This is a genomic window from Polaromonas sp. P1_E12 (assembly GCF_056405975.1).
Map to the genome: position 1 here is coordinate 1 of NZ_JBFUBB010000009.1, position 57,671 is coordinate 57,671.

General features: G+C 57.0%; 52 protein-coding genes (1 of these 52 running past the window's edge). 23 read left to right on the top strand and 29 right to left on the bottom strand.

Features of this window, described 5'->3' with window-relative positions; translation table 11 throughout:
• Positions 1-494: 494 nt before the first annotated feature.
• The 12 genes from AC1D13_RS21235 to AC1D13_RS21290 are packed head-to-tail and all read left to right on the top strand — an operon-like array spanning position 495 to position 12,118.
• The gene (locus AC1D13_RS21235) at positions 495-1,601 is read left to right on the top strand and encodes a nucleotidyltransferase family protein (protein ID WP_477690237.1); all 1,107 of its coding nucleotides are present in this window, start codon (positions 495-497) and stop codon (positions 1,599-1,601) included.
• An 18-nt stretch (positions 1,602-1,619) separates the two neighbouring features.
• The gene (locus AC1D13_RS21240) at positions 1,620-2,480 is read left to right on the top strand and encodes a nucleotidyltransferase domain-containing protein (RefSeq protein ID WP_477690238.1); all 861 of its coding nucleotides are present in this window, start codon (positions 1,620-1,622) and stop codon (positions 2,478-2,480) included.
• 5 nt (positions 2,481-2,485) lie between these two features.
• Positions 2,486-3,277, top strand: a complete 792-nt coding sequence (locus AC1D13_RS21245; RefSeq protein WP_477690239.1) for a class I SAM-dependent methyltransferase — start codon at positions 2,486-2,488, stop codon at positions 3,275-3,277.
• Entirely contained in the window at positions 3,274-4,134 is an 861-nt protein-coding gene (locus tag AC1D13_RS21250) for a putative PEP-binding protein (RefSeq protein ID WP_477690240.1), read from the top strand. Before AC1D13_RS21245 ends, AC1D13_RS21250 begins: the two co-directional genes overlap by 4 nt.
• Positions 4,118-5,485 carry a PLP-dependent transferase gene (locus tag AC1D13_RS21255; RefSeq protein WP_477690241.1) on the top strand — a complete coding sequence of 456 codons (1,368 nt, stop codon included), beginning with the start codon at positions 4,118-4,120 and terminating at the stop codon, positions 5,483-5,485. Before AC1D13_RS21250 ends, AC1D13_RS21255 begins: the two co-directional genes overlap by 17 nt.
• The gene (locus AC1D13_RS21260; protein ID WP_477690242.1) at positions 5,478-6,833 is read left to right on the top strand and encodes a hypothetical protein; all 1,356 of its coding nucleotides are present in this window, start codon (positions 5,478-5,480) and stop codon (positions 6,831-6,833) included. Before AC1D13_RS21255 ends, AC1D13_RS21260 begins: the two co-directional genes overlap by 8 nt.
• A 2-nt stretch (positions 6,834-6,835) precedes the next feature.
• Positions 6,836-7,843 carry a PLP-dependent cysteine synthase family protein gene (locus AC1D13_RS21265; protein WP_477690243.1) on the top strand — a complete coding sequence of 336 codons (1,008 nt, stop codon included), beginning with the start codon at positions 6,836-6,838 and terminating at the stop codon, positions 7,841-7,843.
• A 3-nt stretch (positions 7,844-7,846) separates the two neighbouring features.
• Positions 7,847-8,611, top strand: a complete 765-nt coding sequence (locus AC1D13_RS21270) for a hypothetical protein (protein ID WP_477690244.1) — start codon at positions 7,847-7,849, stop codon at positions 8,609-8,611.
• A 10-nt stretch (positions 8,612-8,621) separates the two neighbouring features.
• Positions 8,622-9,461: a hypothetical protein gene (locus AC1D13_RS21275; protein WP_477690245.1), complete on the top strand. Its 840-nt coding sequence runs from the start codon at positions 8,622-8,624 to the stop codon at positions 9,459-9,461.
• The gene (locus AC1D13_RS21280) at positions 9,458-10,429 is read left to right on the top strand and encodes a hypothetical protein (protein ID WP_477690246.1); all 972 of its coding nucleotides are present in this window, start codon (positions 9,458-9,460) and stop codon (positions 10,427-10,429) included. The genes AC1D13_RS21275 and AC1D13_RS21280 overlap by 4 nt, the downstream gene beginning before the upstream one ends.
• The gene (locus AC1D13_RS21285) at positions 10,419-11,261 is read left to right on the top strand and encodes a hypothetical protein (RefSeq protein ID WP_477690247.1); all 843 of its coding nucleotides are present in this window, start codon (positions 10,419-10,421) and stop codon (positions 11,259-11,261) included. Before AC1D13_RS21280 ends, AC1D13_RS21285 begins: the two co-directional genes overlap by 11 nt.
• Complete coding sequence (locus AC1D13_RS21290; protein WP_477690248.1) at positions 11,258-12,118, top strand: putative PEP-binding protein; 861 nt, start codon at positions 11,258-11,260, stop codon at positions 12,116-12,118. Before AC1D13_RS21285 ends, AC1D13_RS21290 begins: the two co-directional genes overlap by 4 nt.
• A 181-nt stretch (positions 12,119-12,299) precedes the next feature.
• On the opposite strand, the gene AC1D13_RS21295 is transcribed toward AC1D13_RS21290, so the two are convergent.
• From AC1D13_RS21295 to AC1D13_RS21320, 6 genes are all read right to left on the bottom strand, one after another.
• Positions 12,300-13,121, bottom strand: coding sequence for a DUF6065 family protein (locus AC1D13_RS21295; protein WP_477690249.1), 822 nt, complete (start codon positions 13,119-13,121; stop codon positions 12,300-12,302).
• Positions 13,122-13,242: 121 nt separating this feature from the next.
• Entirely contained in the window at positions 13,243-13,983 is a 741-nt protein-coding gene (locus AC1D13_RS21300; protein ID WP_477690250.1) for a 2-phosphosulfolactate phosphatase, read from the bottom strand.
• Positions 13,984-14,166: 183 nt separating this feature from the next.
• Positions 14,167-14,355: a hypothetical protein gene (locus AC1D13_RS21305; RefSeq protein ID WP_477690251.1), complete on the bottom strand. Its 189-nt coding sequence runs from the start codon at positions 14,353-14,355 to the stop codon at positions 14,167-14,169.
• Between the two features lie 931 nt (positions 14,356-15,286).
• Positions 15,287-15,580, bottom strand: coding sequence for a GNAT family N-acetyltransferase (locus AC1D13_RS21310; protein ID WP_477690252.1), 294 nt, complete (start codon positions 15,578-15,580; stop codon positions 15,287-15,289).
• Entirely contained in the window at positions 15,577-16,326 is a 750-nt protein-coding gene (locus AC1D13_RS21315; RefSeq protein ID WP_477690253.1) for a hypothetical protein, read from the bottom strand. The genes AC1D13_RS21310 and AC1D13_RS21315 overlap by 4 nt, the downstream gene beginning before the upstream one ends.
• Positions 16,323-16,925, bottom strand: a complete 603-nt coding sequence (locus AC1D13_RS21320; protein ID WP_477690254.1) for a hypothetical protein — start codon at positions 16,923-16,925, stop codon at positions 16,323-16,325. Before AC1D13_RS21320 ends, AC1D13_RS21315 begins: the two co-directional genes overlap by 4 nt.
• 352 nt (positions 16,926-17,277) lie before the next feature.
• Here AC1D13_RS21320 and AC1D13_RS21325 point away from each other — a divergent pair, with 352 nt between their 5' ends.
• Genes AC1D13_RS21325 through AC1D13_RS21335 form a run of 3 tightly spaced genes read left to right on the top strand, consistent with a single transcriptional unit; the run spans position 17,278 to position 19,716 of the window.
• Positions 17,278-18,747, top strand: coding sequence for a GNAT family N-acetyltransferase (locus AC1D13_RS21325; RefSeq protein WP_477690255.1), 1,470 nt, complete (start codon positions 17,278-17,280; stop codon positions 18,745-18,747).
• A gap of 16 nt (positions 18,748-18,763) precedes the next feature.
• A complete protein-coding gene (locus tag AC1D13_RS21330) occupies positions 18,764-19,162 on the top strand; it encodes an ASCH domain-containing protein (protein ID WP_477690256.1) in 399 nt (132 codons plus the stop codon).
• Between the two features lie 8 nt (positions 19,163-19,170).
• Positions 19,171-19,716 carry an ATP-binding protein gene (locus AC1D13_RS21335; protein WP_477690257.1) on the top strand — a complete coding sequence of 182 codons (546 nt, stop codon included), beginning with the start codon at positions 19,171-19,173 and terminating at the stop codon, positions 19,714-19,716.
• A 1-nt stretch (position 19,717) separates the two neighbouring features.
• On the opposite strand, the gene AC1D13_RS21340 is transcribed toward AC1D13_RS21335, so the two are convergent.
• The 5 genes from AC1D13_RS21340 to AC1D13_RS21360 all read right to left on the bottom strand — a co-directional run bounded on the left by AC1D13_RS21340 (position 19,718) and on the right by AC1D13_RS21360 (position 24,920).
• Complete coding sequence (locus tag AC1D13_RS21340) at positions 19,718-20,506, bottom strand: HNH endonuclease (RefSeq protein WP_477690258.1); 789 nt, start codon at positions 20,504-20,506, stop codon at positions 19,718-19,720.
• Positions 20,507-20,614: 108 nt separating this feature from the next.
• Positions 20,615-21,124, bottom strand: a complete 510-nt coding sequence (locus AC1D13_RS21345) for a hypothetical protein (protein WP_477690259.1) — start codon at positions 21,122-21,124, stop codon at positions 20,615-20,617.
• Positions 21,125-21,133: 9 nt separating this feature from the next.
• Positions 21,134-22,474 carry a hypothetical protein gene (locus AC1D13_RS21350; RefSeq protein ID WP_477690260.1) on the bottom strand — a complete coding sequence of 447 codons (1,341 nt, stop codon included), beginning with the start codon at positions 22,472-22,474 and terminating at the stop codon, positions 21,134-21,136.
• On the bottom strand, positions 22,471-23,586 hold the full coding sequence (locus tag AC1D13_RS21355) for an AAA family ATPase (RefSeq protein WP_477690261.1): 1,116 nt from the start codon (positions 23,584-23,586) through the stop codon (positions 22,471-22,473). The genes AC1D13_RS21350 and AC1D13_RS21355 overlap by 4 nt, the downstream gene beginning before the upstream one ends.
• Positions 23,587-23,588: 2 nt before the next feature.
• Complete coding sequence (locus AC1D13_RS21360; protein ID WP_477690262.1) at positions 23,589-24,920, bottom strand: serine/threonine-protein kinase; 1,332 nt, start codon at positions 24,918-24,920, stop codon at positions 23,589-23,591.
• Between the two features lie 262 nt (positions 24,921-25,182).
• Between AC1D13_RS21360 and AC1D13_RS21365 the strand changes: the two genes are divergently transcribed.
• Positions 25,183-25,668, top strand: coding sequence for a hypothetical protein (locus AC1D13_RS21365; protein WP_477690263.1), 486 nt, complete (start codon positions 25,183-25,185; stop codon positions 25,666-25,668).
• 349 nt (positions 25,669-26,017) lie between these two features.
• Here the strand turns inward: AC1D13_RS21365 and AC1D13_RS21370 are convergent, their stop codons facing one another.
• The 6 genes from AC1D13_RS21370 to hutC all read right to left on the bottom strand — a co-directional run bounded on the left by AC1D13_RS21370 (position 26,018) and on the right by hutC (position 32,510).
• The gene (locus tag AC1D13_RS21370; RefSeq protein ID WP_477690264.1) at positions 26,018-26,563 is read right to left on the bottom strand and encodes a hypothetical protein; all 546 of its coding nucleotides are present in this window, start codon (positions 26,561-26,563) and stop codon (positions 26,018-26,020) included.
• Positions 26,564-27,805: 1,242 nt separating this feature from the next.
• Positions 27,806-29,209 carry a formimidoylglutamate deiminase gene (locus AC1D13_RS21375; RefSeq protein WP_477666646.1) on the bottom strand — a complete coding sequence of 468 codons (1,404 nt, stop codon included), beginning with the start codon at positions 29,207-29,209 and terminating at the stop codon, positions 27,806-27,808.
• Positions 29,199-30,017: an N-formylglutamate deformylase gene (gene hutG / locus AC1D13_RS21380; RefSeq protein WP_477666645.1), complete on the bottom strand. Its 819-nt coding sequence runs from the start codon at positions 30,015-30,017 to the stop codon at positions 29,199-29,201. The genes AC1D13_RS21375 and hutG overlap by 11 nt, the downstream gene beginning before the upstream one ends.
• The gene (hutI, locus tag AC1D13_RS21385) at positions 30,014-31,228 is read right to left on the bottom strand and encodes an imidazolonepropionase (protein ID WP_477666644.1); all 1,215 of its coding nucleotides are present in this window, start codon (positions 31,226-31,228) and stop codon (positions 30,014-30,016) included. The genes hutG and hutI overlap by 4 nt, the downstream gene beginning before the upstream one ends.
• Entirely contained in the window at positions 31,225-31,803 is a 579-nt protein-coding gene (locus AC1D13_RS21390; protein WP_457281018.1) for a HutD/Ves family protein, read from the bottom strand. The genes hutI and AC1D13_RS21390 overlap by 4 nt, the downstream gene beginning before the upstream one ends.
• Positions 31,800-32,510 carry a histidine utilization repressor gene (gene hutC, locus AC1D13_RS21395; RefSeq protein ID WP_457281019.1) on the bottom strand — a complete coding sequence of 237 codons (711 nt, stop codon included), beginning with the start codon at positions 32,508-32,510 and terminating at the stop codon, positions 31,800-31,802. The genes AC1D13_RS21390 and hutC overlap by 4 nt, the downstream gene beginning before the upstream one ends.
• 223 nt (positions 32,511-32,733) lie before the next feature.
• On the opposite strand from hutC, the gene hutU reads away from it, so the two are divergent.
• The 5 genes from hutU to AC1D13_RS21420 all read left to right on the top strand — a co-directional run bounded on the left by hutU (position 32,734) and on the right by AC1D13_RS21420 (position 38,679).
• Positions 32,734-34,440: a urocanate hydratase gene (gene hutU / locus AC1D13_RS21400; protein ID WP_477690265.1), complete on the top strand. Its 1,707-nt coding sequence runs from the start codon at positions 32,734-32,736 to the stop codon at positions 34,438-34,440.
• 86 nt (positions 34,441-34,526) lie between these two features.
• Positions 34,527-36,071, top strand: coding sequence for a histidine ammonia-lyase (gene hutH, locus AC1D13_RS21405; protein WP_457281021.1), 1,545 nt, complete (start codon positions 34,527-34,529; stop codon positions 36,069-36,071).
• 53 nt (positions 36,072-36,124) lie between these two features.
• The gene (locus AC1D13_RS21410) at positions 36,125-37,081 is read left to right on the top strand and encodes an ABC transporter substrate-binding protein (RefSeq protein WP_457281022.1); all 957 of its coding nucleotides are present in this window, start codon (positions 36,125-36,127) and stop codon (positions 37,079-37,081) included.
• Positions 37,082-37,093: 12 nt separating this feature from the next.
• A complete protein-coding gene (locus AC1D13_RS21415; protein ID WP_457281023.1) occupies positions 37,094-37,873 on the top strand; it encodes an ABC transporter permease in 780 nt (259 codons plus the stop codon).
• On the top strand, positions 37,870-38,679 hold the full coding sequence (locus AC1D13_RS21420; RefSeq protein WP_477666642.1) for an ABC transporter ATP-binding protein: 810 nt from the start codon (positions 37,870-37,872) through the stop codon (positions 38,677-38,679). The genes AC1D13_RS21415 and AC1D13_RS21420 overlap by 4 nt, the downstream gene beginning before the upstream one ends.
• Here the strand turns inward: AC1D13_RS21420 and AC1D13_RS21425 are convergent.
• The 4 genes from AC1D13_RS21425 to AC1D13_RS21440 form a co-directional block, all read right to left on the bottom strand.
• Positions 38,676-40,091, bottom strand: coding sequence for an MFS transporter (locus AC1D13_RS21425; protein ID WP_457281025.1), 1,416 nt, complete (start codon positions 40,089-40,091; stop codon positions 38,676-38,678). The two genes, AC1D13_RS21420 and AC1D13_RS21425, sit on opposite strands and share 4 nt — an antisense overlap.
• Positions 40,092-40,428: 337 nt before the next feature.
• Positions 40,429-41,001 (bottom strand): hypothetical protein, encoded by a 573-nt coding sequence (locus tag AC1D13_RS21430; protein WP_457281026.1) that lies wholly within the window; start codon positions 40,999-41,001, stop codon positions 40,429-40,431.
• A 69-nt stretch (positions 41,002-41,070) separates the two neighbouring features.
• Positions 41,071-41,292, bottom strand: a complete 222-nt coding sequence (locus AC1D13_RS21435; RefSeq protein ID WP_457281027.1) for a CsbD family protein — start codon at positions 41,290-41,292, stop codon at positions 41,071-41,073.
• 482 nt (positions 41,293-41,774) lie between these two features.
• Positions 41,775-43,385 carry an ABC transporter permease gene (locus AC1D13_RS21440; RefSeq protein WP_477690266.1) on the bottom strand — a complete coding sequence of 537 codons (1,611 nt, stop codon included), beginning with the start codon at positions 43,383-43,385 and terminating at the stop codon, positions 41,775-41,777.
• A gap of 124 nt (positions 43,386-43,509) precedes the next feature.
• Between AC1D13_RS21440 and AC1D13_RS21445 the strand changes: the two genes are divergently transcribed.
• Entirely contained in the window at positions 43,510-44,604 is a 1,095-nt protein-coding gene (locus AC1D13_RS21445; protein WP_457281029.1) for an ABC transporter ATP-binding protein, read from the top strand.
• A 4-nt stretch (positions 44,605-44,608) separates the two neighbouring features.
• Here AC1D13_RS21445 and AC1D13_RS21450 read toward each other — a convergent pair whose 3' ends face one another.
• The 6 genes from AC1D13_RS21450 to AC1D13_RS21475 all read right to left on the bottom strand — a co-directional run bounded on the left by AC1D13_RS21450 (position 44,609) and on the right by AC1D13_RS21475 (position 49,230).
• Entirely contained in the window at positions 44,609-45,355 is a 747-nt protein-coding gene (locus AC1D13_RS21450) for a lysophospholipid acyltransferase family protein (RefSeq protein WP_477690267.1), read from the bottom strand.
• A 14-nt stretch (positions 45,356-45,369) separates the two neighbouring features.
• Positions 45,370-46,677: a dihydroorotase gene (locus AC1D13_RS21455; RefSeq protein ID WP_477690268.1), complete on the bottom strand. Its 1,308-nt coding sequence runs from the start codon at positions 46,675-46,677 to the stop codon at positions 45,370-45,372.
• A 17-nt stretch (positions 46,678-46,694) separates the two neighbouring features.
• Complete coding sequence (locus AC1D13_RS21460; protein ID WP_457281032.1) at positions 46,695-47,657, bottom strand: aspartate carbamoyltransferase catalytic subunit; 963 nt, start codon at positions 47,655-47,657, stop codon at positions 46,695-46,697.
• 66 nt (positions 47,658-47,723) lie between these two features.
• Positions 47,724-48,227, bottom strand: coding sequence for a bifunctional pyr operon transcriptional regulator/uracil phosphoribosyltransferase PyrR (gene pyrR / locus AC1D13_RS21465; RefSeq protein ID WP_457281033.1), 504 nt, complete (start codon positions 48,225-48,227; stop codon positions 47,724-47,726).
• Positions 48,224-48,646 carry a Holliday junction resolvase RuvX gene (gene ruvX / locus AC1D13_RS21470; RefSeq protein ID WP_457281034.1) on the bottom strand — a complete coding sequence of 141 codons (423 nt, stop codon included), beginning with the start codon at positions 48,644-48,646 and terminating at the stop codon, positions 48,224-48,226. The genes pyrR and ruvX overlap by 4 nt, the downstream gene beginning before the upstream one ends.
• Positions 48,643-49,230: a YqgE/AlgH family protein gene (locus AC1D13_RS21475; RefSeq protein ID WP_457281035.1), complete on the bottom strand. Its 588-nt coding sequence runs from the start codon at positions 49,228-49,230 to the stop codon at positions 48,643-48,645. Before AC1D13_RS21475 ends, ruvX begins: the two co-directional genes overlap by 4 nt.
• A gap of 109 nt (positions 49,231-49,339) precedes the next feature.
• Here AC1D13_RS21475 and AC1D13_RS21480 point away from each other — a divergent pair, with 109 nt between their 5' ends.
• Positions 49,340-50,812, top strand: coding sequence for a cryptochrome/photolyase family protein (locus tag AC1D13_RS21480; RefSeq protein WP_457281036.1), 1,473 nt, complete (start codon positions 49,340-49,342; stop codon positions 50,810-50,812).
• Between the two features lie 83 nt (positions 50,813-50,895).
• Here AC1D13_RS21480 and AC1D13_RS21485 read toward each other — a convergent pair whose 3' ends face one another.
• Both AC1D13_RS21485 and AC1D13_RS21490 read right to left on the bottom strand, forming a co-directional pair.
• Positions 50,896-57,078 (bottom strand): hybrid sensor histidine kinase/response regulator, encoded by a 6,183-nt coding sequence (locus tag AC1D13_RS21485; protein WP_477690269.1) that lies wholly within the window; start codon positions 57,076-57,078, stop codon positions 50,896-50,898.
• Between the two features lie 68 nt (positions 57,079-57,146).
• Positions 57,147-57,671: the 3' end of a methyl-accepting chemotaxis protein gene (locus tag AC1D13_RS21490; RefSeq protein WP_457281038.1), read on the bottom strand. Its footprint extends 1,767 nt past the window's final position; the window shows 525 of its 2,292 coding nt (coding positions 1,768-2,292); its start codon lies beyond the right edge, outside the window; its stop codon occupies positions 57,147-57,149.

The following is a 57,671-nucleotide window of genomic DNA, read 5'->3' on the forward strand; positions in this document are numbered from 1 at the left end:
GTGAAGGACAGAGATGACCAATACGAGAAAGCATTCAGAGTTGAAGGCGATGGCCAGAAGCTCCACATTGGCGCAGTTTTTCTACCGAATCTCTCTCGGGGGCAATGGCCCCACCAAGCAAAGCCTTATTGACGAGAAAACGGCTAACTTCTTAAGTCGATCGGCGGTAGCGCGGAAAGCAGTTCGTGATCAAGCCATATGCCTTCGGCGAGGGCCCGCGCTGGGAATGCTTCCCGCTCCAGCGGTCGTCGTCGCAATGACGATTGACATTAGAGTCTTGAGATTGTCCAAGCTTGTCTTAGCCGTTCAGTGATGTCGCTCACCGCACTGGTAATAACTTTGTCTCGTCCTGGTGAGGTCGCGACCTCCGGTGCAACAAGCTCCCCAAATTGGGATGCATCGGTATTGTTGGGATGGGTTGTTGGACGCTTGGCCCATGAAGCACGGCAAACGAAACCTACGGCGAACAGGTTAGCGAAATTCGGAGAGCAAAGATGCTGAGTGATCAAGGAAAATTTCTTCTGTCCGCTTTGCACAGTGCAATTAACCCTCACCCTAAGCCAGGCGTTGTCACCGATCCCATATTTTTGGATAGCATTCACGCGCTTCTTCTTATCGAGAAAGGTTTGGGCGCTACGGGTGCGTTCACCTCGCCTGAGCTAGTCCAGTATCAACAGCTCTCCGCGGCGCTCTGGAAGGAGCAACGTCTAGAGATTGAAAAAACTCTTGCGGCATTCAGATCTGCTGGCTACAAATTCGCCGTCATAAAAGGCGCGGACATCGCCGCACGATGGTATGCGGAGATGCCGCTGTGCTTTCGCGGTGACATCGATGTTCTCATCGAGGAGGCTGATCGCACGAAAGTCAAGGATTTGATGTGTGAGTTGGGCTACATGCAAGGTCAGCTCAATATTGAGACCTGTCAGATCGAGCCATTCACGCAGGACTATATCGACCGCCGAGAGGATGGGAATTACAGTCTTCCGTCATTTGGCAAGGTAAAAAAACTACATGGAATTTCGTCCTCTCAGGCCTCCTTGGTCCTACCAGAAAGTGGTTGGCGAAAACCCGTCTTTGTGTATGAGGGAGCGGTATTCGCGGCTATTACATTTGACTTCGCCACCGGCTTGGATGCAGTTTTTCCGGCATCCGAAATATTTGATGATGCCGAGCCCAGTCTGCTTGACCAGGGACTAGGCGTAAGCCCCACCGACACCTTGTGGTATTGCTTAGCGCTGTACTACTTAGAAATATCCTGGCACGGCGCTACAACACGACTAACCCGCCTTGCGGAAATAGGACGAATGCTTAGTCAAGAAAATCTCATCGACTGGGACAAGTTCGTGCGCATCTGCATTGCGTTGGAGATCCGACCCAACGTCTATTACTTCCTGCGCTTTCTGCAGCGAACATTTGGAGTTCGGGTACCCGCTGAGACACTCACTCAACTAGAGCCATGGAAAGGAAATCGAGCTCGTGACTATGGCTGGCAGCTCTACCGCTTGTTCGGCGAGACTGAGCCATTTCCGATCGGATTCGATTCGGGGGCACTTGAAGCAACCGAGGGGACAGCGGATACGACTGCATGTGGTCAGAATTAATCAAAAAAGAGTTGAAGCATGAAAAACAACCTGGTTTGGCAAGTGCAGGGTTCGCAGCTGAATTCTGCTCTGTCACGGCGAGGGTTGGATGCCACAGCAATCCTGGCGGCAGCCAAACTCTATCCAGATGACATCGTCTATGTAGGTGGCTCCCTCGTGGAGGGTCTAGGCGACAACTCATCAGATTTGGATGTTTTTGTTCTGACAAGCCGCGAGAACATTGCAGCTCGACGTGGCGAATTCGATTCTGAAAGGCGTGAACTCCAGGAACGCCTTGAGTTTGGAATTTCATATTTAACAATTGGCGACGTAGAGCTTGACGTGGAATTTCACGCGGTGGAGAAGTTTCATGCACTCTTCAATGCACTTAACCAAATGCGACCCGTCAATCGCGTCAAGCTGTGGGAAAGTTTTCGGTCACTTGGGGGACTTGAGCGTACGCACGCACTTGAGCTTCTTCATCGTTTCAGATGCAGTTGGACATTGGGGAACTTCGACAGTTACCAACGTTTGAGAGCCTGCTTCGACGAAGAGACATTTCTGAGATGGAACGCAATGTTCTGTTTGATGGAGTGTGAAGACTACGCTAAAGGGACGAATCGGAGCCTGCGCGAAGGCGATGCACAAAGCGCATGTCTAAAGTTGAGATATTTTTTTGACAACCTCGTCGATGCCACGTTGTTCGATGCGGGGCAAAGTCTGGATCGATGGAAGTGGAGATTACCTAAGCTGCGGCTGCTTGCAGCCGACGAATTGCATGACGACTATATTGCCGTTCAGTTTTCGCACGGAACCGATTTGCACCTAACAGACCTTGCAAAACATATGCTGGTCAAAGGTCAGGTGTACCACAAAGAGCTTCTTAGGAGATATGAATGATRGACATGGGATTTCTTCAAAGAATCAAAAGTACCGCGGCCCAGGAAGGGTTGTTACGGCACTTTCCTGCCCTGTTCCTGTCGTTCGGAATTGCGGCGCAGCGCTCCACGCGTTTAACCGAAGCACTACATTCGCATCTGCGGCGAAACAGCCATGACGTACTAGATGCTATTGGAAACCTGCTTCGGGAGGAGCAGGTCGTCTGTCCATGGGGTGACGCGTTGGCGATTGACCGGGCGAAGGTGCTAGCCAATTGGATCGCTCCCCATGTGACCGGAGAAAGCGTGCTCGATCTCTTGTGCGGTGATGGGGCTGTTGGTAATCAGCTCGGGAAAGCATGCAGCGCAAACGTACATCTGGTCGAACGTCAGTTTCAGCGCGGAGTTATGAATCGGGACTGGATCCGTGACATAGAAGACTTTGAAACTTTCATCACCACACATGAATCGTCGGTCAAGCACGACACGATTTTGCTTTGCACCGTGTTGCATCATGAAACTGACCCCGTGCAATTACTCGAGCTTGCCGCACAGCGCGCTGCGCGGCGCATTCTCATCGTTGAGAACTGTATAGAGGAGGTCTACGAAGCCGACTATCACTTACTCGTGGACGCAATCTTTAACTGCAGTCTCTACAGGACCCAGCTACCCATTCCCGGTCAGCACCGTACGGCGCATGAATGGCGGGAATTGTGTGAGAAGCATGGACGCGTCAGCCAGATCCACCACACGACTAAAGTTCCGGGAATACCGCTAGGCCACACCCTAATGGTCGTCGATCTGGAGGATTGCTCATGAGACTGCTGCTAGGGCTTAATGGAGAAATTCCAGCCGCCTCGGTTGTGCAAGACTTCGACGGTGTGGGACTCATCCGTGGCGAGTACTTGTGCAGACAGGCAGGCGAATGGGTATCTCAGTCCGGCTGCCAAGCATATGTTGAGCAGTACGTTTCTAACATATGCTCCATGTTTTCCGGTCGACCAGTATGGTACCGGCTTATCGACATGGAGTCCAATGAGGTCAACGTTCTTCCTGGTTGTGACGTACAGATCAAAGAGAAGACAACGATGCTTGGGTTGCGTGGATTGCGTCGGGGATTACTTCATACTGGCTCCCTTCGATGCGAGCTTTCCGTGCTAAGGAAGATTTTCTCAAGACATAAAAATCTTTGCGTTCTCTTACCGTTTGTGACAGACGCGAACGAGGTGAGGGCATTTCTCAAGATTGCACAGTCGGAGTCACTCATCACACGCTTCGGCGTTATGGCCGAAATTCCATCAGCCATTATTGATCTTCGAGCAATACTTGCCGAAGGGATTGATCAAGTCACCATCGGCATGAATGACCTTACCAGTCTGACTTTGGGGGCATCCCGCGAAAGCGCTTCCCACCAGAAGGATCATCCCAGCGTGTTGTCTTTGGTCGGTAGCGCTGTAGCTCAAGCGGCCGCCGCGGGTGCAGACCTAGCAGCCGCTGGTTATCTCTCCGCGCAAGTTATTCGGCGCTTGGGGGAAGTTGGCGTGGAAAGCTCGGTTGTTCACTACAGTGCCCTGCACGAGTGTTGGCCAGATCGGTATGCAGATCTAGATGGAGTGATGGACCTAATGGCCATTAAGCGCGACGTGCGAAGGATGGTCAATGACCCAACTTTCTGAGCTTCCCGCACCCGCCGATGGGCTAGTTCGACAATACTGGCGGAAGCTATTAATTGGCCTAGTGAGCGAAGCTGAAAGTTGGGCTAAAGAACGGCCCAGCCTTACCGCCGTCGCCGCCTCCGCCTGCTCCCTGCTGGAGACCTTCTCGAAACGGGCGGACCATGCAATAGATGATGAGTATGAACTGCAAGGTCAATACAGAACCGTTGCGAAGCAACTCGCACTATGCCTCATAGCCGATGAGACCATCGCCATGTCTTATGAGAGCATGGAACAGTTCTGGGAAGATGCGGGTAGACAAGCCAGAGGCGAAAGCCTGAACACATTCTGGGACGTCTACGAGCATGGCGCTCGCCGCCGGCTTGAAATGCGAATCGCAGAACTGTACGGTGCCGAGGACGCGATTCTGGTGAACAGCGGAATGTCTGCAATAGCCTTGGCTTTAGAGAGCGTTTCACTGAGACAAGGCGACAGTATTCTGGCTGAGGCTTCGAGTTATTTCGAAACCACTGACTTACTCAATCAAGTGTATCGGTGCCGCGGGGTAATCGTCGTACACCCCGAAAACAGGGTGGCCTCCAACGCGGATGAACCTAAGGTCGCGATCTTGGAAGCGGCTAACGCCACACCCGGCGCGTCGGGCGGACACAGTTCTCGCCTACTGGATTCAATTGGATCAAAGACTCGCCTGATTGTCGACAACTCTTTCTATGGGCCGGCTGTGCAATGGTGTCAAATTGCTCATGCACATCGCTCAGCTCTATTTGTGGAGAGCACGGCAAAGTTTTTGTGCCGAAGCGTCATGGGCGGTGTCATCTATGGTGCGCGGGAAGCTATCACCGCAGTGCGCGGCATTGCCAGAAGCTCGGGACAACAGCTGCAGGCTTCAGCATTTCATCATATTCGAACGGGTGAGCTCGATGCTGCGGTGCTACGACTTCAAATCCATTCACGCAATGCGCAAGCATTGATTCAATCGGTTTGTGATCTGCCGTTTCTGAAGATGTGCACGCTACTAACACCGAATTTCGAGACTGTGGCGACAGCCGCTCCGGCAGGTTGCCTTGTATTCCTACGAGTTCGGCCTCTGCCCGATATTTCGGCAGCCGAGTTGCACCGGAAAATTCTTCGGGCTTGGCGTGACAGGGCTTCGCGACTAGGCCTGCACATCAGTATCCGTGCAGGATACGGATGGGACGAGACGACCGCACGCTGCTATGAGGGTTTGGCACTCAAGCAAACAGGGGTTGAAGACTATATGCGTATATCGGTGGGGATTCAAATAGCCTCCGACATCACAGCGTTGGGACGTGCTCTTGCTGCATCAATTAAGGAAGTTTGCCATGTCTGATAGCTACGGATTTGAGAGTCACTCAACGTCTCCGAAAACCGCCAAGAGCCGTACCGCGCGCGCGCAGCCCGGTGCACACCGCTATCACTTTCCCCAGAGTGGTCGGAGAATTGGCGGCTCTATGACGGTTACTGAGGCGTCGGCAGATCTACTGCGCACATACTGGATGCACAGGGCATGTGTGCGAACCTTGGCTGGCGGTCTTATCAGAATTGGTCATCAGGAACTGAAGTTAGAGCTGGCGCACCACCTTTATCAGCATTCTGAGGCCGCAGTTGCATTGCGAAGCAGACTACGGGAACTTCGCGTATCAGAAAAGTCCTTGGACGAAGGGTCGCCTTCCTGGTTAGAGGTAGCTATCAACGAGATATTGCTAATTGAGGATACGGTTAGTCTCGTGGTCTGTCTGAGAAAGGTGCTACTGGATCCTCTTGTTATTCATCTGAAATCGTATCTGCTTGCCGCAGACGGGCTTCTTGATCAACCCTCCATTCGTATCCTCAGGCGAGTGCACGGAGATGTTGAATCGATGCAGGCATGGCACGAGAAAGTCGAGCAAGCGGCGACTGCTGCTGGCGATGAACCGGCAGCCTGGTCGAAGCTGGCGAAGCACATAAGCATTAAAGTCACTCAGGTGCAGCGCGAAGGTATATTGCCCACTGAATGCCCCACTTATGTGCGGCCTGACCAGTGTGAGCGAGATGACCGCTTCTCTACTTTTCATCACACTCGCAGTTACGACGCTGAAGGGGCCTCGGTCGCAAAGACGGACGAAACGCTTGCATCGGAGTGCTTTGAGTTGTTCCGCGTTCAGCGTGACGAACTTGATGCCATTGAGACCTTCGCTAACGTCATATTTGATCTTCGCCCGTCCTTTGAGCTTGAAGCAATGCTGGCCAGGTTGGTTTGGGATGAAGCGCGCCACGCGGAGATGGGCCAGCAGAATCTGGAGCGCCTTGGCTATGAGCCGTTTTCTATCCCTTGCGGGATTATCGGGATCAACGTGCGCTCGCCCCTTCCACCGCTGATAGCTTTTGCGCAGATCAGTATATTTGGAGAGCTTAACCAAGTCGGTACGCTGAAAAGAATAGCGGACCGCTGTTACGAGGAGGGAGACAGGGACAGCGCGCGAGCCTTTGACTACACGCATGCAGACGAGATGATGCATCTGCGCGTGGGCCGGCAATGGTTAACAAAACTTGCCGCCAGTGCTGGCATGAGCTTGGAAGCGCTGGAAGAATCCGCACGCCAGCATGCAATACGGCGGTTGAGAGAAGAAGGTGTCGTGGGTGAAGATTACGCAAACCGAATCACTGCCAGCGACTTGGCGGCGCTCATTGGAGAGTAATGATGAAAATATTTGAGAGTGTTGCGGCTACCGTTGGCAACACGCCATTGGTGCGGTTGTCACGGTTTTCAACTCAAACCTCTGTTAATTTGCTGGGCAAATGCGAGTTCATGAATCCTGGCGGCTCGGTCAAGGACCGAATTGGCTTTCACATGGTAAGCCGGGCCGAAGCCGCTGGATTGCTGCGGCCTGGGGGAACGATTGTCGAGGCAACTGCCGGCAATACTGGAATGGGACTGGCGATGGCAGCAGCCACCCGTGGTTACGGGCTTGTTGCCACGATGACAACAAAGATGAGCTCCGAGAAAGTCAACTTGCTTAAAGCCCTAGGTGCACAGGTGGTTATGTGTCCTTACGAAATACCTTACGGGCACGCAGAGCATTTCATGAGTCGCGCCAAGGCTCTGGCCATGGAGATAGAGGGAGCATGGTACGCGGATCAGTTTTTTAATCCCGAGAACGTGCAAGCACATTACAGCAGTACCGGCCCAGAGATATGGGAGCAAACCCACGGAAAGGTGAATGCTGTCATCGCCGGCATGGGTACCGGTGGAACACTTAGCGGGATTGGCCTCTATCTGCGCCAGAAGCAAAGCGACATTGACATCATCATGGCTGACCCAATAGGAAGTGTGCTCAAGGGCGCGAGGGACGGGACCGAGCAATTGGCTCGCCCGTATCGAGTAGAAGGAATCGGCGGCGACTTCGTTCCGAAGAATGTTCGACTTGACGTAGTCACTGAAGCCATCGCCGTCTCAGATACAGAAGCCATCAAAGCTGCCTTGCGACTTTTCAGGACCGAGGGCATGTTTGTCGGTGCCTCTGCCGGCGCAACTTTGGCCGCAGCAACTGTCTATGCCAAGAGGCCAGAAAATTCGGGGAAGACAGTCATTGCCATGTTGCCCGACAGTGGTCGCTCATACGTGAGTACCATCTACAACGAAGAGTGGCGACTGAAATACGGAATTATCGTGAACGATCACGAAATGCAAGTTTCCGAAGCAGTTTGATGTATGTACATCATCGGCCACTACGTTACTTCGTCGCTTAGCAGACGATACTCTAGCTCCGCACTCCTTGGTAGCGATGGCCCTGCGCTGTACTTGCCAGACTTCGTGCGTTGTCATGAATGGGGTTACTCCAACTGTTTCTCGATGCCTGACTCAGATCTGGTTCAGGCCTTCATCAAGGCACACATGTTGGGCGATTGGTGGGTGCACTACGGATCCGGAAACCTCGCAAAGCGCAAAGGCTGGGCCTATAAGCGCATGTCGATATTTTCCAGTTCGTATCAAGCCTTCTTCGACGAGGCTGAGAGATTGGGTCTGGCTGATCCTGACCGAGGGCGCGATAGCGTCAGAGGGTTTTCTCACACCATGATGGAGTACTGCATCGACAGCCATCTAGCAAGAACAATGCCCCATGAGCAGTTTGACGCCTTGCGAGATTCACTCTGTCGACTTGGTCTAGAGGGAGAACGTTGGTCAATTCCGCATCTGAAATCTGTGTTGCAAAAACTCGGTGTCCAAGGTGACTTCGGGCATCTAGATCACGATGTCGAGTCTTTTCGATCGCGTGTAGCAGCCTCCCAATCTGCGCACGAGTTCGCCATAAGAGCAGGCGTGAAGAAGTTCGGATTGCAAAGCTGCGATGAGTCACTCAAGTTGGTCGATCGAACCATTCAACTAGGCCTTATGAAAATCCCTTCGCAGGAGCTGGACACTGTCGTGTCCATGATGGCCGAATTCATCTCTTTACACACATCAACAGCACATTAGGAGATGCCATATGGACATGCTGGGCCATTGTGAAGTCGCCCTGCGAAGCGGCCTTCATAGTCATGAGGACATCTATGGAGAGGGTTTGATTGATCTTATGCTACCTAATATGCTGCATTGTCATGATTGGGCTTACGCGAACATGTGGACCATAGATGAATTTCCGGCCGAGCTTGGTGCAGCACCAAGTCTCATTCGGTCCCATATCGTGGCTGACTGGGTAATCCACTACGGCAAGAACGACACCACCATTAAAAAGAAATGCGGATGGGCGTATCAAAGAATGGCTGCGGCAAAAAAAACCGCGAACACGTTCTTCGCCAATGCAAAATCGAAAAATCTGCTATTTGCAAATACTGCTTTGCCGATCAACTGGACCAAGCGTGAACATTTGGACTTTTCGCACAGCATTATTGAATACTCCATTGATGTTCTATTGGCCGATGGGCTGGGGGCGGCCGAGTTTTCCTCCATGAGAAAAGTGCTTTCTCGCCTTGGAATAAGCGGTGGTTCATTGCACAAGAGGCTGTACCGGACGTTCGAGCTATTGAAGGCCACATCCGATCAAGACATGCCATTTCTGGATCGCAGCGTGGGAGGTCTCGTACAGGACGCTGCGTTGGCTGATCGGCCAGACTACTTTGCCATTTCAACAGTGATCCGAAAGTATGGGTTCAAGGACAGCCCTGACTCCTACAAATATGTTCGTCAGTATCTAGAGAACATTGCAAGAGATCTTGATGTCCATGATGTCCGTACGATGTTGAACGATGTAAGTGCAACGATCTCTAACCCTCAAGCAATATTCTCTGGCGCGCTTGGCTCTCTTACCGGCGAAGAAGCGCGATGACGAGCGGCGTTGACTTTGCTGTCCTCATCGCAACACCTGATCTGTTAGCACAGAACCTGCTTGATGACCTTATTAAGCGATTAGGTCAGCAAGAGTTGAAGGTGTTCGCAGCTTTAAGTCATGTGTTTTCAGATGCCGAAACCCATCGACTCTACGCAGGCCGACAGAGCAACCCAAGACATCCTGACGATCCCCACCACTCTCAATGGCTGGCGCCACGACTATTAACTGCTGGTCCGTCCCTGTGCCTGTTCGTAAGATCAGACAGGACACGAAATGACCTGCAGAAGTTCGTGTCCGAACTCAAAGGTAGTAGTCGGTTCCAGCAATCCCTGCTAGGCCAATTGCGCACACTTTCACCGGCGTGCGATAGGTGCATGTCCCTTGTACATAGCCCAGATGACGAAATTTCGATGGCATTCGAATTGCAGCTAATTTTCGGCGAAAGTGTTCAGGAGCAAGCACGCTCACACCGCGGAGGCCCCCTTCCGGGTTGGATTTTTCGCGCGCTTCACTCCCATATAGGAGGGAAGGCATTGAGCAATTCTCTCACCGGCTTCTACAGTCTTGTCAGGCGTGGTTACGCGTTGCTTATTGCGGCCCCTGACAGTCTCCTGTCCAGCGAGCTCCTGGATCAGTTATTCAGCGAGGACTTGCCGGGTGAGCATTGCCAGAGGTTCAATGAAAATTCATTGATGTGGGAAAGACTTTCCGCGCTGAAACCATTCGCACGGCAGTTGCATGCACAAGTGTCGCTGTCACTTTCAGGCAAGACCGATATCACAAGCTATTGCCGGGCGATTGCGTTCCTCCAACTTTCCAGAGTTCTTCAGGATTGCCTGTCAAGGAAACACTTTGACGTCGGAGTGAGTACATTATTGGCAAAGAGCTTTTCGCAAGTCGGCTTTCCTCTTGGACTGTGGGAGGAGCAACAACTGCATGTAGTGGCGGCATATCATGCTTCATAGTACGCACCTCAAGGTGAAACCGGCCGTCGGGCACTCGTCAGTTGAACTGGCTGGGCCTGAGAATATTCGCCTTGCGCAGTTAACATGCTTTCTAAATCGCGATCGCCTCGAGGGCATGCCCGGGATTTTTTCACAAGGGCGTACCGTCGGATTTTTGCAGGTCCGAATTCATCAGATGGCGAACAGGTTGCGAGCGGCTGGGTTTCCGTCGCGAATTCTTGTTCACTGCGCCTCGGCCCAAAAGATAGCAATGTCAGGTCGCCTAGCCTCTATCGGTTACGACTGTAAGGAAGCCCTCGACCTGTTAGTCGGACATCGCAACCATATTTCCGGCCGAATAGAGAAATTACTTGTGCCACCAGAGGCGGCTTGCTGCGAGTTGCAACGTCTGCATGAAGACAGTCCGCCCCGCACCATCGCGGAGCTGCAAGCACTGCAGCAGGCGCAAGGAATTGTGCCAATTCCCGGTTGGATACTGCGCGGGCTGGACGGAGTTACCTCCACCACCATCCTGGTTGACTACGGTGGCGCTGTGCGCGGCGGAATCTGCATGCAATCGATATTCGTAGGCGACGAGCCTAGCTCGATGGGATTCGCGTTTTGCATTGATGGCGCACTCGTGGGTACGGGGCTTGGTACATGGCTCAATGCCCGGGCCACTCATGACGCGCTTGGCCGCGGCGCCACAACGGTGATGGAGATCACGGCAAAAGAAGGATCAGCCTCGAGGCGAGTCAATGAAAAATGTGGCCTGACAGATGACCCTCGGTCATGTGTCATCTTTGCAGAAATAAAGCAAGTGCAGACACACGAAAGAACGGATCAACCATGAAGTACCGACTCTCCCTGAGTGGCGAGGATTGTAGTGGTCTTGGATCGTTAGACCTGGAAGGCGTTGGGCTTATCCGCGGTGAATTCCTGCTTCGAGATCGACTTGCATCGCTGCGAATCGCGAGCGCAGTTAGCGCTTTACAAACATATGTGGGGGACGTATGTGCGGAGTTCGCCGGCAGACCAGTTTGGTACAGGCTTGTGGATCTCTGGAGCGACGAAGCTGCGGTTCTTTCTGGAAGCCCAACAGAGGAGCGCGAGCACAATCCGATACTGGGCAGTAGAGGGATTCGACGATGCCTAGCCGACCTGGAACTGATGCGGATCGAATTGAATCTACTAAGTGAGGTGAGCGCGAATCACAGCAATCTCTGTCTACTTGTTCCGTTTGTCCAGGATGCCAGCGAGTTTAAGAGCGCCGTAGAGCAAATTCGGCTGGCTCGATTTGAAGGTCGTGTTGGAGCCATGCTTGAGATTCCCTCCGCTCTCCTGGATGCCAATTCATTCGTCCAAGCAGGCGCCTCGAACTTACTCATAGGTATGAACGACCTTTCTTGCTTGACATTGGGCAGAGATCGAGGATCGTACGAATTGAAGTTGCACACTGCACTTTGGCGCCTTATTGATATGGTGCCGCAGTCATTGCCGCCTGGCTTCGAATGGGGTGTCGCCGGCAGCCTGAAATCGGAGATTATTCACCGCGCGAAGCGTGCAGGCGCTGGATACGTCTCCGTGCATTACGCAGAGGCCGCGTCAATTCTTAAGCTTGATTCGGGTCTTTTTCCACAGTCGAATTATGTCAAGTCTGTGAAAGAGAAAACAGCGGAGGCTAAGCGCGGACTTCGCCGCGCAGATTAGTGAAGCTATATTCTCATTGGCTCAAGATATGACAACTGAGAGTCCCTCAAGGAGGAGTCGAACCGCTCATTTTCTTACATCATGCAGCTGTTGTTCGATGCAATGCCTTCTTTTCCTATCAAAGGTGCGACTGAAAGAAGCGCTCAAGATGCGTGATTGTGTGCCCAGTTGTTCACAGGGGCTACTTTCTATTTCGATTCGATGTCACCTTGCTCTTATAGGCACCCGCCGCGATTCTTCTACTGTCTACGGCATCGCGATAGGCGGTCCAAACTGCCGCGGGTACCTCTTCTTCCAGTCGCATGATCAAACTACTTTTCATGCGTTCACGTAGTCTTGCAGGGGTTAATACAGGTTGCACTTGCATGATAGGCTGACCCTTAGCGAAACTCACTACCTGGTCCGTATGTAGCAGCTGGATGTTCGTAAAGATGGGTCCGGGCCACACATCAAATTCGACAATTCCTTCCATCGTGAAGTAATTGGGATGGGGGATTTTATTGGTTATGCCACGGACAATAAGGCTCCACCCCTTTCTGGTTTGGGCGGTCCAACCTGACCATATCTGCACAACACCTCTTTCTGGTAAGGCACTGAGAAAAGGGGGAATCATGTCCCGAAGCTCCGGGGGGGCGAATTGATTGAATTGTGCCGCTGAGCCAGGAATCTGACCGTGTTTCAACTCGACCCATTCGTCATCTGGCGCCAAGCGCCAGACCATTCGATGACCCTCCCAAAGAATCTGGAAATCCAAGGGACACCGCAGCCACCAACCAAATCCTGAAGCTTCGCTAAACGGAACGCAGTGGCGTAACGCCCGCAAAGGTGCCTGTTCATTGAGGGACCGGTCAGCAGGCTCAGGAGACGGACAATCCGCAAGCAGGGCGAGGAATTTGATTAGCGGTTCACYTTCACCCCTTTCGGGTGAGGTACGCACGGGCTGTGCATGCTTATTCATCTGCGTACCTTTATCTTGTCTGAAGATATAGAAGACCGCCGCCATACGATAGCTGGACCATTTGAGAGCTGAGAATGAGTCAAGCTACTAGCGGTTAGTCGGATTTAAATACGAACAGTTCCGCTAGCTCATTGAGTGCCGCCCACTCTTGCGACCGGAAGTGAGGTTATATCTCGCCCCAAGCACGCACACAATCCTTATGAAGCACGCATGCCGTATCGCTCACGTCTAACTGAACGCACAGCGAAACATCATCCTGGAATCCTCTCTCTCTCAACTCGTAGCCGGAGCTGCATTTCTCAAGAACATCAGCTAAGCCAGCATGCGCCGCTGCATGAAAGGCCGCCTGCGCCATCTGAGCTTCCGGAGACTTAATTCCATTGAGAGAGGCGATGATGGCACCCGCTCCAATGTAGTCCTCTAGCGCCGGGCGCATCTCACCTCCCGTCCATTTCTCTCCGCACGCTATTACTCCAACGGACTTGAACTGCCCACAATATTTCGCTGTAGCACTTGCATTGCGCAAGCATCCAATGGCCGCCCGAGCACCAAGCTGCTCGGCCAGAAATACCGAGGCCGATCCATTAGGTGACGGGAGTACGAGCCTAGTTCCTGCAGCGATATCTAGCAGCGAATGGGGAGACAAAGAGAATCCACTCTTACCAAAGCGTCGCTTGATGCTTGCGACGAGCGCATTTTTCTCGGCACCGTATGGAATGGCTCGCTCATCCTTCCAAGGAAACGGAAAGATCAAGGCACCCCTAGAAGTGGCAATCTCTACACAGGTTGAGAAAGACATGACATCCACAATAACAAGACATTCGCATTGAGGTGCCAACGCCCTCACACCCTCAGGTCCCCACTCAAGCTTGATGTCAAAGCGATGTTGGTCGAAGTACGATTCCAAGTGTGTTCCCAGTAAAGACAAGCGGGATACTACTCGTCTTGAGTTTTTTTGCTGACGCAAAACCTGTTACGCCGTATGAGCTTGAAAAAAGGCCTCTCGGATGAGAGACCTTTCGGCTCTACTTGCCGAACGGCATCGCAGAGCTCTAACGGACCTGGTGCATCATAGGTCCGCAGCCACTAATTAACAGTGACCGTTGCCGCTACTGCCACCGAGCATGACGCGACCGTCATAACGGAGTGCGTCAGCACGCACGGCGATGCCGTCGCTGCGTTCTGCCTTGGCGCTGCCCTCTTGCGCTGGTGACAGCGAAAAGGTCTTTTGCTTCAGACGGCTGGATTCAGCCTGAGCGCTGGGCGCTTGCTTCTGCATGAATTGCATAATTTCCTCTACAAGTTACGACGCAATAGCGCGCCGTTAAGTTTATAGATTGCGGCCAAGGTAGTTGTCAATCTCTCTCGACGATATTAGAGCGTGTGAAAATTAACCTGATCGACTGATGATTCGTAGCCCTAGTTATCGTGATCTACGAGGAGATTTTTTAGCATCCTCCGAATAGGGGAGACACATCAATGGTCGTATGCTATTTGCAGCACTGTCATTCATGGCAGAAATCTGTCGGTCGTGCATAGCTTCTCATTTGCTAGAGGTGCACGTAGTAGTAGAGCGAGAAGATATCGCCGATGCGCCGGCAGTATTGTTTTCGACCGGACAAATTCTGGGGCGCGACGAGGCGGCATCTTGTCGTCTCCCTAGTTCAAGTTGCTGTGGCGTCACTAGGACGACGTAAAGGGTGCAGCCGCCCTAGTTTTGGCAATATTCACGATCCCTAAGCCCGAACACAAGGCCATCCACCAAAGGAATGTGTCACATGCCGCTAGTTCCGACTTCACCTTAAGTGCGACAGGACCAGCCACCTAAAGCTCTGCAATTTGTGTATTTTTGAGCGACAAGCAGTCGTCTCACTGACAAGCGATAGTACTTACTTATCGATAGCCAGCGCAACTTCGTGGCCCAGGCCGCGCCTGCCATCGGCAATGGTTCCTCCGCCAAAAATCTTGCTGCGCGTGGAAACGGAACCGCACCACCAGAAGGGCCTAGCAGGCTCCGTAAACGCCCCTTGTCGCAAGCCGTGACCTTAGTTTTCCAGCTACCGCCTACTAATTTCAGGATTTCAGCGCAAGCAGCAGCCAACACAGGTTGACAGGCCACCTATGAGATTTGTGGCGTTCAGCGGTGTGGAAGTAGCGCCTCGATCTGGCTGTTCCTTTACGTTAGCCGCCGTATGAGGATGTTCACCTGTTCACGGCTGCGGCCAAACTGAGTTCGGGGAGCGCTGCGGCGTACAGGTAGGGACTACCTTCAAGCCGTTAGCGCGACTCTCATCCAGCACATGCTTTGCCAACCGAGAGCCCCACTTCCTTCCTTCACACTCCGGATCGACAACCGTGTGAGTAAATGTGATCGTTTTGCCATCCAGATGGTAATGGCAAACCCCTGCCTTTTTTTCATCCAAGAACGCCTCATACTTATGGGTACTTGCGTTGTTCTTAATTTCTACCATACGAGGCATCCGGGTTGTGGTCGGTGCATTCATACACGTGGCAGTGAAGTCAGACTGACAATTGCGCCTATGAAGTGATGCCTTGAACTGTTATCGATTACCTGCTCGTCAACCTCATCAAATATGCGGCCGTGAATATCATGGCTCACATTGAAGGTATGGATCTCCGCGACGATATCTGGCAGCGGGCCTAGCTCAGCAAGCCAACCTTCATACTTTTTCTTAATATGCCCCTCATTCATTTCAAATTGATCGGGGTTCTTCGAATGAAGCGCTCCGAAAAAAGACAAATTCAAAGTACTTTTCCCTGTGGCTCCGCTCAATCTGTGAAACTCGAGATTACGACGGATATCGGAGAGGATCAATTTCCTGCCGGGATTAAACCCTTTGAGTTCAATCACACAGTGAGGTTTGTTCCCGAAATATCCCGCTTTTGAACCATCGACGTACACAGCTATATCGACTCGCCCTTTCCTAGAAACTTTGGGTATTGGATGATGCGGACGAAATACGCTACCACCTCTTTTTAAAGGATCACGCCCTCGCGATATCAAAGGTAGACAATCACGTTCTAGGAACTTGGTGGCATGCTCTATATGAATTTCATAAGGATCAGCAGATGGCCCATTGAGTTTATTGATAGCAACTGCCGTAGCGACTGTGAATAGGTATTCGGCGTTGAATTGAACTTGAGGTTGATCGCAAAAGCTGACCATGTCTTCGCACGCTCGCTTCATACCCGCAACGATTGCCTCTCGCAATTTAGATGAATCATTCATTTTTTGTGCCCAATACTTTGGACCGGCCGCGCACCCAACCTATTCCCCAGCTTTAACAAGTCTTCGTGTGTTTTCACAAACAAGGGGACAGACGCATTAATTTCTTCGGCCTCCTGGCGTATCCAGTMAGGCGGATTTTCTGGATCGGTGTTTCGCGGTAAAACGGTAACGTGTGAATTACTGTCTGTCGGAGTCGTGTACTGAGAAATTTTCACTCCAAGATCATTAGCAGCTTTTACAAATTCTATTTTCTTGCCCTCTAGTGCTTTATTGGAGAAAGTATGTGCGGCATCGGACCACGTTTCGACTACTTCAAATAGAGGCGTAACGTATACGCGGGGGAACATTGAAAGAAAATGATGTTCCCTATAGGCACGTATATATCCGTGATCGGCAAAGAGCGCTCTGAATTTCTGAAAAAGTTGTTCATCGTGCGGCGTTAAGCTCTTTTTGATGCCCCTGTAGTCGTAGAACAGGCCGGCAAATACAAACGCCGAGATACCAAAATAGGCGTCGAAGTGAGCGATACCCTTGACCCAGCCTGCGGCAAAACAAAGAGTGGCTATTCCCACAATAATCCTAGAGACGATCAGCCCCATGGCGTTGCCTCCCACCGGTTCGATTCATATCCCATATTGCCTCCTCGAAGTTATAGCGGCCACTGTAGCTGATTCGTCGGAAAAACCGATGCTCACGCCTTAACCATTCCCGCGCGGAGATTGCCGCGCCCGAGACGCCCAAGTGCACCCCGAAACTAACCGCTGACAATCCCAGCCTCTTGGGCAACACGGCCAACACAAGCCTTTGAGCCGCGACGGATGCGGGGCCAGGAATCGGAGGCTCAGTAATCCGCGGGCTACCACCATTTATCCAGCTGACCCCATGCCTTAAGATAAGCAAACACATAATGGCCTAGCTGGCTGGGTAATCTGGTGTTAGGGGGGACTACCGTTGACGCTACGACTTCGCTTCCTGCTGGATACAAATGTCCTGATACCGCTTCAAGATAGCTATCAAATATTAGAAGCGAATCTTGCCAATTTCATTCGCCTGGCTGGAGCTGGAGGCCATCAAATCCTCTATCACCCGGCCACAGTCAGCGACTTCCAAAGAGATCCAGATAGAGATCGACGTGAACGAAATCTGCAACGGCTCAAGCAGTATTCGGCACTTGACCACCCGGCGCCCTGTCCTTGGAACAGTTCTGCAGTGTCAGCCAATGAGGCTTGCGACAACGAAATTCTTTATGCACTTGAATGTGACGCGGTTCACGCGCTGGTCACAGAAGATCGGGGAATGCACGCGAAAGCCAAAGTACGAGGGCTGGCGGGGCGCATATACACGATTCAGACTGCCGAGGACTGGCTTCGCAGGCTTCACCAGCCAAGGCAAATAGAACTGCCAAACATCGAAGATGTTCCCATGCACAGCCTGACGCCGGCATTGGAAACTGATTTCTTTGATAGCCTTCGCGACGGGTATCCCGGATTTGAGGACTGGTTTCGCAAGAAAGCACGCGAAGATCGTCGGGCCTGGACCTATCGAAGGGAAGGCGAGGCACTCGGTGCCCTATGCGTTTACCACCCACAAGTCGATGAACCCATTACCGATACAGGTGATCGTCTCAATGGACGGGCTCTCAAGTTATGCACTTTTAAAGTAGCGGAGCCTGTTCGAGGCCACAAGATCGGAGAGCTATTTCTCAAAGCAGCTTTTCGCTACGCATCTGACAATGGCTGCGAGAATATTTTTATACATGCGAACGCGGCGCGCCATGAATATCTAATTCAACTTCTTGAAGATTTTGGATTCTCAGCGCATGGTACGTATAACGGTGATAGCGTTCTAGTTAAGCCCCATCCCATTAAACCGCCCTCCACACTGGAACTGACGCCTCTCGAGTACTCAAAACGATTTTTTCCACATTTCAGGCAAGATCAACAAGTACAAAAATTCCTGATACCTATTCAACCTCAATTTCATGAAGCGCTGTTCCCAGACTATGGACTGCAATCCCGCCTATTTAGTTTGGGCAATGTAGGCAACGCGATAAAACTTGCCTACCTGTGCCATTCCCAAACAAAATCACTGAAGATTGGAGACATCGTTCTTTTTTATCGAACCACAGATGAAATGTCCGTGACATCCATTGGAATCGTGGATCGTTTTGAGGTTTTGAGCGACGCATCAAAAATTGCCGGATTAGTTAGCAGAAGAACGGTATATAGCCATAGTGAGATAGAAGCCATGGCATGTCGCGCAACAAAAGTCATCTTATTCCGCCTAACAGGTCATTTGCCAAGACCAGTTTCTTACTCTGAGCTCCTTGCAAGCCACGTGGTCCAAGGTCCCATTCAATCCATTCTCAAATTACAGAATAATGCATTCTCCAAAGTCCTCGAAATCGCCCAGTTCAAATAGAGCGATATTGCTATCCGTGAAGCCGCACTATGCCGACATGATCGTTTCGGCAATCAAGCGTGTCGAGTTCAGGCGAGCTTGGGCGGCGGAAGGTGTGAGTTCAATCGCGATCTATGCCAGTTCGCCAATACAAAAGATTGTTGCGGTTGTAGATGTCGACAAAATTGTTCACTGTGGTTCAGCAGCGCTTTGGACATACTGCTCGACCCTCGGTGGTGGCTTAACGCGCGCAGAGCTCACGGAATATTTCTCTGATAAGGAAAAAGGCTACGCCGTGATCTTGGGCAAGGTAAAACGCTTCAAAATTCCTTTTAGCCCTGCGGGCGTGATTGAGAATTTCACGGCCCCTCAATCGTTCCGCTACTTGACCAGCACTGAACTTCAGAAAATCTCCAAAAGAGCCTTTTTCCAATAATCAGTCTCATGGCAAAAATTGTCTTTGTAGCTGGTGCGCACGGTGTTGGGAAGTCTTATCTATCCTCTTCAGCCGCAACCTTGTTAGGAATGCGATACGCATCCGCAAGCGCGCTCATAAGAGAGTGGGAGAATGGCGCGAATTGGGACAAAGAAAAGCGAACCGCTGACATCGACCGCAATCAGTTGGCATTGATTGCGGCGTTAAACCAGTTGCGCAAAGGATCCACGCCCATCCTCTTGGATGGCCATTTTGTTCTGCGCGATGCTGATGGCAATTTTTCATCCATCGGGGAAAACGTATTTAAACAATTGAACTGCAGTGCAGTTATTCTTCTAACCACACCTTCAGACATCGTTCAGCAACGTCTCACCCACCGAGGGGACTTTTCATGGTCAATGGATGAGATTCACAAACTGAGTCAAGCGGAGCTAGCGCAAGCCATTGCGATTTGTGAAGCATTGGGAGTTCCCTTGGCGCAGATAGAGAGCCCAGATCAAGAAATGTTTTGTGCGCTGGTTGGTGACCTACTTAGAAAATCAAGAAGAGATTGAACTACTTAACATCAGGAGCACTTGGATAAAGCGGACTGCGACCGCCGTTTTCCTCCAACCAATGGAGATAACCATCAAGTTCGGGCGCTCCCATATTTATGACAAGCTCAATTCCGAAGAGTGCGAATACAAAATACCACTCGCTAGCAGGTGTCACTAAGAAGTCAAATTCGTGCACCGTCTGCGAGAGCGATCCGTCTTTCTCGTAGTTTTTTCTATCACTTGCATATATGCGTCTTGCGTGATGCGGCCAACTTGCAGGATACCCCCGTCTCGCATAGTTGCGCAGGGGATCAAGCTGCTGCTCATCGGCAATGTAAGCAATGCCTTCTGGATATCTAACGAGACGAAGAGCCATCGCCTCGATCGCCATTTTTGCCAAAAACCGAGAGGCCACTCTCTCGGCTGGCTCTGCATTGTCAATTGGAACAATCAAGCGTGCTGGGTCCCCTGTTTGAAATTGATTCAATATTTCAATCGGCACCTCCATACTCTTTCGACCTTCACCATCACTTCGCAGTTCCACCGAGTGACCAGATAGCAACTTAGTCTTTATCGAAGGTACGCGGCCTCGTTTGCTTGGAATTGTTTCCAAGAAACGAAGTTGAACTATCGCGGCAGATTCCAAAAAGGGCTTCTCCACCTGGCGCGCGAAGTAGTTATTACAAGAATCACAAACCACTCCGCGTGGAAGTATGTGTGCAGTATTCCAAAGGCTTTCTGGAATGACGTGCTCTACGCTTTTTGATTTGGAAGAGTCAGTTTTGCAAAAAATACAGCGGGAAGTCATTCTTGTGCGGACCTACTTTAAATGGTCACGGGACTTCGCGATTTCGCCGCCTCGATGCTTGGCCAGATGCCCAGTTTCTTATTCAACTGCTTCAGGGTTCCACCTATATTAGAAGCCAMCATTCGTACCGAGAATAATTGTCGAGTTCGTTGTGGAAGTAGGGTCTTCGCCAAGTAATCCAATTGGAACCGCGACATATGCGTCACAGCAAAGCATGAGCTCATTTCCGCTGTCGTGTGCCAGTGCGAGATCGGCCGTTCCATAACAGGCATCACTAAGTCTTTTCGTGAGCACATCAAGGGCGGGATCATCCTTTACCAGATGTAGAAAATCCGCATATTTTCGTGACCAGCAAAAGGTATAGTTTCCCAGCGGCAGCACTCGTACGCAGTGGTCTCCATAAAACTGAGCGGTGATCCGGTTCGGAGTTAAAAAAACAGCCTGACTACGATAGCCAACCCCAAAGGAGGCCTCAAACCACTTATCGGCATGTTCGTGAAGATGAAGGGGGGTGTCCCTCGGCTTTCGGTCTTTCCGAGTGTGAATTATGGAAGGATGGTCGCGCGCGACTTTATCTGAGACGCCCCGGTAAAAAGAAAGGGTTTCAAATGAGCGCATGACCGGCCTTTATTTCTGTCGAGATTTTCTAGGAGTTTTCGCCGGAGCGCGCTCAGGTTGAGCCACTGGTCCACTCATGCCCAGAAGTTTATCGGCTTGCCAGAGCAACTGACGAACTTGATGGGCGCGTTCATCCCTTTCAATCAAGATACTGGCCATGGAAGGCCTATCAACCTCGTCCTCCTCCGTTGTGGATCTCACGTATACGTCGACACCTGGGTATAGGGATACCAAGATGGCCTTAGCTTGCGTCGGCTTAAGCACCTCGGAACGAAGCGGAACTCTAGCGAGCACATCATATTCATCGAAGGACACATCGCAAGTGGGCCTTTGAGTCAAATCAAACGGCGCAACTAAGTCGCGAAGAATCTTTTGCCCGATCCCGCCAACCGATGAGGTCAGAGAGAACTCCTCCGAGGCACCAGCAAACAATCCATACCAAAGCATGCCATCGGGCATATCTGGCAGAAGTCTATCGATAAGCCCAGAATGCGCCATCGAACCAGGCAGAATCAGGTTGCAAAAATATGCGGTGCACATTGAGTCTAGCCCTGAGCCTCGGCTGTCCTGTTTTACCGCATTAACGATTGCACCAAAGGCATCGATTCTCTTGTCAAATGCCTGATGCAGCAAGGGTGCGCTTCGACTAAGGTTGGGATATAGAGCGATCAGACTTTCTGTCACTTGCTCCCGCCCAGCAAGTTTTTTTAAGTAGCGGCTCAGTGTTTCTATGAAACCGCCTATCTTAGGATCATTGATCGACGGTGCTTTACCGGCAACTAGTTCGGCAGCCCAAACTGTCGATGCGGCCGCATTGGTTGACGCGTCCATTCCGGAAAGCTCTCGAATCCGAAGCCATCGCTCTGAAATTTCGCGTGATGAGAGATCAGGATGAAGGACTGTCGCTCGCGCTATGCAATATGCAAGTGTTCTCTTGCAGGCCGAGTAGCTGGGGAGCGTAGCTCTATTGCCGACGGCCCTTAGCACAGAGAGAGCATCCCCCAAGATAAGCCCGACATACACTGAAAGGTCAAATCCCCTCCCAGCATTCTTAGCATCAGGCGTTGTGCTCAACGCGCGATAAGAAGATTCACTTAAGACATGCATAAAGGCTGATATAGGCGCCCGCTCTGGAAAGTAAGTTGCAACATCCGCGAAAAAACTCTCCAGATCATCTTCAGCCGGAACTACTATGGTTGGCAACTCAAGCGAATCCGTATCTTCGTAAATGCAAAAATGAATTGCGGTATCGTTGAGTTTGGATGCGGAGAATAGATCTTCACGCCTTATTCCGCTAGATTTTCCTAGCTCAAATATTTGCTGCAAAGAATGATGTTGTAGTACTGTCATGTTTTATCGAACAGTTGAAAGAGTTCTGGGTCGGCCGGAGGAGGCGCAAGCTGCGCAATAGCGCTGTCTAGATACCCGGGAATGCTGCCTGAGTAGTAGAGATTGACGGATGTTCGGCCGCGCAGAATACCAGTGTAGACAAGTCTTTTCTGAGTTGGCCCCATCTTGTAAAGAGCCTCGCAGCCACCAATGTGTACCGCCCGGAATTCCCAGCCCTTTCCTCCATGCAATGTATCGCTCCACACGCGGTCCATGGGTATGCCAGAGAGAGCTAGCGCCTGAGAGAACTCGGCCTCTTGCTCCCGCTTAGGGAATAGAACGCCTATCTTTTCACCTGGATAGAGATCTAGCTGTCCAGGGATTTTCTGCAGTATTGCATTTACTTGCTCTGAAAACGTGGCGTGAGGATGTAATTCCACAGATGACGGTTTGGCATCCTCATCGTACTTGCACTCTCCTTTCATTGGAGGGAAGTTAACGTTGTCTTTTAGTATTGCATCGGCGACGGTGCATAACTTGAATCCACTGCGGTAGTGGTATTGCAGTGTGATTACGTCGTTCTGTACAAGCTGCTCTGGTAAGCCAGCGGTGTGCGTAACCCGATAAATGGATTGCCGCGAATCCGCCGCGAGCACCAAACGCTTTGTTAATTGGCGAAAGATCACTAATTCAGTATCCGTATAGTCCTGCGACTCATCGACAAGAATTGCTTCATGTATATCGTGGATATTCTTCGACTCAATCAACGCCTTAACTTTCCCCGCAATAAGAACGCGATCTTCTTCAAAGTCTCCTTTTCCTTCAATTTCAACACCGTATTCAATAAGAAGGTTGCGAAAGAACTGCATTCCAGTAACTACGCACTCTGGCTCAATGCCGTACTGCGTGCAGCCTTCCTGTAGAAAGGTTTTGAGACTCGAAGTGAAAACAATAATGCGGATATCGCTCAGCTTCTTAAACTTCAGCCATCTAGCTCGCAACAGAAGTACGTTTGTTTTTCCGGAACCCGCTGGCCCGCGCAGTAAAAAACTCGCGTCCGCCTTCTGCCCCTGAATAGCCTTTCCTTGTTCGGCATCAAGTTGCTTATCGTTTATCCAAAATGTGTGTGCCATAGCTACCCTTTTTCGATGTCAACCACTTGACCCGCGACCTCGATAAGGGCGCGTTGACACAAATCTGCTGCTGACTCCACTGTGAAAGCTTCAGTCCACGATGAGCGCGAAATCTCCTGATCAGCGATCAATGCCACGAAAGTCAAATCCGTTGTTAGCTGCGTTGCTGGGCTTGCCTTTAAACTTATTTCGATCTGCAGCTGTTTCCGAAACAGTAGGTCTTCGTTCTCATCAAATCGATATTTGAGAACATAGCCCCCGTCGGCATTCGCTTCATGGTTCCCGCTAAACCGAGGGAAAACATTGGCAGTCATCAAGAATTGCCGAACTCGAAGAAATGTCTCACTTTGCAGTCTCCACAATTCCTGCGTTCGATCTGGCTGTGGCTGCTTAACCTTCTCCTCCGAAATCCGCACCTTCTCCTGGTCGGCAAGGATCTGCCGCAATCTAATATCCAATAACTTGATTGAAGAATCACCGCTATCGGCTGGTGGTCCAAGGAACAGGTCCCAATTGACAATTTGCACGCGTTCACGCCAGCTCTTGACTAGGCATGCTCTTGCCACCTGGGCCAGCCATGGCTCGCAATCGTGTGCAAGTATTTCTGGTGTCGTCAGACGCACAGCGTCGTATAGCTTGGCCCTGGGGGTATCAACGCCTTGAAATATAGGCTTTTGCATCAGCATGTCATGCAGCGTGGCGCCAATCTGGTAGAAGCTGATCGCGGTCCAAGCGCTTTCGTCCGTCCTTACCTCTGTTCTCCACACAAATTCTGGGGGGCTATAACGTACTGAGGCAACAAATTCTTCCCCGGATAACTGCTTATCGTCAGCACCGTCGACATCACGAGTGGCAATCCCGAGGTCCAAGAGTGTCAGCGTAGAGAAGTCTTCGCTGATCACGATATTCGCGGGCTTGATGTCTCGATGCGCAAGTCCCTTCCCATGCAAAAATCTTGCGGCCTCGGCTAATTGCTTTAAAAGCGGCGCTATCGCTGGGCGAGGGAGCGTATCCAGCAGCTTATCCAACGAGCGGCCCGGAGCATATTCCATGACCAGATAGAACGTCTTGAGTTCTTCCTCAAAGCCACCTTCGTAGATCTCCACAAGATTGGGATGATGCTTAGCCCCGACCAAACCTAGCTGGAGTTCTAAGCGCTCCCGTTCCTCCCCAAGCCCGTTCTTGGCTACTGCTTCCGGGAAAAACATCTTCAAAGCCACTTGCCTATCACCCTGTGCGGCTTTGTAGACAATTCCGTCCGCGCCTCGTCCGATTTCCTCCAAGACCGCCCAGCCACGGAACGTCGTCCCTTTCAGATTCTTAACATCAAGCACTCTGCCCCCCCTCTTTTTATGGTGTTCCCACGCTGCGGATTGGGATGATCTAGCCTGTTATAGCCGGAAAAGGTTTGGGCATGTTGCTACTTCGCTCCCAGGTCCTGCACTTGCCACCCCTAATTTTCGAGCGGGCCGAAATCTTTGGATACGGCAGATCTTTTCTTGTTAGCACCTGCCGAAAACCACACGGAGTCTTTTAAATTAAATTAAACAGTTAGATAACTTTATGTCATACTGTCAATCAACTATAAAACACTCTATGAAAAACGTTATCAAAATTTTTACCGGGAAATCTCTGAAAACCATGATTGCGGAAGGCGGGTCCGCGTATTGGAAGCTGAGCAAGACCCGAGCTGCGAAATGCAAATTTGTCTTACTCGTCCGCAACATGCATGCCGACTGGAGCGAGCCGGGTCACCCTCACGGAACGGCGTTTCTTCTTGGCAAGGTATCGGGCGTCACAGCCGCAAAGGACCGCTTTGTCATCCACTTTAGTGAATACGCGCCTCTGAGCATTCCTAACTCTTGGGATGGCAGCCGAAATCCTGTTGGGTACACGGACCTGGATCACGAAAATATTGATCCGGAAAAGTTGACGTGGTCGCCGTTCCCCGCATCGCCCGCGCCGGATAAAGCCGCCCTCTCCGAAAATGTACGCCCCCTTTCGCTTGCCGAAGCGAAATTGGGTTTGGCCGCGACCTTCGGCATCAGCCCAGATCAGATCGAGATCAACATCAAAGCGTAAAACAGCCAGAGAGCTCCGCAGAACCCCAGTTTTTCAGGATCCCAGACGCAGAAACGCCCCAGAAACTGAATGCTGAGGCGAACTTTAAAGATAAATGGTAGGGCGTGAGTGACTTGAACACTCGACCAAAGGATTATGAGTAGCTTGATGGTCACGCCGAAACAATCTGACTATCGAACATTGTCGTTAACTATCAAACATTTGGTCTGGGTCGGTTGCGGTCGTTCCTGGATGAACAAATAGAAAGCCGTTTTGCGTAGCGAACTTTTAAGCCGCTCGCTGCTAGTCAGCTACTTGAAAAGGCTTTCACCACTCAATGATCTGGGTCAGTGCTATTTCCATCGGTGTCTTAACGCTTCGTCCTGAGAAGAATGTTCAAATGAGGGACCACGTTCGCATCAATGTGATCAAGCATAGCGGGAGTCGCGTGAGGGGCACCGGGAAGTTCTATTCCTACCTGCTGAGACCAGTCTCGCAGCAATCCGAGGAAGACCATTGAAAGCATTTCGCCGTCTTCCATGAAAAGCAGGAGAAAAGCTTTCAAGCGACTTCGGCCTTCATCTGAATGAAGGTCGAGGTCGCCTGGCACATCATGCAGTCGATGAGCAATGATATTTCGACTCTCCAGAAAGCGCTCGAAGCGCGTATCAAACGCTGGGTGTAGATCGACCTTTTTCCGTAGCGCCTTTAGCAATTGGCCTAGGGTAGCTTTCGTATGTAGGCGCAAGATTGACTCAAGCTGTGGCACGGTTGCAAGTGGCTCACCGTGCAACACGTAGGTGAGACAGGTGCTCATCAACAGCTCCACACCTTGCCCTGTAATGACGGCAAGGCCCAACGTTCTCAAAACGTCATCTTGTGCGGGTTTATAGCCCGACTCCATTGCATCTTTCAAAGTTTCGCCTCCTGGCCTGGGTATCACCGTGCCCGTTTATAGGTTTTTGAGGATCGTGGCTCGGGGTGCGCAGCTCGGCTAGATTGGTTTAACCGTCTTTGCCGTGTTGACCCGCTGAATAGATGAATCTTTTGTCACTATTCTTTGGTTCCCGTCGATAAGTATGAGGCAATTTGGGGAGCGAGGAGACGAGGAACAGCAGCGAAACGTCGTAGATCGTCGATGAGCTGTGATGGCTGACCTACCTTCGACCCTCTTTTTTTAGGAGACCACCGTGTGGATAACTATCACATCAAACTCACGATGGCCATTGGGATCTAACCAGGCAAGGCTCTGACCGTGCATCCATCAGTAAGCCGACCAAGGCGGAAATTTGGAACCCACGCGGGCATTCACGGCCGGCAAAACCGCCTACCGCGGCCTCTGCATCATCCAGCAACTCATCGCCACAGTCATCGATGTAGATAACCGTAGTGAAACGTCCGTTCTTGGGTGTCAGGTAGCGCTGCGCGTGAGAATTTACATGGATCGACCGCATGATGATTCTGTTTGGAAGGATGGTCGCCAATAGCGGCCAGTCTTCCTCAGGCATTGCATGCTAGGTCCGAGCCTGGGCGTTGGCGAACCTGTACGTTCTCAGGAAGAGCTTTCGTGCAGGCTCGGTATCCTCGGTCGCTGCTTCCCAGCACGTCTCCATCACTAAACGGCTGCGGTGTGACTGCCGCCCCAGCGCCCTATTTTCCATTTGACAACCCTTCCTCGGGTTTTGCTACTTGCTCGTGAACATCTTGCGCGGACGTTGCCAGTCGGCGATTCTTTACGCTTAAGAAGTTGCCAACATAATGATTACCCAGCAAGGCTTTTTGAGGGAGCTCAGCACGGCCGTTTGGAGTTACTACAGCATCCCAAAGGCAAGCCCGATAAAGCATAACCTCGCTTAACTTCCAAATAAATGCTGAGCTCAACCAATATGGTTTGAATCACTGGTTTTTTTAACACCTGAACTTCTTTAGTAATCAATGAGTTACGGAAATTCGGAAAGCAGGCGCCCCTTATGCTTATAAAGCGGAAATTCAGCATTAACATGCTTAATGTCGGTGCGCGCACTAGGTGATAAACCAGAAATTAAGCTGTTCATATGCTTTAATTCCGGCGAATAAGTCCTTAACTTGACAGCGCCCGTCACTATTGGCCCGGAACGCTATTTCGCACATAACGGTGCACTTGGCGACCTTTGGCCTTTCAACGCCATAGTTCGCGCATGGTCTGGCTGAAGTTTTCTGCGAGCTGCCGCCTTTTCTCTGCACCTGGCCCGCTGGCCAGTACACGCTCCCCGGCTACAAATACCTCGCCAACCACTCCGCCTGGGCTCGAAAACACCAGCGCATCCAGCAGATGGTGAACCGGCACACCCAGCAACGCGGGCGAACCGGGATCCAGCGTCATGAAGTCCGCCCGATGCCCGGGCGCGAAACCACCCTGCATCAGGCCAGTTGCGGGGAAACCGCCCGCCAGTGCGGCTTCGAACAAGCCGGCCGCGCTGCTCTCGTGGCCCAGGATGCGGGCGGCAATGTTGCGCTGGCGCAGCGTGAGGCGTTGCGAATATTCGAGCAGGCGCAGCTCTTCGGGCCAGCTGCGGGTGACGTGGCTGTCGGAGCCTATGGACCACTTGCCGCCTGCGGCTGCGTAGGCCGGCAAATCAAACACGCCGTCGCCCAGATTTGCTTCAGTCGCCGGGCAGATCACGATGGATGCGCCCTTGCCTTGCACGCCTTGCAGCTCGGCCGGCGTGGCATGGGTGGCGTGCACCAGGTTCCAGCAGGCATCGACATCGGCGTTGTTGAGTAGCCATTCAATCGGGCGCTGGCCGGTGTGCTCCATGCAGTCTTCAACTTCCTGCGTCTGCTCGGCGATATGGATGTGCACCGGAAGACCCGCTGCTTTGGCCGCGCCTGTGAGCTCGTGCAGCGCGGCCGGGCTGGCGGCACGCAATGAGTGAACAGCCACACCCGCATTGATGCGCGCATCGCCCTTTGTCTGGCGCTGGATGTCTTCGACCATGCGCATCACGCTCTCGGGCGTGGATGAAAACCGGCGCTGGTCTTCACGCAGGCCGCTAGCCTTGAAGCCCGAACGCATGTAGAGCGTGGGCAGCAAAGTGAGGCCAATACCCGTGCGTTGCGCGGCGCGCACCAGCGCCAGCGACATCTCAATTGGGTTGGCATAGGGCGTTCCGCTGACGTCGTTATGCAGGTAATGGAAGTCACAGACCTGGGTATAGCCGCCGGCCAGCAGCTCGGCATAGAGCTGGCTTGCAATCGCTTCGAGCTGTTCGGGCGTGATGCGGTTGGCTGCGGTATACATGCGGTCGCGCCAGCTCCAGAAATCGTCGGATGCATGGGCGCCCCCGCTGCGGCGCTCCGTCAGGCCCGCCATCGCGCGCTGAAAGGCATGGCTGTGCGCGTTGACCAGACCAGGCAGGACCGGGCCAGACAGACGCGTGGCGCCTTCCTGCTGCTGCGCCGTAGCCCCGGGCTCCACGCTTTGCCAGGTGCCGTTGCCGGCGACCGTCAGTAAAACGTCTTTGGACCACGCACCTTTCACCCAGGCTGCTTCGGCGAAAAAACGCCTTGCTTCACTTTTCATAGCTGCTCACGCATTCCAGCAGCGCGCTGGAGACCATTTTCTCTAACAAGGGCTGAACTTTTGATGCCAGAATTTCGTCGTACGCGTAGGGAGGCACTTCCTGCATATAGAGGCTCTGGCACATCTCAAGCTGCACGGCATGCACATCGCTGGCCGGCTGGCCATAGTGGCGCGTGATGTAGCCACCCTTGAAGCGGCCGTTAACGGCGGTGGTGATGCGGGGCGCCGTGGCGCAGGCTTTCACCACCGCATCGGTGATGGCTGCGTTCGCACTCGCGCCGCTCGCCGTGCCGATGTTGAGGTCAGGCAGCTTGCCTTCAAACAGCCAGGGAATTTGCGAACGGATGCTGTGCGCATCCCACAACAAGGCAAAGCCGTGCTGGGCTTTCAGCCGCGCCAGCTCACCGGCCAGCGCCGAATGGTAGGGCTGCCAGTAGGCCTCGCGACGGCGCGCGCGTTCAGCGGGCGCTGGCTCATAGCCAGGTTTGTAGAGCGGCGCACCGTTGAAAAACCGCGTGGGGCACAGCTCGGTGTTGGATGCACCGGGGTACATGGGCGCATCGTCGGGCGGGCGGTTCAGGTCAATCACATAACGCGAATAACGCGGCCGCAACACGCTGGCGCCCAGCGCCGGCAGAAAGTTGTAAAGCAGATGCAGATGCCAGTCGGTGTCCTCGACCCGGAGGGCTTCATCGGTGTAGGCGCCCTTGAGTTCGGCCGGCATCTCGGTGCCGATGTGCGGCATGCTGACCAGCAGGGGAACCATACCCTGGTGCAATGTAAAAACTTCGCTCGAGCGTTCGTTCATAAGACCTGTCCCTTGAAAACTGTTTGAAGGCGCGGGTTCGCACCAAAGGCGTAGCTCAGCTCCGCCGGCCGCTCAACGCCCCACAGTACAAAATCAGCCCGCACGCCGGCTGCCAGCACGCCCCGATCCCGCAGGCCCAAGGCCGCTGCAGCATGGCGCGTGACGCCAGCCAGCGCTTCTTCAGGCGTCAGGCGGAACAGCGTGCACGCCATGTTGAGCATCAGCAGCAAAGAGGTGCAAGGCGAGCTGCCCGGGTTGCAGTCGGTAGAAATCGCCATCGGTACGCCGTGCTCACGCAGCAAGGCCACGGGCGGCAGCTTGGTTTCACGCAGAAAGTAAAACGCGCCGGGCAGCAGCACTGCCACCGAACTCGCCGCCGCCATGGCTTGCGCGCCCTCGGCCGACAACCATTCCAGGTGATCGCAGCTGAGCGCGCCATAGTGCGCCGCCAGCTGCGCGCCACCACTGTCGCTGAGCTGCTCGGCATGCAGCTTGACAGGAACGCCCAGGGCCTTGGCCGCGGCAAAGACCCGCTCGGTCTGCGCGGGGCTGAAAGCAATGCGCTCGCAAAACGCGTCGACCGCATCAACCAGTCCTTCGGCATGCAGCACTGGCAGCATTTCCAGTACGGCGTCGACATAGGCGTCTGTGCGGCCGGCAAATTCAGCCGGCACCGCATGTGCACCCAGGAAAGTGGTGCGAACATCCACCGCATGGGTCCGGCCCAGCGCGCGCGCCACTGACAGCGTCTTGCGTTCGTGCTCCAACGCCAGGCCGTAGCCGGACTTGATCTCGAGTGTGGTCACGCCTTCGGCGATCAGGCGCTGCAGCCTGGCTGCGCTCTGCGCTTGCAGCTGCTGCGCAGTGGCAGCCCGGGTCGCTTTCACGGTAGAGGCGATGCCGCCGCCGGCGCGAGCAATCTCTTCATAGGTCGCGCCGTTGAGCCGCAACTCAAATTCATGGGCGCGGTCGCCGCCATAAACGAGGTGGGTGTGGCAATCGATAAGGCCGGGCGTGATCAATGCACCGTCGGCATCGTGCTGCGTGGTGCAGCGAGCCAGAAGATCTGGGGGCACATCGGCACGCGGGCCAACCCACGCAAGGGATTCGCCGTCCACCACCAATGCAGCGTCTTCTATCAAACCATAAGCCTGCGCAGCACCGGCTTGCAGCGTGGCCACGCGGCAGTTTGTCCAGAGTTTCAGGCTCATGCGGGGATCTCCATCCAGAGGGCGTGCTGTGCGGAAATTCGCACCGCCGCACTGCCCGTCACCGTGCGCCAGGCCAGGCTGGCGGGCTCCAGCTGCAAAACTTCTTCATCAAATAGCACGGTAGCGCCCAATTGATGAGCGTAGACAGCTATCATTTTCATAGCACGTAACGTTTCCGAGAAACGCCCGGCCACTCGAACCATTCGGGATAGCTCGCTCCCACGGCGCACCATCAGGTTGAAATCCCGCGTCTTGCCGTCTATCAACTCGCAATTCGTTATAGCAGCCCCATCAAAGAAGAGCGGAGCATCCTCGGCCGTCACACGGTGCGGAACACCCGCCACATCCAGCTGCACGCCCGCGCCTTCGAGCACCGCAAACCATCGCTCGATGCCATCGAACTTCGAAAAAGGCCCGCTCTTGTCCACATCGGCCACCGACATGCGCCAGACCCAGTCACCCGCATTGGGCCACATGGCCAGCTCGCGCGTCACACCGCCGCCATTGCGCCACGGCGTCGCCGCAATGTCGGCCAGCCGCACGACGTTCCAGCCGGAACCATTCGAAGATGTCACGCCTGAAACTTTCCCGCAAAGCTGTAGCGCGATCCCGGGTACACCAGGCGCGCCACACTGGCGATGTTGCTGCCGCTCACGGTCCGCCGCATCATGGCGAGGCACGCCTCTGCCGGCTTGATGTCCAGGTGTTTGGCCTCCAACGCCGAGGGCAGGCAGGCCTCAATGGAATAGCTGGCCTCGGTGAGCGGCGCCTGTTCCAGCAAATGATGGGTGGGTGTGGTCTGGGTGAAGTCGGTCTTTAAATAGTCGGGTGCCGCTGCCGGGTTCACATAGCGGTCTTCATACTGAATCGGCACGCCGTTCTCCAGGTGAATCAATATGGTGTGAAACACCCGCCCGCCCGCCCGCAGGCCCAGGGTGCGCGCCAGGTCGGCGCTGGCTTTTTCAGATTCAGCGAGCAGCACGCGCGAGGTATGCACATGCCCGCGTTCGACAACCTCCTCGTGAATGTCACGAATGGTCAGGGTGGAAGAAATGCGGTGCAGCTCCGCCACAAAAGTGCCGGAGCCCTGGATGCGCGTAACCATGCCCTCGCCCATCAACTCGCGCAGCGCCCGGTTGACCGTCATGCGGCTCACGCCGAACTGCTCCATCAGTACAGCTTCGCTGGGCACCGGGTCGCCGGGCTTCCAGGTGCCGGTGCTGATGCGTTTTTTGATGAATGCCTTGACCTGACCGTAGGCAGGCAGTGGTGTGGTGGCCATGGTTCAGCGGAATGCTCGCGTGTGTAAAAAAACATTGTCACCGCAAAAGTCCGACCCTTCATCGGCCAGTCAGGGTTGCCGGGCCGGCTTTTGCGCACAAACCATAGATTACCGCAGTTGACACAAGTTGTATAGACAACTACGATTTATCCCATCGCCGGTTGATTTCTTTTTCTGGTGCTGTGAAATTCCCCTGTTATCCCGTCTTCTCCGGAGCAGTCTCATGTCCGATCTTTCCCAAACCCCTTTTCTGGATAGCAAGGCCCGCCCCGTGCGCGCCCCCCGCGGCAGCACCCTTACCTGCGCCAACTGGCAAATCGAGGCGGCCTACCGCATGATCCAGAACAACCTGGACCCGGAAGTCGCCGAAAACCCCGACGAGCTGGTGGTATACGGCGGCATCGGCAAGGCGGCCCGCAACTGGCCGGCCTTTGACGCCATCCTTGATTCCCTGCGCAAACTCAAAGCCGACGAAACCCTGCTGGTGCAGTCGGGCAAGCCGGTTGGCGTGTTCCGCACCCACACCGGCGCGCCGCGCGTGCTGATCGCCAATTCCAACCTGGTACCCAAGTGGGCGACCTGGGAGCATTTCAACGAACTGGACCGCGCGGGCCTGATGATGTACGGCCAGATGACGGCCGGCAGCTGGATCTACATCGGCACCCAGGGCATCGTGCAAGGCACGTATGAAACCTTTGTGGAAGCGGGCCGCCAGCATTTCAACGGCGACCTGGCCGGCCGTTGGGTGCTGACTGCCGGCCTGGGCGGCATGGGTGGCGCGCAGCCGCTGGCTGCTACCTTTGCCGGCGCCTGCTCGCTCAACATCGAGTGCCAGCAGTCCAGCATCGACTTCCGGCTGCGCACACGTTATGTCGACAAGCAGGCCAAAGACCTTGACGAAGCGCTGGAGATGATCAGGTACCACACCTCACGCAAGGAGGCCGTTTCCATCGCCCTGTGCGGCAATGCGGCCGAAATTGTTCCCGAGCTGGTCAAGCGCGCCAAGGCGGGCGGCATTCGCCCCGACATCGTCACCGACCAGACCTCGGCCCACGACATCATCAATGGTTACTTGCCCGCCGGCTGGACGGTGGCGCAATGGCGCGCCGCGCAAAAAGACCCTGCGCAGCATGCCGCACTGACAAAAGCCGCCGGCGAATCCTGCGTGGCGCACGTCAAAGCCATGCTGGCCTTCCACGAAATGGGCATTCCCACGGTGGACTACGGCAACAACCTGCGCCAGGTTGCCAAGGATTTCGGCGTCGACAACGCCTTTGACTACCCCGGCTTTGTGCCCGCCTACATTCGCCCGCTGTTCTGCCGTGGGGTCGGCCCCTTCCGTTGGGTGGCACTCTCAGGCGACCCGGAGGACATCCAGAAAACCGACGCGAAGATGAAAGAGCTCTTCCCCAACAACAAACACCTGCACCGCTGGCTGGACATGGCCGAAGAGCGCATCGCCTTCCAGGGCCTGCCGGCACGCATCTGCTGGATAGGCCTGGGTGAGCGGCATCTGGCGGGCCTCGCCTTTAACGAGATGGTCAAAAGCGGTGAACTCAAGGGCCCCATCGTCATCGGCCGCGACCACCTGGACAGCGGCTCCGTCGCCTCACCCAACCGCGAAACCGAAGCCATGAAAGACGGCAGCGATGCCGTGAGCGACTGGCCGTTGCTAAACGCGCTCCTCAACACCGCCAGCGGAGCGACCTGGGTCAGCCTGCACCATGGCGGCGGTGTCGGCATGGGCTATTCGCAGCACTCGGGCGTGGTCATCGTGTGCGACGGCACTGCCGAGGCCTTCGAAAAATTAAGCCGCGTGCTGTTCAATGACCCGGCCACCGGTGTGATGCGTCATGCCGATGCAGGCTATGACATCGCCAAACAATGCGCCAAAGACAACGGGCTGAACCTGCCCATGCTGGGCGACTGAACAGATGCGCGATAGCGGTAGTCATATCCATAGCGCCGCCAGGCACCTATGACACCGCAACCTCCTCCTTTTCCAGATACAACACCATGAAGATCACCATCCAACCCGGCCTGCTGACGCTGGCGCAGCTGCGGGATATCCATACCAGCCGCCCGCTGCTTGCCATTGATCCAGCCGCCACGACAGGCATTCGCGCCAGCGCCGCGCTGGTGCAAAAGGCCGCGCAGGGCGGCGACGCTGTCTACGGCGTCAACACCGGCTTCGGCAAGCTGGCCAACCAGCGCATCGCTCAGGCTGATCTTGAAACACTGCAGCTCAACCTGCTGCGCTCACATGCCGTGGGTGTGGGCGAGCCCATGCCCGAACGCGTGGTGCGCCTGGTGCTGCTGCTCAAGGCCGCGAGCCTGGCGCGCGGCTTCTCAGGTGTGCGTGAGGTCGTCATCGACACCCTGATGGCGCTCTACAACAAGGGCCTCACACCCGTGATCCCTTGCCAGGGCTCGGTCGGCGCTTCGGGCGACCTCGCGCCACTGGCTCACCTGTGCCTGCCGCTGATTGGCGAAGGCGAAGTCTTCTATCAGGGCCAGCGCATCGCCGCAGCTGAGGCACTCAAGCAAGCCGCCATCACGCCGGTCAAGCTGTCGGCCAAGGAAGGCCTGGCACTGATCAACGGCACGCAGGTCTCGACCGCGCTGGCGCTGGATGCGCTGCTCGCCACCGACCGACTGTTTGAAGCCGCCGTGATCTCGGGCGCTGTCACACTGGACGCCGCCCGCGGCAGCGACGGACCGTTTGATCCGCGCATTCACGCGGTGCGCGGCCAGCCGGGCCAGATCGACTGCGCCGCCGCCTACCGCGCCATCATGGTGGGCAGCGAGATCCGCCGCTCGCACCTTGAGGGCGACGACCGCGTGCAAGACCCTTACTGCCTGCGCTGCCAGCCGCAGGTGATGGGCGCCTGCCTGGACCAGATGCGTTATGCCACGCAGGTGCTGATGCGCGAAGCCAACGCCGTGACCGACAACCCGCTGGTGTTTGCCGATGACGCAACGCTGCTCTCAGGGGGAAACTTCCACGCAGAACCGGTTGCGCTGGCTTGCGACGCACTGGCCGTTGCCATTGCCGAAATCGGCGCGATTACCGAGCGCCGCATCGCCATGCTGGTCGATACCGTGGCCTCGCGCTTGCCGGCCTTCCTCACACCCGAGCCGGGCCTCAACTCTGGCTTCATGATCGTGCATGTCACAGCCGCCGCGCTGGCCTCTGAAAACAAATCACTGGCCCACCCCGCCAGCGTCGACAGCCTGCCGACCTCGGCCAACCAGGAAGACCATGTGAGCATGGCCACCTTCGCGGCGCGCCGGCTTCAGCCCATGTTGCGCAATACCGAATACATCGTCGCCATCGAACTGTTGGCCGCCGCGCAGGGCATTGAATTCTTGCGCCCGCTCAAGAGCTCCGCTGTGCTGGAAGGCGTGCTGCAACTGGTGCGCCAAGCCTCTCCGGCCATGATGCATGACCGCAGCCTTGCACCCGACATGGAGAAGGTGCACCAATTGGTAGCGGGTGGACGTATTGGCCTGGCCGGAGAAGCCCAAATCACCGAGTTGACCGCCTTGCGGCTGGCATGAAGCCTGCATACATTAGCAATACCTCAGTCGATACCCCCAACAGGAGCAACTTCATGAAGAAACAACTCGCCCTTTCGATGCTGGCCGGCGTCGCAGCTCTCGCCATGGGCAGCGCCCACGCGCAAGAAACCAAAGTCGCCGTCGGTATCTCCGGCTGGACAGGTTTTGCCCCGCTGACCCTGGCCAAAGAAGCCGGCATCTTCAAGAAGAACGGGCTTGATGTGTCGATCAAAAAGATTCCACAAAAAGACCGCCACCTGGCGATTGCTTCAGGTGACGTGCAGTGCGCCGCCACCACAGTCGAGACCTGGGTGGTGTGGAACGCCAACGGTGTGGCCACCACGCAGATCTTCCAGCTCGACAAGAGCTACGGCGCAGACGGCATGGTGGTCAAGCCCGCCATCACCAAAATCACTGACCTCAAAGGCAAAACCGTGGCCGCCAGCGCGCCCGGCACCTCGCCCTATTTCGCCCTGGCGTGGATGCTGAAGAAAAACGGCATGAGCACCAAGGACGTGAAGGTAGTCAACCTTGAGCCGCAGGCCGCGGCAAACGCCATGATTGCCGGCACCGACGGCGTGGATGCCGCGATGACTTACGAGCCCTACCTGGGCGCAGTGCGCGCCAAGCCAGAGGCCGGCAAGATCCTCGCCACCACACTTGACTACCCCATGGTGATGGACACCTTCGGTTGCACGCCCAAGTTCCTGTCTGAAAACCCCAAGGCTGCCAAGGCCCTGGCCGACAGCTACTTTGAGGCCGTCGAGATGATCCAGAAAGAACCGAAAAAGAGCTTCGAAATCATGGGCGCCGACGTGAAGCAGACCGGCGAAGCCTTTGAGGCCTCGTCCAAATACCTGCGCTGGCAAGACCGCGCGGCCAACCAGAAATTCTTTGCCGGCGAACATGCCGCCTTCAGCAAGGAAGCGGCTGACCTGCTGCTGGAAGCCGGCATCATCAAGGCGCTGCCTGATATGAGCAAGCTCGCCGACACGCGTTTTCTCAAGTAAGCACGCGAAAGCATGCGGCCACTACAACCCGTCTCGCCCGGCGCGCGCATCGCGCTGGGTGTGAGTTTCTTCGTTCTCTTCTTCGTGGTGTGGGCCATCTTCACGCTGGGCGGCTATGTCTCCAAGACATTTCTGGCCGACCCCATCACCATGGTTAAGTCAGGTTACGACCTGCTGGCCAACCAGGGTTTCGCCAAGGACATTGGCATGACGGTCTGGCGGGTACTGGGCGGCTTTGCGATTGCCGCCTTGCTGGCCGTTCCGCTGGGGGTGATGATGGGCGCCTACAAACCGGTTGAAGCGTTCTTTGAACCCTTTGTGAGCTTTGCGCGTTACCTGCCCGCCTCTGCGTTTATTCCGCTGCTCATCCTCTGGGCAGGTATCGGAGAGGCACAGAAGCTCGCCGTGATTTTTATCGGCTCCTTCTTTCAACTGGTGTTGATGATTGCCGTGAGCGTCGGCAATACCCGGCGCGACCTGGTCGAGGCGGCCTACACGTTGGGCGCGGCCGACCGCGGCATCGTGGTGCGCGTGCTGCTGCCCAGTGCAGCGCCCGAGATTGCCGAGACCTTGCGCATGGTACTGGGCTGGGCCTGGACCTATGTGATCGTCGCGGAGCTGATAGGCGCGTCCAGCGGCATCGGCCACATGATCACTGACAGCCAGGCACTGCTAGCGACAGACCAGATCATCTTCGGCATTATCGTCATTGGTGTATTCGGCCTGGTCACCGACCTGGTATTTAAAGCGCTCAATAGAAAACTTTTCCCGTGGGCTCAGTTAGGCCGATGACTTCTTCCTCCACACCGATCCTGACCGTCAACCAGCTGTCGAAAACCTTTGCCGCCAACAAGGGCCCCGGCACCGTCGCGCTGCAAGCAACTGATCTGGCGGTTGCCGAGAACGACTTCATCACCATCCTCGGCCCTTCAGGCTGCGGCAAGTCCACCCTGCTGCGCATGGTCGCCGGGCTGGACATCCCCACAAGCGGCACCATCGTGCTGGACGGCAAACCCATAGCGGGCCCTGGCGCGGACCGCGGCATGGTGTTCCAGAGCTACACGCTCTTTCCGTGGCTCACGATTTTGCAAAACGTCTGCTTTGGCCTGCGGGAAAAAGGCATGCCACTGGAAAAGCAGCACGATATCGCGCACCAATTCATCAAGAAGGTCGGACTGCAGGGATTTGAGAACCATTTCCCCAAGCAGCTCTCGGGCGGCATGCAACAACGCACAGCACTCGCTCGTGCCCTTGCCAACAACCCGCGCATCCTGCTGATGGACGAGCCCTTCGGCGCACTCGACCATCAGACGCGCGAGCTGATGCAGGAGCTGCTGCAAGGCATCTGGGAGGCCGAGCAGAAAACCGTGCTGTTCGTGACGCATGACATCGATGAGGCCATCTTTATGGGCAGCCGCGTGGTCGTCATGAGCGCAAGACCGGGCCGCATCAAGTGCGACATTGCGGTGCCCCTGGAGCATCCACGGCATTACTCGGTAAAGACGACCCCGGTTTTCACGGATCTCAAGGCAAAACTTACCGAAGAAATCCGCGTCGAGGTGCACCGGGCGGCGGGCCTGCAGGCGCCCGTCGTTTAATCCGTCTGAGTTTTGGTTCGTGCTGCCTGCGTCATGCGCAAGGCGCTGCAAACACCGGCCGTGGCGGCAAAGGCAGCGGCCAGCCAAAGGGCAATCAAGGGACCCTGACCGCCTTCGCCGGGACTGGACACGGCAAAAATCATCGCCAGCAAAACCGCGCCCAATGTCTGTCCCGTCAAACGCGCCGTGCCCAGCATGCCGCTGGCGCCGCCGCTGCGGTGTGCGGGCGCCGAGGTGATGATGGTGTGGTTGTTGGGTGACTGAAAGAGGCCGTAGCCGATGCCGCACAGCGCCATGCGCCAGACGATGTCGGCCTGCGCCGGATGCACGGGCAACACGGCCAGCAACACCAACCCCAGGCAGAGCATGGCCATGCCAACGCCGCCCAGCAGGCCGCCTGGATAGCGCCCTATGAGCCGGCCCACCAGCGGCGAAGTCACCACAATCGCCAGCGGCCAGGCGGTGAGCAGCAAGCCCGCCTCGAGGTGGCTGAAGCCGTAGCTGCCCAGCAGCAAAAAGGGCAGACAGATATAGGCCAGCGTCTGCGCGCAGAAGGCGCCTATCGACGTGCCCATGGACAGCGCGAACACGGGAATGCGCAGCAAATCAAGCGGGAATAGCGGCACGGGCATGGCCAGCTGGCGGCGCACGTAGATCACGCCGATGACGATTCCGGCGGCCAGCTCGGCCAGCGGCAGCCACAAGGATGATGCAGCACCCGGCACAGCTTCCACACGTACACCCAGGCCGTCTACGCCCAGGAACACCAGGCCGAACATCAGGGCGTTGAGCACCACATCGACCAGTGAGAGCTTGAGGCTCTCTGCCTTGGCGGTGTTCTCGGGCAGGGCCTTTCGACCCCACCACAACGACATCAGGCCGAATGGCACATTGAGCGCAAACAGCCACGGCCACGAACCGACGGAAAGAATGCCGGCCGCAATCGACGGGCCGGCCACCGAGGCGGTGGCCACCACCAGCGAGTTAATGGCGATGCCGCGGCCGAGCAGGTGTTTGGGGTAGATGAGCCGAACCAGCGCGGTGTTGACGCTCATGAGGCCAGCCGCGCCCAAGCCCTGCAGCACGCGGGCCAGCGCCAGTGTGGTCAATGAATCAGCCAGCGCACAGAGCAGCGAGGCCAGCGTGAACACGGCCATGCCCGCCAGGTAAACGCGACGGTAACCGATGATGTCGCCTAATGTGGCCAGCGGCAGCAAGAGCGCCAGCGTGGCGACCTGGTAGGCGTTGACGACCCAGATGGACTGGGCGGGCGCGGCGTTCAGTTCTCGGGCGATGTCCGGCAGCGCCAGGTTGACGATGGTCCCGTCGAGCACCGCCATGACAATACCGAGAACGATGACCAGCAACGCACGCAAGCGTTCGCGAGCGGGCAAACCATCCTGAACAATCATGCGTACCTTTGCTGGAACTGATGGGGATCAGGGCAGTCGCCATGAAGGCAGCCGCTGAATCCCAAAGGCCCCGATTTTACGGGCGCAGGATGGGATGCGCAGCGCGGGGGCCGCTGAGGGAAAATGCCGCGCGCGGGCTCAGGCGCATGGCCTGCGGTCGGTGGCTTTTCGCGGTCTTCGTGCCATTTTTTGCACAAATTGCCGACAGATCATTCGCATCGTGCGCAAGCAGCTATTCATTTGATAGCAAGGAATAAAAAATCCCGGGCTGCAAATGCAGGACCGGGATTGGGGTTGCCATTCCGACAGGCCTTGCCGAGGCCAACCGGTGGGCAGCTTACTTCATGCCGTACTTCGCCTTGGCATCGTTCTGGCAGCTGTCCTTGGCGGTTCCGGTGAGGGCATCGCAGCGCTCTTTGGCGGCCTTGTAATCGGCCTCGCGCTTTTCGGCGTTGGCGTCCTTCCTGGCTTCGGTCACTTTTTCAGTCTTGTTCTTGCTGGTGTCGGCTGAGGTCTTGGCGACCTTGGCGTCTTCCTTGGCTTTGACGTGGGCCGCTTTGGCATCTTTCACGCAGACGTCCTTGTCATTGCCTTTCAGGTCGTCGCACTTTTCCTTGGCGGCGTCGTAGGCGGCATCGCCTTTGGCCAGAGCCACCTTTTCGGTGTTGCGCGGGCTGGGCTTGTACTGGGCTTCCAGTTCGGCCTTGGCGACTTTTTCAGCGCCTTTGGCTTCGGCCACGCAGATGTCTTTGGCATTGTCTTTCAAGGTGGCGCACTTGTCGCGACCGGCTTTGTAGTCGGCCGAGATGCGGTCGCTCTGGGCTTTATGTTCCTCTTTGGTCATAGCCAGGGCCTGGCCGGCAAAAGCGCAAGACATCACGGCTGTCAGCATCAGCAATTTGGTTTTCATGGATTTTCCTTTGGATGAGTTGGAGTTATGGATTGGTTGGGGATGGACCCTGGAGCGCTCAACGGCGGATCAATAACGCTCAAAAAAATCGGTCGGGTTGCGGTCCTTCCAGGCGGCGACCTGCTTCTCAGCCTCATCCTTGCTGAGGCCGTGGCGCTCCTGGATGCGGCCCAGCAACTGGTCGCGTTTGCCGGCGATCACATCAAGGTCGTCGTCAGTGAGCTTGCCCCACTGTTCTTTGACCTTGCCTTTGAATTGAAGCCAGTTGCCTTCCACGCGGTCTTTGTTCATGGTGTCCTCCTGAACGTCAATTGATAAATTCGCCCGTGGCACTGATGTCCTATTCGCTGCGTGCTACTTCCCGGGCGGCATATTCACACCATAAGTTCGTTCTTTTTCTCCCACCGTAGGTCCCCGTATTTGATGAGCGTAGGTTCATGCTTACAGGGCTGTGTGCCGCGCTGCGAGAGCGCGCCATTGCGCGAAGGAAAGCAACAAAATTCGCAACGGCTTCCTGGCCGGAACATAGTTGCATAGCACGCTGGCCAGCCAAGGCAAGAACGGTTTTTCTTTCGACATCAAGGGGGTGCGAGGTGCCAACACCAAAGATGAAAAAGCGCAGTACGTCGCGAAGCCTTTTCCTCCTTCTGCAAGCTGCTGGGCAATGTGCACGATGTGCGCGCCGAAGCCTGCGGCTTGGTGGCCCGACACAGGAATACCGCTACATCAAGGCCAAGGCCTGAGTGCGGGTGACGGGGACAGGCTGGTTGCGTTTACTTAGACCGCAGTGTGCGGCTGAGCAGCGCGACGGGCAGCAAACCCACCAGCACCAGCGCCAGCGCGGGCAAGGCGGCCTCACCGAGCCGCTCGTCGCGCGCGAGCTGGTAGGTGATCACGGCCAGGGTGTCGCTGTTGAAGGGCCGCAGCACCAGCGTGGCGGGCAGCTCTTTCATCACATCGACAAACACCAGCAAGCCGGCCGCCGCGACCGAGCGCTTGAGCAGCGGCCAGTGCACGCGGCTGAGGATGCCCATACCGCTGGTGCCCAGCATGCGCGCGCTGTCGTCAAAGCTGGCCGGGATGCGCGAGTAGCCGCTTTGCAGGCTTTGCAGTGCCACGGCGCTGAAGCGCACCAGGTAAGCCCAGACCACGCCGAGGATGGTGGCGGTGACCCAGTAGCCCGCGCTTGTCTGCGGCGCGGCGGATTGCAGCCAGCTCACAGGCAGCAAGAGGCCCACCACAATCACCGCGCCGGGCACGGCATAACCCAGACCCGCCAGGTGCACGGCAGCGCGGGTGAGCAGGCCCGGTTGCCGGCGCACCGCAAAGGCCAAGCCCAAGGCAAGCGCGGTGGCCAACAGCGCGCTCAAGCCTGCGAGGCCAATGCTGCTGAGCGTCCAGCCAATGAATTTGTCCCAAAGCAGGTTGTCCCAGCCCAGCGCCAGCGGGCTCAGCATAAAGAGCACCGGCAGCACAAAGCCCAGCGCGATGGGCACGGCGCACACGAGCCAGGCCGAAACGGCGCGCAGGCCGCGCAACTGCGCGGGGGCCGCGTCTTGCGCGCCCGCGCGTGCACCGCGGCCGGTGGCAAAGCGCATGCGCTTTTGCGCGCTGTGCTCTATCCACAGCAGCAGCGCGACAAAGAAAAGCAGCACGGTCGCCAGCTGCGCCGCAGCGATGCGGTTGTCCATCGAGAGCCACGCCTTGTAGATGCCGGCGGTGAAGGTCTGGATGCCGAAATAGCTGGAGACGCCGAAGTCGGCCAGTGTTTCCATGAGCGCCAGCGCCACACCAGCGGCCACGGCAGGCCGCGCCAGCGGCAGCGCTACACCGCGGATGCGGCGCGACAGCGGTGCGCCCAGCAGGCGCGCCGCTTCCATCAGGTGCACGGCGCGCTCAGACAGGGCCGTGCGCGCAAGCAGGTACACATAGGGGTAGAGCGCGACGGTGAAGACCAGTACGGCACCCCCCAGGCTGCGCACCTCGGGCAGCAGCCGGCCCTGCAGGCCGAAGCTGGCACGCAGCCAGGTCTGCAGCGGGCCGGCGTATTGGAGAAAGTCGGTATACGCATAGGCCAGCACATAGGCCGGCATGGCCAGCGGCAGCAGCAAGGCCCACTCAAACACCCGGCGCCCGGGGAAATCAAACAGCGTGACCATGCTGGCGGTGGCCATTCCCACCACCGCCACGCCAAAGGCCACGCACAGGCACAGCAGCAGTGATGTGCGCGTGTAATCGGGCAACACGGTCTGCAGCATCTGCAGCAGGATGGATTGCGCATCGCTGTTGAACTGCAGCCAGGACAAGGCGACGGCCAGCACCGGCAGCGTCAGCAGCCCAACCAGCAAAAACAGCACAACAGAAGGGAAATATCGGCGAAACATGGAGCCCCGGAAAGCCTCAGCAAAAAGGCCTCTCGCGGGAAGGAGCCCTGCCCCCGCCTGCGTTCGCCACGCTTTTGCAGTCAGTCACTGCAAATGAGAATTGTAAGCATCTACAATTGTCTGCATGTTTCTGGATATCTCCCAGTTGGGCGTGCACTACGCCGGCCGCTCAAAACCCGCCGTGGACGGCGTGTCGTTCAGCCTCCAGGCAGGGGAAATCGGCGTTCTGATCGGGCCTTCAGGTTGCGGCAAAACCACCTTGCTGCGCGCAGTGGCTGGCCTTGAACGGGCCAATGCCGGCAGCATTACGCTGGCAAAGGATGTGGTGAGCACCGCCGCCTTGCATGTGCCGGCCGAATCCCGCCGCATTGGCATGGTGTTTCAGGACTACGCGCTGTTTCCGCATCTGGATGCCGCGCACAACGTGGCCTTCGGGCTCACTCATCTAACACCCGCTCAGCGCAAGCAGCGCGTCGGAGACGTGCTGGAGCTGGTCGGCTTGGGCAATGTGCACAAGCGCTTTCCGCATGAGCTTTCAGGCGGCCAGCAGCAACGCGTGGCACTGGCGCGCGCGCTGGCGCCGCAGCCACGCCTGCTGCTGCTGGATGAGCCTTTTTCCAACCTGGACGTGGACCTGCGCGAGCGACTGGCGCACGAGGTGCGCGGCATCCTGAAGGCGGCTGGCGCCACAGCGCTGTTCGTCACACATGACCAGCTGGAGGCTTTTGCCATCGGCGACCGCATCGGCGTAATGCACCAGGGCAAACTGCACCAGTGGGATGAGGCTTATGCGCTGTACCACCGCCCTGCCACCCGATTTGTGGCTGACTTCATCGGCCATGGGGTCTTCGCACAAGCCCATATCGAGCAACACGGTGACGACGTGGTGGTGCATACCGCGCTCGGTGACCTGACGGACATGCTGGAGTGCCCGCTGCCCGGGGCGTACGCCGGCGGCTTGTGCGATGTGCTGCTGCGTGCCGACGACATCGTGCATGATGACAACGCCCCGGTGAAGGCGCAGATCGTGCGCAAGGCGTTTCGCGGCTCGGAGTTTTTGTATACGCTCAAGCTGCAGACTGGCGAGACGGTGATGGCGCATGTGCCGTCGCACCACAACCACGCGCTGGGCGAGTGGATAGGCATACGTGCCGAGGTCGACCATGTGGTGACCTTTCCGCGCGAAGTTGGCGCGGCGCCGGCTATAACACCAGCCTGACGTTTCAGCGTCCTTGCGTCTGCCTCAGACGCTCAATGTCCTCGCGCAGCGTCTGTGCCCACACCCGCCGGGTCTGGCCTTGCGGGGCCTGCGCCTGGCCAAAGGTGACGACCGCCTTGAGCGGCGGCGCAGTCAGGGTGCGCCAGATCGATCCGACCAGCGTCTCGTCATCCACATAACTGGGGGCGAAGCTGGTTGCGCCGCTGGCGGCGTCGATGAACTTCAGCGCCACCGGCTGCACCGGCACAGACGCTTCAATGGCCGCCTGGATGAGGTTGGCGTGAAAGTGCTTGAGGGTGATGCCGTCGCCGGTGGTGCCTTCAGGAAACACCGCCAGGATGTCGCCCGCGCGAAGGCGGTCCGCCATTTGCGTGACGACGCGATGGGCGTCGCGCCGGGACTCGCGCTCGATATACAGCGAACCTGCGCCGTCGGACAGCGTGCGCACGAAGGGCCAGTCCCGCACATCCGCCTTGGAGACAAAGCGGCAATGACGCGAGGCATGCATCACCAGGATGTCCAGCCACGAAATATGGTTGGCCACCAGCAACACCGGGCCGGTGGCCGGCGGCGTGCCATTGACCACCAGTTCAATGCCCACGATGCGCAGCATGGCCCCGGCCCATGCCTGTACGCGGGCCTCCTGCTCAGCCTGGGGTAGTTTGGGGAAAGCAGTCTTGATCGTCCAGAAACCCTGGACGGCATGCACGGTGGCGCGCAACAAGGTCCCACAAAAGTGAAGCCATTTCATAAGGAAGCAGCGCCTCAGTGCGAAGCGTCAGGAGCTTCATAAGCGAGCTGTCCGCCCACGATGGTCCAGCGCACACGCGCAGGCATCTGGTGACCTGAGAACGGTGTGTGCTTGCCCTGGCTGCGCAAGGCGGCGGGCTCGACTGTCCATTCACCGGTGGGGTCAAACACGCAGATATCGGCCACGCCGCCTTTAACGAGCTGCCCCGCGCTGGCCTGCAGCGTGCCAAGCGCGTTGCCCAGCACTCGCGCGGGTTCACTCGTGAGCACTGCCAGCGCGCGCTGCAGACCAACATCGCTGTCAGTACCCCATTTGCAGGCCAGGCCCAGCAGCAATTCAAGCCCCGTGGCGCCGGGCTCAGCCTCGGCAAAGGGCAGGGTTTTGGCGTCTTCGTCGACGGGCGTGTGGTCTGACACCAGTGCGTCGATAGTACCGTCGGCCAGTCCCTGGCGGATGGCGTCGCGGTCGCGCTGCTGGCGCAGCGGCGGGTCCAGCCGCATCCGGCTGTCGAAGTAGCCGATGTCCACGTCGGTCAAGTGCAGGCTGTTGATGCTGACATCGCAGGTCACGGCCAGGCCTTCTGCCTTGGCCTTGGCCACCAGAGCCACACCCGCGGCGCTGCTGATGCGGCACAGGTGCACGCGCGCGCCGGTGGCCCGCACCAGTTCGAAGATGGTGTGCAGCGCAATGGTCTCAGCGGCAACCGATACGCCGCTCAGGCCCAGGCGTGTGGCCAGTGGGCCGCTGGCGGCGACGCCGCTGCCCAGGTACATCTCCTGCGGGCGCAGCCAGACGGTGTAGCCGAAGGTCGAGGCGTATTGCAGGGCGCGCATCATGACTTGCGTGTTGGCCAGCGGCACCTCTGCCTGGCTGAAGCCCACGCAACCCGATTCCGTCAATTCGACCATCTCGGTCAGCGTCTCACCCTTGAGAGCACGCGTCAGCGCGCCCAGCGGGAACACGCGCGACTGGTGCAGCTTTTCAGCGCGGAACTTGAGCATTTCAACGAGGCCGGGCTCGTCGAGCACCGGATCGGTATCAGGCGGGCAGACAAGGCTGGTCACGCCGCCAGCGACGGCCGCGGCCAGTTCGCTTTCGAGCATGCCTTCGTGCTCGTGCCCAGGTTCTCGCAAGCGGGCGGACAAGTCGATCAGACCGGGGGCGACGATGCAGCCCGTGGCATCAATCGTCTTGTTGGCCGCGAAATCAGCAGGCGTGCCTTTGAGCGAGACGATACGGCCCGCGGCAATTGCCACGTCGCAGATCTCGTCGAACTTGGAAGCCGGGTCGATAACGCGGCCGTTCTTGATGAGTATCTTCATTCTTTTTTTCTCCGCGTTCAGGCTTCATTCCCAGCGACGATGCTCATCACCGCCATTCGGACCGCGATACCAAAAGTCACTTGCGGCAGGATCACACTTTGCGTTCCGTCGACCACGGCGGAATCAATTTCAACACCGCGGTTGATGGGGCCCGGGTGCATGACAATGGCGTCTGACTTGGCCAGTTTCAATTTTTCGGTGGTGAGGCCGAAGCTCTTGAAGAACTCCTGGCTGCTGGGCAATAGCGCGCCGGACATGCGTTCGTTCTGCAGCCTGAGCATGATGATTACGTCGGCGTCCTTGATACCTTCTTCGAGCGTATTGCAGACGCGCACGCCCATCTGCGCCATGTCGGCGGGCACGAGGGTCTTGGGGCCGACCACGCGCACTTCGGGGCAGCCCAGCGTGGTGAGTGCATGGATGTCGGAACGCGCCACGCGCGAGTGCAGCACGTCACCGACGATGGCGACCGTGAGCTTGCTGAAATCTTTCTTGTAGTGCCGGATGGTGTACATGTCGAGCAGGCCCTGCGTGGGGTGCGCGTGGCGACCGTCGCCGGCATTGATGACGTGCACATGCGGTGCGACGTGCTGGGCAATCAGGTAGGGTGCGCCCGATTCGCTGTGACGCACCACAAAAAGATCGGCGGCCATGGCGCTCAGGTTGGCGATGGTGTCGAGCAGCGACTCGCCCTTGGAGGCCGATGAGCGCGCGATGTCCAGGTTGATGACATCGGCCGACAGCCGCGTGGCGGCGATTTCGAAGGTGGTGCGGGTGCGGGTGGAGTTTTCAAAGAAAAGATTGAAGACACTCTTGCCGCGCAGCAGCGGGACTTTTTTGACTTCGCGGTTGTTGACGCTGACGAAGTTGGCGGCGGTGTCGAGTATCTGCGTCAAGGTGGCCTTGGGCAGGCCTTCAATCGACAGCAGGTGGATCAGCTCGCCGTTTTTGTTGAGTTGCGGATTTCGTCGATACAGCATGTGATGGACTCCTTGGGGTCTCTTGGTTTTTTGGGGGTGGCCTGGCAGTAATAGTGATGGTGACGATCAGCCCTGAACCTGGAAGCTGAACTTGCCGTCCTCTGCGCGGGCCAGCTCAAGCGACTGCGAGGCGGGCAAGGCCACGCGCGCCACCGCCAGGTCGGGCTGCACCGGCAGCTCGCGCCCGCCGCGGTCCACCAGTACGACCAGCTTGACACTGGCGGGCCGGCCGTAGTCAAACAACTCATTGAGCACCGCGCGGATGGTGCGGCCGGTGTAGAGCACGTCGTCGACTACCACCAGGTGGGCGCCGTTCACGTCAAAGGGCAGCAGGGTCTGGCCGCTGGAGGCCAAGCCCCGCTGCGAGAAATCGTCGCGGTGCATGGAGGAAGACAGCACGCCGGCTTCGCCCTCCAGACCCAGGTCTTTTTGCAGGCGCTGTGCCAGCCAGGCGCCGCCGGAGGCCACGCCGACCAGCTTGGGCGGCAAGGGATAGGACGCCAGTTGCTGGCGCATGCCGCGCAGCAGGTCGTTGTATAGCGCCTCGGCGTCAAGGGTCAGGCTGCTCATGGGAAACTCCTTAAAAACTGCTCGAGAATGATGCAGGCCGAGGCCGCGTCGGCATCGACTGCGCCGCCGGCGAGTGCCTCGGTGGTGCTGTAGCGCTCATCCACCTCAAAGACCTGCAGACCGAAGCGCCCGCGAAGCTGGCGGGCGAACTTCTGCGCCCGCGCGGTATTGTCGTGGCTGGCACCGTCGGGGTGAAAGGGCACGCCGACGACGAGGGCGTCGGGCTGCCACTCCTTGATGCGCGTCTCGACGGCCTTGAGGCGGGCGTCGCCACCTTCAGCGTTGATGGTGGGCTGGGGGGTGGCGGTACGGGTCAGCACGTTGCCGGTGGCAACGCCGGTGCGCTTGAGACCGAAGTCGAAAGCCAGAAAGGTTTGGAGGCCAGTGGCCCGAGGGGAAGGCATGGCCGCAAGGCTCATGCGTGACCGGCCTCGGGAGAGAGCATCCAGCTTTGCAGGCCCAGCAGCATGAGCGCCTTGTCGTAGCGTTGCTCTACCGGTGTGTCGAAAATCACACCGACGTCGGCAGCGACCGTGAGCCAGCTGTTGTCCGAGATTTCCGATTCCAGCTGGCCTTCACCCCAGGCCGAATATCCGAGGGAGACAAACACCCTGCGCGGGCCGGCGCCCGTGGAGAGCGCTTCCAGCACGTCTTTGGAGGTGGTCATTTCGAGGCCGCCGGGGATCGTCATCGTCGAGGCATAGACCGATTCGTTGCCCGGCATCATGGATTCGTGGAGAACAAAGCCCCGTTCGGTCTGGACCGGGCCGCCCTGGAATACCGGGGACTGGGTCAGGTCGTCGCGCCGCAGAGGCAACTCGACCTTGTCGAACAGGTTCTTGAGATTGATATCGCTGGGCTTGTTGATGACCAGCCCCAGCGCACCCCGGTCGCTATGTTCGCACATGTACACCACGCTCTTGGCAAAAGCTTCATCATCCATCCCCGGCATGGCAATGAGGAAGTGGTGCGTGAGGTTGATCGATGCAGAATCCGTGGCCATGGCGGGATTTTACGCCGGACGGGACGGCGCGGGGAGCCCACCCTGCCAGCCGCCCGCCAATCCGCGGGGGATCTAAGGCCGGATAGCCGCTTTTCGCTACGATGGCCGGATGCACAAGAAGTATGAAACGGGGTTAATGTGGTTCAGGCGCGACCTGCGGGTTCAGGACAACGCCGCTCTGTACCACGCGCTGAAGTCATGTAAGCAGGTGTATTGCGCACTTGTTTTTGACAAAGCCATTCTGGAGGCTTTGCCTCGAACTGACCGCCGCGTGGAATTCATACGGGAATCGGCACTGAGCCTGGATGGTCAACTGGAGAAGCTGGGCGCAGCGGCTGGCAGCCTAGGCGTCGGCCTGTTGACGGCCCATCACGATGCCGTGGACGCGGTGGTGCGGCTGGCGGCAGAGCTGGGCGCCGATGCCGTCTTTGCCAATCACGATGACGAGCCGCGGTCGCTGGCGCGCGACGCCGCAGTACAAGCGGCGCTCGAGGCCGGGGGCAAGGGCTTTTACAGCTTCAAGGACCACGTTATTTTTGAACGCCAGGAGGTGCTGACCCAGGCGGGCAAGCCTTACACCGTGTTCACGCCTTACAAAAATGCCTGGCTGAAGAAGGTGGACGACTTTTATCTCAAGCCTTATCCCGTCGAAAAGTATGCTGCGGCCCTGGCGTCCGTATCGACAAGCCGACGTCCGGTCCCATCACTGGGTGACCTGGGGTTTGAGGTCAACAACCTGACGGCGCTGAAAATTCCCACGGGCAGCGAAGGCGGTGCCCAGCTTTTGGGGGATTTCGTTGGCCGCATGGCGCAGTACAAGGAGGTACGCGACTTCCCTGCCGTCAAGGGCCCGAGCTACCTGGGCGTGCACCTTCGGTTCGGCACAGTGTCGATACGGCACATGGCTGCGTTCGCTTTAAACGCTGCAAAGCGAGGGAATGAAGGTGCCGCCACCTGGCTCAGCGAATTGATCTGGCGTGATTTTTACGCGCAGATCCTTGCCAATTTTCCGCACGCCGTCGGCAACGCGTTCAAGCCGGACTATGACGCGATACAGTGGGAGAGCGGCGATAAAGCCCAAGTGCTTTTCCAGGCCTGGTGCGAAGGCCGGACGGGCTACCCGCTGGTGGACGCGGCAATGGCCCAGATCAACCAGACGGGCTATATGCACAACCGCCTGCGCATGGTGACTGCCAGTTTTCTGGTGAAAGACCTTGGCATCGACTGGCGTTGGGGCGAACGTTACTTTGCCGAAAAGCTCAACGACTTTGACCTGTCGGCCAACAACGGCGGCTGGCAGTGGGCGGCAAGCACTGGTTGTGACGCGCAGCCTTATTTTCGCATCTTCAACCCGGTCAGCCAGAGCGAGAAGTTCGACGCCGCGGGTAAATTTATTCGCAAATACCTGCCGGTGCTGGCACAGCTGCCAGACAAGGCTTTGCACAGCCCTTGGCTAGCGAACCCGCTGGAGCTGGCCGCCGCGGGCGTGGTGTTGGGCCAAAACTACCCGACGCCCATCGTGCAGCACGACGAAGCGCGGGCGCTGACGCTGCAGCGCTATGCGGTCGTAAAAAAGGCCTGAGAGGAACTCTCAGGCCTTGCTATTATTTTAGGAGCTGCTTGCGCACGTTCTGCCTGGACTACAGCCTGATTTGGCTGTTTTTCTCAGGCAGAAGCGGCGGTTTCGGCGGCGCAGTAGTGGCGCACCAGACTCATCAACTCTTCTTCAGAGAACGGTTTGCCCAGATAGTGGTCGACGCCCAGCTCCTTGGCATGTTCACGGTGCTTCTCGGCGATGCGGGACGTGATCATGATGATGGGCAGGTTATTGAGGCGCACGTCAGCCCTGATGTTGCGCGCCAGGTCAAAGCCATCCATACGCGGCATTTCGATATCTGACAGCACCACGGCTGGCCGCTCTTCCTGCAGGCGTTCAAGCGCTTGCAGACCGTCGGCCGCCATGGAGACACGGTAGCCTTCACGCTGAAGCAGGCGTTGCGTAACCCGGCGAACCGTAATGGAGTCATCGACCACAAGAATCAACGGGATCTGCGGGGCGACAGGTGCCGACATCGTCGTTTTCGCGACGCTGCCGCTGCCGCCGTCGGTGGTTGCCGCGGTAGCGCCGGAGCCTTCAAGCATGTGCGGCTCGGCCCGGTCTGAACTCCATGCGCGCGCCTGCTGGCCATACACGGAAGCCAGCGCAACCGGGTTGTAAATCAGCACGACCGCACCGGAAGCCAGCACTGACATACCGGCCAGGCCAGGCAAACGGGACAACTGGGGGCCCAGGTTCTTGACCACAACCTCCTGGTTGCCCAACACTTCATCGACGTGCAGGGCAATGCGCTGTGCGGCGCTTCGGAAGATCACGACCGGTGTGGTTTTGCCCTGGGCTTCGGCGCTGTGGTGCGAGGCCTGCAGCAATGCGCCGGACCAGAAGAAGGGCATCGACTCACCGGCAATCTCCAGTGTGCCGGTGTTATAGGCTTGCTGCAGTTCTTTGGCCGAAGCGCGCCTGACGGTTTCCACAACGTTGGCAGGTACGCCGATTGAGAGATTGCCCGAGCGGATCATCACCACCTGCGTCACAGCAGTAGTCAGCGGGAGTACCAGCTTGAAGTGCGTTCCCTGACCGGCGACGGTGGAGGTTTCGATCCGGCCACCGAGCGCGTTGACTTCAGAGCGGACCACATCCATACCGATGCCGCGTCCTGCCAGCTCGGTCACTTGCGCGGCCGTAGAGAAGCCGGGCATGAAAATCAGGTTCGCGGCGTCGCCGTCTTCCAGCGGTTGATCAGCCGTGATCATCCCGAGGCTGACGGCCTTTTCGCGGATACGTGCCAGGTTCAAGCCGGCGCCGTCATCGCTGAAGTCAACCGAAACGTCGTTACCTTCCTGGCGCAAGTGAACGGTGATCAGGCCGACCGGGTCCTTGCCCGCATCGGTGCGAACCTGCGTACTTTCAATACCGTGGGCCACGCAGTTACGCAGCAAGTGCTCAAAGGCCGGCGTCATACGGTCCAGCATGCCGCGGTCCATTTCCATGGTGCCGCCCAGCAAGTCCAGGCGGACCTGCTTGCCGGTTTCCTTGGAAGCCTGGCGCACCACGCGGTAAAGACGCTCGGAGATGCCTTCGAACTCCACCATGCGGGTACGGAGCAAGTCGCGCTGCAGCTCTCGGGTCTGGCGAGCCTGAGCGATCAAGTCGTCTTCGGTGGCTTCCACCGTGCGCTGCAAGGTGCGCTGCACGGTTGCCACGTCATTCACCGACTCGGCCATCATTCGCGTCAGTTCCTGCACGCGGGTAAAGCGGTCGAACTCCAGCGGGTCGAACCCTGCCTGGGCTTCCTTGGCCTGAGCCAATCGCGACTGCATCTGGGTTTCAGCCTGCAACTCAATGTCCCGCAGCTGCTGGCGCAAGCGGTTCAAGTTACCGCTCATGTCGTTCAGCGAGCCCCGGAGCTGGCTGAGTTCGGCTTCCAGCCGGGAGCGCGTGATCATGACCTCACCAGCCTGATTCACCATGCGGTCAAGCAACTGGGAGCGCACGCGGATCGAGGCGTTGGCCGCCTGTCGCAGCGGCTGCATGGCCATGGTCTGCGGCGCAGGCACCGTGAGCTTGCGGCCCGCACCCACGGCAACCGGAGCGGCGCTCTCGGCTGGAGTTTCCTGCGCATCCACAATTGGAGCGGGCTTGTCCTGCGTGGTCGACTTCAGTACGGGCTCAACGGCCGCAATAGGCGCAACAGGCGTAATAGGCGTAAGCGTGACGGGGGCAGCCGCAGCAGCCGCATCAGCTCGGCGCAAGGCCTCAAATGTCGCTTCCATGGCGTCAAAACGCGTCATCAGGGGTTCGAATTCCTGGGTTGAAGCCGCATCAGAGCCGAGATGTTCGATTTCGGACTCAATCCGGTGAGCCATTTCGCCTAGCCGCAATGCACCTGCCAGCCGGGCGCTGCCTTTGAGCGTGTGAAGTGCGCGCAGGACTTCCATGCGTGCGCCCTGATTATCAGGACGTGAAGACCACTGCCGCAGTGCGCCCCCCAGCTGGGGCATGAGTTCTGCAGCCTCTTCTTCAAAAATCGGGAACAGGTCGGGATCAATCGCATCGACCGCATCGATTTCGTCGTCCTCGTCTTCCTCGAAGTTCGAGTTCACTGGTGCAGCCACGGTCGCTACCAGCCGGGCAGGCGGGGAGACGACAGCCGCAGGGGGAGGCACCGGCGTGACCTGAGCGGGGACCGGCATTTCAATTGCCTGAGCCAGGATCACTTCTGGTTCTGGCTCCGGTGAGCGCACTGGCTCTACAGAGACCGTTTCAACCTCCACCGATTCGGGGGAGAAGTCAAAGTCGGAAAAATCGTTACCCGGGGGCAAAACCGAATCAGAGAAATCGAGTTGCTTTAGCCTGTCAAGGATGGTTGCATCCGCCTCCTTGAGAAACCCGGCGGCAAATTGGTGCAGAAGCCGGCGGATGTCTTCCGCTGCATCAACAAATACCTGGCCATACCTGGCAGCGCCATTGCTGTGATGAACGCTGGACTGCTGCAAAGCCTGTTCAAGCGCCCGAGCCATTCCGGACAGGGCATGGAACCCGACAGTCGCGGAACTTCCCGCGAGGGAATGGGCCAGGGCGACGGTAGAGTCGCTGACCGGCTGGTTCAGCTCGAGCGCCCATTCGGCCACTTCAGTCACAAGCCGGCGTGACCATTCATCAGCTTCATTCAGATAGACGTTGTAAAGCGGAATTCCAATGCGCAAGGCACCGATGACCTTGACCTGTTCGTCACCATTGCCATCCAATGGCAGCACACTGTCAGTTGCATCGACATCATCCGTCTTCAGAACTTCGGCAGCCTGCAGGTGTTGCGGTTGCCCGGCCAGATCGGCGCCTTCGGCCGCTGTCGACAATTGTTGCTGCCCCTCAGGGGTGAAGTCAAAAACCACAGGCGCCGACTGTTCGGCCGCCACAGGCTCAGCCTGAAAGTGCTTGTCGAAATCCGCGTCCGACAGTTCGATCGCTTCTGTTGCATCCATCTCCGGGGACGCGAACGGCTCCGCCGCAGCGGGCTGCGTTGACGCAGGTGTTGTACCAGCCGTCGCAGAAACCGCGGACAGACTGCCGAAATCAATGCCTTCAATTTCTGCCACAGACGGACCTGCAGGCTCCACAGGGCTCGCAATCGCAGCTGTACCTTCCGACTCAAACATGAGGTCAAAATCCAAATCCGTCACGACGGCCGGGTCGGCAACAGGTTCAGCACCAGCAGTCTCGGGAACACCTGAATCCAGCTCCAGCTCAGGTGCCAGCGCTGTTGGCATTGCTGCCGCCACGGCGACCACAGGAACCTCGGCAATATCGACTACGGCAGTCACCAAGGGGCTGTAACGGCCCTCGGTGCGCATTGCATCGGCGCTGGCACGGAAAGTAGACGCCGACCACGAGCCATCGCGATTTCCTGCAATGTCTTCAATCCACTTTGCAAAACCGCCCATGGCTTCCAGCGACAAAGCCCGGAATTCATCCGTAGCAACCTTCTGGTCCGCCAGCCAGCTATTGAGCATCTGCTCAAGCGACCACGCCGCCTCGCCGAACTCGTTGAGCCCCACCATGCGGGAACTGCCCTTGAGCGTATGAAAAGCACGCCGCAAAACCGTGAGTTGAGATACATCGGCCGGATCATTGACCAGTGCAGCCAAAGCTTGCTGGCCGTTGCCGACAACTTCGCGTGCCTCCTCAAGAAAGATGTCACGGAGATCGTCTTCTTCAAAATCATCCGACGCGGCCGGGCTCTCAGGCGCCGCCTGCACCGGCGTTACGGCAAATGCCAAGGTCGTCAGCGCCTCCGCGGCAACACTCGCGTTGCTTCCGGAAACAGCGACGGCGGCTTCGCGCGCACTTTGGGCAAGCGCAGGCTGTTCGGCCAGCGCCGCATGCGTGGCCAGCGTGTCAAGTTTGAGCGTGAGGTTGTGGTCAGTTTCGCCAAGACCCGCATCCTGCACAACAGAAATCACTTCCTGTGACAGCACATCATTGTTGACCGTGACAGAGGTCGCCGCACTGGCGGCGTTCTGGGTACGGCCCATCAAAGGTTTGAGCTCGCCTTTTTCCGCGTCATAAACAAACAGTTTTTTCGCCAGCGCCGGCTGGTAATTCAACATGTCGATAAGGAAACTCAAGGCGCCAAGGTTGTTTCCGAGGTGCTCGAATGTTCCAGCCGCACGCGCGAGCTGTTCATCAATTTCAGTGACCAGCATCTGCTCGACGCTGTCTCGCATGCGCAGCACGGCGTGCGAGGCCTGGTCAAGCCCCAGTACCGACAGCACGCCACGCATTTGTGAAAGCTGGCCGGGCACGGATTGAAGCGCGACTTTGTCCTGCGGGTTGCGAAAAAACACATCAAGTGATTTTTCAAGCTCACCCAGCGACACACGCAACTCACCGACTACGCTGCCCATGGTCTGCTTGTCGCTGACCCGGCGATACAGTTCTTCCATCCAGCCTTCCAGGGGCTGTGGCTCACCGCCTGCACGGACGCCTTCCAGCCGCTCAGCAAGATTGGCTGTTCTCACAGCCAGCTGGGGATCGTTGGGATCCAGGTCATCAAAAGCGGCTTCAAGGTAAAGCACGGAGGTGGCCACTTCCATGGCCAGTTCTATTCCAGGGGCCTGACCAGACCGGACCGTCGTATCCACGGCGCGAGTCAATGCCTGCGCAAGTGGTTCGCTGGGCGGATGAAGCTTGAGCAGAGAATCCGTGACGAGGCTGAACTGGTCCGTCACGGACTTGAATTTATTGGCGTCCCCGGCGGAAAGCGACGACCAGGTTTCTTTCGCAGACGTGATGCGCTTGCGGGCCTGGGCGAGCAGAGCCGGATCAAAACGTCCGAACTGAACGAGCTCATAGTCCACCGGCTTGAAGCGGTTGAGACCATAGGCTGACCGGACTGCCGAAAGCGCAGGCGTGTCGCTGGCACGGGGAGAAACAGCCTGTGAACAGAAGAAGAGCAAATCCTGCGCCAGCCGATCAGATACCCCCGTATCACCCTTGGCAAGCGAGGCATACTGCATCAGGATTCGTGATGCAGCTCGCCGTACATAGATGTCCGACCCGAGCAACTCATGCGCGACCGCTTCGAAATAAGCCGCCGCGATCTTCCAGAATATCCTGGGTTGGCGGTCCGCCTGTCTGGCCGCAAATCCGAGGCTGAGCTCCTTCATTTTTTTGGCTGCCTGCGGTGCCTTACCCTTCATGATTTGAAGCACCGATTGATCCATGACAGCGCGAGCACCATCATCGTAATTGCGGGGCTCCGCTGTCGTCGCCAGTTCCGGCTCCAGCCAGCGCCACTCAAGCGGCCACAAGTCAGCCGGATGAATGCGGTCGGCCCGCACCAATTCCTGCACATCACGGTATTGGGGGAAAAGCGAAACGGGCGACACGGGCTTGTCGGCCAGCACACCTTCCAGATACTCGGTCAGCGCAAAACTGGCGCGTTCGATTTTGCCGGCAGCGTCCTGGCTGCATTGCTCAGGTTGCTGCACAAATTTCTGCACCGCAGCTTCCATCGCCCGCAACACCAACGCTGGCCCGGCAAGGCCCACCATTTCAAGCGCGCCCACGGCCTGATGCAGTTGCTGCCGTGCGATGCGCAACTGGCTGGCATCAAGCGCCGCAAGATCGGACCCACGCGCGGCTTCCGCGTCCCGCACAAAACGCTTCAGCGCTTTGGCAGCACCGTCCAGCGACTTGCGAAGTTCGTCAAGTACCCAGGCCAGGGGGCCCAGGTCATTGACAGCGAGGTCGAGCTCGGCAGCTGTTGAGTTCGGGACGTTGGATTGCATAGATAACGGGCCGGTTCAGGAATCGGTGTCAGGGGCGAAAGCTGCGTTCAGCGCACGACAAGCTGGCATCAGGCGATCTTGAATCGGGACACCGACTGGCGCAGCTCTTCAGCCATGCGGGAAAGGTCTCGCACCTGCTGTGCCGTGGAACGGGTACCTTCTCCCGTTTGCTCCGTCACTGCGAAAATGTGCTGAATGTTGCCGGCCACCACGTTCGCCGATGCGGCTTCGCGGGAGGCGGAGTTTGAAATCTGCTCAATCAGGTCAGCAAGCCGGCGTGACACCTGGTCAATCTCGGTCAGCGCGGTACCCGCGTTGTCGGACAGCTTGGCCCCTTCAACCACACCCTGCGTGGAGCGTTCCATAGCGGCCACGGCATCCTGCGTGTCGGTCTGAATGGCTTTCACCAGGGCCGAAATCTGGCGCGTAGCATCTGCGGAACGTTCAGCCAGTCGCTGCACCTCTTCCGCAACCACGGAGAAGCCTCGCCCGGCTTCACCGGCCGACGCGGCTTGAATGGCGGCGTTCAGTGCCAGCACGTTGGTCTGTTCGGTAATGTCTGAAATCAGTTCGGTAATTTCACCAATCTCCTG

What these genes read in the sequence shown, in the direction of transcription:
- AC1D13_RS21235 (WP_477690237.1), top strand. Translation starts at nt 495, where the DNA reads ATGCTGAGTGATCAAGGAAAATTTCTTCTGTCCGCTTTGCACAGTGCA.
- AC1D13_RS21240 (WP_477690238.1), top strand. Translation starts at nt 1,620, where the DNA reads ATGAAAAACAACCTGGTTTGGCAAGTGCAGGGTTCGCAGCTGAATTCT.
- AC1D13_RS21245 (WP_477690239.1), top strand. Translation starts at nt 2,486, where the DNA reads ATGGGATTTCTTCAAAGAATCAAAAGTACCGCGGCCCAGGAAGGGTTG.
- AC1D13_RS21250 (WP_477690240.1), top strand. Translation starts at nt 3,274, where the DNA reads ATGAGACTGCTGCTAGGGCTTAATGGAGAAATTCCAGCCGCCTCGGTT.
- AC1D13_RS21255 (WP_477690241.1), top strand. Translation starts at nt 4,118, where the DNA reads ATGACCCAACTTTCTGAGCTTCCCGCACCCGCCGATGGGCTAGTTCGA.
- AC1D13_RS21260 (WP_477690242.1), top strand. Translation starts at nt 5,478, where the DNA reads ATGTCTGATAGCTACGGATTTGAGAGTCACTCAACGTCTCCGAAAACC.
- AC1D13_RS21265 (WP_477690243.1), top strand. Translation starts at nt 6,836, where the DNA reads ATGAAAATATTTGAGAGTGTTGCGGCTACCGTTGGCAACACGCCATTG.
- AC1D13_RS21270 (WP_477690244.1), top strand. Translation starts at nt 7,847, where the DNA reads ATGTACATCATCGGCCACTACGTTACTTCGTCGCTTAGCAGACGATAC.
- AC1D13_RS21275 (WP_477690245.1), top strand. Translation starts at nt 8,622, where the DNA reads ATGGACATGCTGGGCCATTGTGAAGTCGCCCTGCGAAGCGGCCTTCAT.
- AC1D13_RS21280 (WP_477690246.1), top strand. Translation starts at nt 9,458, where the DNA reads ATGACGAGCGGCGTTGACTTTGCTGTCCTCATCGCAACACCTGATCTG.
- AC1D13_RS21285 (WP_477690247.1), top strand. Translation starts at nt 10,419, where the DNA reads ATGCTTCATAGTACGCACCTCAAGGTGAAACCGGCCGTCGGGCACTCG.
- AC1D13_RS21290 (WP_477690248.1), top strand. Translation starts at nt 11,258, where the DNA reads ATGAAGTACCGACTCTCCCTGAGTGGCGAGGATTGTAGTGGTCTTGGA.
- AC1D13_RS21305 (WP_477690251.1), bottom strand. Translation starts at nt 14,355, where the DNA reads ATGCAGAAGCAAGCGCCCAGCGCTCAGGCTGAATCCAGCCGTCTGAAG.
- AC1D13_RS21310 (WP_477690252.1), bottom strand. Translation starts at nt 15,580, where the DNA reads ATGAATGCACCGACCACAACCCGGATGCCTCGTATGGTAGAAATTAAG.
- AC1D13_RS21315 (WP_477690253.1), bottom strand. Translation starts at nt 16,326, where the DNA reads ATGAATGATTCATCTAAATTGCGAGAGGCAATCGTTGCGGGTATGAAG.
- AC1D13_RS21335 (WP_477690257.1), top strand. Translation starts at nt 19,171, where the DNA reads ATGGCAAAAATTGTCTTTGTAGCTGGTGCGCACGGTGTTGGGAAGTCT.
- AC1D13_RS21340 (WP_477690258.1), bottom strand. Translation starts at nt 20,506, where the DNA reads ATGACTTCCCGCTGTATTTTTTGCAAAACTGACTCTTCCAAATCAAAA.
- AC1D13_RS21350 (WP_477690260.1), bottom strand. Translation starts at nt 22,474, where the DNA reads ATGACAGTACTACAACATCATTCTTTGCAGCAAATATTTGAGCTAGGA.
- AC1D13_RS21355 (WP_477690261.1), bottom strand. Translation starts at nt 23,586, where the DNA reads ATGGCACACACATTTTGGATAAACGATAAGCAACTTGATGCCGAACAA.
- AC1D13_RS21365 (WP_477690263.1), top strand. Translation starts at nt 25,183, where the DNA reads ATGAAAAACGTTATCAAAATTTTTACCGGGAAATCTCTGAAAACCATG.
- AC1D13_RS21375 (WP_477666646.1), bottom strand. Translation starts at nt 29,209, where the DNA reads ATGAAAAGTGAAGCAAGGCGTTTTTTCGCCGAAGCAGCCTGGGTGAAA.
- hutG (WP_477666645.1), bottom strand. Translation starts at nt 30,017, where the DNA reads ATGAACGAACGCTCGAGCGAAGTTTTTACATTGCACCAGGGTATGGTT.
- hutI (WP_477666644.1), bottom strand. Translation starts at nt 31,228, where the DNA reads ATGAGCCTGAAACTCTGGACAAACTGCCGCGTGGCCACGCTGCAAGCC.
- hutC (WP_457281019.1), bottom strand. Translation starts at nt 32,510, where the DNA reads ATGGCCACCACACCACTGCCTGCCTACGGTCAGGTCAAGGCATTCATC.
- hutU (WP_477690265.1), top strand. Translation starts at nt 32,734, where the DNA reads ATGTCCGATCTTTCCCAAACCCCTTTTCTGGATAGCAAGGCCCGCCCC.
- hutH (WP_457281021.1), top strand. Translation starts at nt 34,527, where the DNA reads ATGAAGATCACCATCCAACCCGGCCTGCTGACGCTGGCGCAGCTGCGG.
- AC1D13_RS21410 (WP_457281022.1), top strand. Translation starts at nt 36,125, where the DNA reads ATGAAGAAACAACTCGCCCTTTCGATGCTGGCCGGCGTCGCAGCTCTC.
- AC1D13_RS21415 (WP_457281023.1), top strand. Translation starts at nt 37,094, where the DNA reads ATGCGGCCACTACAACCCGTCTCGCCCGGCGCGCGCATCGCGCTGGGT.
- AC1D13_RS21420 (WP_477666642.1), top strand. Translation starts at nt 37,870, where the DNA reads ATGACTTCTTCCTCCACACCGATCCTGACCGTCAACCAGCTGTCGAAA.
- AC1D13_RS21425 (WP_457281025.1), bottom strand. Translation starts at nt 40,091, where the DNA reads ATGATTGTTCAGGATGGTTTGCCCGCTCGCGAACGCTTGCGTGCGTTG.
- AC1D13_RS21430 (WP_457281026.1), bottom strand. Translation starts at nt 41,001, where the DNA reads ATGAAAACCAAATTGCTGATGCTGACAGCCGTGATGTCTTGCGCTTTT.
- AC1D13_RS21435 (WP_457281027.1), bottom strand. Translation starts at nt 41,292, where the DNA reads ATGAACAAAGACCGCGTGGAAGGCAACTGGCTTCAATTCAAAGGCAAG.
- AC1D13_RS21440 (WP_477690266.1), bottom strand. Translation starts at nt 43,385, where the DNA reads ATGTTTCGCCGATATTTCCCTTCTGTTGTGCTGTTTTTGCTGGTTGGG.
- AC1D13_RS21445 (WP_457281029.1), top strand. Translation starts at nt 43,510, where the DNA reads ATGTTTCTGGATATCTCCCAGTTGGGCGTGCACTACGCCGGCCGCTCA.
- AC1D13_RS21450 (WP_477690267.1), bottom strand. Translation starts at nt 45,355, where the DNA reads ATGAAATGGCTTCACTTTTGTGGGACCTTGTTGCGCGCCACCGTGCAT.
- AC1D13_RS21455 (WP_477690268.1), bottom strand. Translation starts at nt 46,677, where the DNA reads ATGAAGATACTCATCAAGAACGGCCGCGTTATCGACCCGGCTTCCAAG.
- AC1D13_RS21460 (WP_457281032.1), bottom strand. Translation starts at nt 47,657, where the DNA reads ATGCTGTATCGACGAAATCCGCAACTCAACAAAAACGGCGAGCTGATC.
- pyrR (WP_457281033.1), bottom strand. Translation starts at nt 48,227, where the DNA reads ATGAGCAGCCTGACCCTTGACGCCGAGGCGCTATACAACGACCTGCTG.
- ruvX (WP_457281034.1), bottom strand. Translation starts at nt 48,646, where the DNA reads ATGAGCCTTGCGGCCATGCCTTCCCCTCGGGCCACTGGCCTCCAAACC.
- AC1D13_RS21475 (WP_457281035.1), bottom strand. Translation starts at nt 49,230, where the DNA reads ATGGCCACGGATTCTGCATCGATCAACCTCACGCACCACTTCCTCATT.
- AC1D13_RS21480 (WP_457281036.1), top strand. Translation starts at nt 49,340, where the DNA reads ATGCACAAGAAGTATGAAACGGGGTTAATGTGGTTCAGGCGCGACCTG.
- AC1D13_RS21485 (WP_477690269.1), bottom strand. Translation starts at nt 57,078, where the DNA reads ATGCAATCCAACGTCCCGAACTCAACAGCTGCCGAGCTCGACCTCGCT.